General features: G+C 71.6%; 50 protein-coding genes, 2 tRNA genes, 1 pseudogene and 1 riboswitch (2 of these 54 cut by a window edge). Of the genes and pseudogenes, 23 read left to right on the forward strand and 30 right to left on the reverse strand.

Annotation, left to right across the window (positions count from 1 at the left end; translation table 11 throughout):
* The 7 genes from DQ392_RS05705 to DQ392_RS05735 form a co-directional block, all read right to left on the reverse strand.
* Positions 1 to 27 carry the 5' end (the start) of a PAS domain-containing sensor histidine kinase gene (locus tag DQ392_RS05705; RefSeq protein WP_181856306.1) on the reverse strand. 1449 nt of this gene lie to the left of the window's left edge, so 27 of the gene's 1476 nt are visible here — the first part of the coding sequence; its start codon is at positions 25 to 27; the stop codon falls past the left edge of the window.
* 390 nt (positions 28 to 417) lie between these two features.
* Positions 418 to 1071 carry a class II aldolase/adducin family protein gene (locus DQ392_RS05710; RefSeq protein ID WP_245981206.1) on the reverse strand — a complete coding sequence of 218 codons (654 nt, stop codon included), beginning with the start codon at positions 1069 to 1071 and terminating at the stop codon, positions 418 to 420.
* A gap of 89 nt (positions 1072 to 1160) precedes the next feature.
* Positions 1161 to 2222: an SIS domain-containing protein gene (locus DQ392_RS05715; RefSeq protein ID WP_114014381.1), complete on the reverse strand. Its 1062-nt coding sequence runs from the start codon at positions 2220 to 2222 to the stop codon at positions 1161 to 1163.
* 222 nt (positions 2223 to 2444) lie between these two features.
* Positions 2445 to 3977 (reverse strand): glycoside hydrolase family 3 protein, encoded by a 1533-nt coding sequence (locus DQ392_RS05720; RefSeq protein ID WP_114014382.1) that lies wholly within the window; start codon positions 3975 to 3977, stop codon positions 2445 to 2447.
* Positions 3978 to 4021: 44 nt separating this feature from the next.
* Entirely contained in the window at positions 4022 to 4852 is an 831-nt protein-coding gene (locus tag DQ392_RS05725) for a carbohydrate ABC transporter permease (RefSeq protein ID WP_114014383.1), read from the reverse strand.
* Complete coding sequence (locus DQ392_RS05730; protein ID WP_114014384.1) at positions 4852 to 5865, reverse strand: carbohydrate ABC transporter permease; 1014 nt, start codon at positions 5863 to 5865, stop codon at positions 4852 to 4854. The genes DQ392_RS05725 and DQ392_RS05730 overlap by 1 nt, the downstream gene beginning before the upstream one ends.
* Before the next feature lie 76 nt (positions 5866 to 5941).
* Positions 5942 to 7168, reverse strand: a complete 1227-nt coding sequence (locus DQ392_RS05735) for an extracellular solute-binding protein (protein WP_114014538.1) — start codon at positions 7166 to 7168, stop codon at positions 5942 to 5944.
* A gap of 339 nt (positions 7169 to 7507) precedes the next feature.
* Here DQ392_RS05735 and DQ392_RS05740 point away from each other — a divergent pair, with 339 nt between their 5' ends.
* The 8 genes from DQ392_RS05740 (at position 7508) to DQ392_RS05775 (ending at position 17564) form a co-directional block, all read left to right on the forward strand.
* Positions 7508 to 8302, forward strand: coding sequence for a GntR family transcriptional regulator (locus DQ392_RS05740; protein ID WP_114014385.1), 795 nt, complete (start codon positions 7508 to 7510; stop codon positions 8300 to 8302).
* Between the two features lie 199 nt (positions 8303 to 8501).
* Positions 8502 to 10703, forward strand: coding sequence for a carbon starvation CstA family protein (locus DQ392_RS05745; protein ID WP_181856287.1), 2202 nt, complete (start codon positions 8502 to 8504; stop codon positions 10701 to 10703).
* The gene (locus DQ392_RS05750) at positions 10700 to 10900 is read left to right on the forward strand and encodes a YbdD/YjiX family protein (protein ID WP_114014386.1); all 201 of its coding nucleotides are present in this window, start codon (positions 10700 to 10702) and stop codon (positions 10898 to 10900) included. The genes DQ392_RS05745 and DQ392_RS05750 overlap by 4 nt, the downstream gene beginning before the upstream one ends.
* Positions 10901 to 11012: 112 nt before the next feature.
* Positions 11013 to 11318 (forward strand): DUF3311 domain-containing protein, encoded by a 306-nt coding sequence (locus DQ392_RS05755; RefSeq protein WP_114014387.1) that lies wholly within the window; start codon positions 11013 to 11015, stop codon positions 11316 to 11318.
* Entirely contained in the window at positions 11315 to 13018 is a 1704-nt protein-coding gene (mctP, locus tag DQ392_RS05760) for a monocarboxylate uptake permease MctP (protein WP_245981207.1), read from the forward strand. Before DQ392_RS05755 ends, mctP begins: the two co-directional genes overlap by 4 nt.
* Before the next feature lie 161 nt (positions 13019 to 13179).
* Positions 13180 to 13758 (forward strand): GNAT family N-acetyltransferase, encoded by a 579-nt coding sequence (locus DQ392_RS05765; RefSeq protein ID WP_114014540.1) that lies wholly within the window; start codon positions 13180 to 13182, stop codon positions 13756 to 13758.
* A 63-nt stretch (positions 13759 to 13821) separates the two neighbouring features.
* A riboswitch (cobalamin riboswitch) is annotated at positions 13822 to 13958 on the forward strand.
* 109 nt (positions 13959 to 14067) lie between these two features.
* Positions 14068 to 16539, forward strand: a complete 2472-nt coding sequence (locus DQ392_RS05770) for a ribonucleoside-diphosphate reductase subunit alpha (RefSeq protein ID WP_114014388.1) — start codon at positions 14068 to 14070, stop codon at positions 16537 to 16539.
* On the forward strand, positions 16539 to 17564 hold the full coding sequence (locus tag DQ392_RS05775; protein ID WP_114014389.1) for a ribonucleotide-diphosphate reductase subunit beta: 1026 nt from the start codon (positions 16539 to 16541) through the stop codon (positions 17562 to 17564). The genes DQ392_RS05770 and DQ392_RS05775 overlap by 1 nt, the downstream gene beginning before the upstream one ends.
* Positions 17565 to 17645: 81 nt before the next feature.
* Here the strand turns inward: DQ392_RS05775 and def are convergent, their stop codons facing one another.
* From def to DQ392_RS05815, 8 genes and pseudogenes are all read right to left on the reverse strand, one after another.
* The gene (gene def, locus DQ392_RS05780) at positions 17646 to 18290 is read right to left on the reverse strand and encodes a peptide deformylase (RefSeq protein WP_114014390.1); all 645 of its coding nucleotides are present in this window, start codon (positions 18288 to 18290) and stop codon (positions 17646 to 17648) included.
* 93 nt (positions 18291 to 18383) lie between these two features.
* Positions 18384 to 19388, reverse strand: coding sequence for a tetratricopeptide repeat protein (locus DQ392_RS05785; RefSeq protein ID WP_114014391.1), 1005 nt, complete (start codon positions 19386 to 19388; stop codon positions 18384 to 18386).
* A 227-nt stretch (positions 19389 to 19615) separates the two neighbouring features.
* Positions 19616 to 21160 carry an HD-GYP domain-containing protein gene (locus DQ392_RS05790; protein WP_114014392.1) on the reverse strand — a complete coding sequence of 515 codons (1545 nt, stop codon included), beginning with the start codon at positions 21158 to 21160 and terminating at the stop codon, positions 19616 to 19618.
* A 322-nt stretch (positions 21161 to 21482) separates the two neighbouring features.
* Positions 21483 to 22151: pseudogene (locus tag DQ392_RS05795) on the reverse strand (HD-GYP domain-containing protein); the annotation flags it as partial.
* A 169-nt stretch (positions 22152 to 22320) separates the two neighbouring features.
* Positions 22321 to 22689 (reverse strand): mycothiol system anti-sigma-R factor, encoded by a 369-nt coding sequence (gene rsrA, locus DQ392_RS05800; RefSeq protein ID WP_114014393.1) that lies wholly within the window; start codon positions 22687 to 22689, stop codon positions 22321 to 22323.
* A complete protein-coding gene (locus DQ392_RS05805; protein WP_181856288.1) occupies positions 22686 to 23357 on the reverse strand; it encodes a sigma-70 family RNA polymerase sigma factor in 672 nt (223 codons plus the stop codon). Before DQ392_RS05805 ends, rsrA begins: the two co-directional genes overlap by 4 nt.
* A 434-nt stretch (positions 23358 to 23791) precedes the next feature.
* A complete protein-coding gene (locus tag DQ392_RS05810; RefSeq protein ID WP_245981208.1) occupies positions 23792 to 24550 on the reverse strand; it encodes an alpha/beta hydrolase family protein in 759 nt (252 codons plus the stop codon).
* A gap of 49 nt (positions 24551 to 24599) precedes the next feature.
* Positions 24600 to 25442, reverse strand: coding sequence for an SOS response-associated peptidase (locus tag DQ392_RS05815; RefSeq protein ID WP_114014395.1), 843 nt, complete (start codon positions 25440 to 25442; stop codon positions 24600 to 24602).
* Between the two features lie 99 nt (positions 25443 to 25541).
* Between DQ392_RS05815 and DQ392_RS05820 the strand changes: the two genes are divergently transcribed.
* The 4 genes from DQ392_RS05820 to DQ392_RS05835 all read left to right on the forward strand — a co-directional run bounded on the left by DQ392_RS05820 (position 25542) and on the right by DQ392_RS05835 (position 29216).
* On the forward strand, positions 25542 to 26315 hold the full coding sequence (locus DQ392_RS05820) for a M50 family metallopeptidase (RefSeq protein WP_114014396.1): 774 nt from the start codon (positions 25542 to 25544) through the stop codon (positions 26313 to 26315).
* Positions 26316 to 26404: 89 nt separating this feature from the next.
* Positions 26405 to 27778, forward strand: coding sequence for a 3-phosphoshikimate 1-carboxyvinyltransferase (gene aroA, locus DQ392_RS05825; protein WP_114014397.1), 1374 nt, complete (start codon positions 26405 to 26407; stop codon positions 27776 to 27778).
* 13 nt (positions 27779 to 27791) lie between these two features.
* Positions 27792 to 28811 (forward strand): ribosome small subunit-dependent GTPase A, encoded by a 1020-nt coding sequence (gene rsgA / locus DQ392_RS05830; protein ID WP_114014398.1) that lies wholly within the window; start codon positions 27792 to 27794, stop codon positions 28809 to 28811.
* Positions 28812 to 28892: 81 nt separating this feature from the next.
* Positions 28893 to 29216, forward strand: a complete 324-nt coding sequence (locus tag DQ392_RS05835) for a DMT family transporter (RefSeq protein ID WP_114014399.1) — start codon at positions 28893 to 28895, stop codon at positions 29214 to 29216.
* A gap of 39 nt (positions 29217 to 29255) precedes the next feature.
* On the opposite strand, the gene DQ392_RS05840 is transcribed toward DQ392_RS05835, so the two are convergent.
* Positions 29256 to 29924 (reverse strand): TetR/AcrR family transcriptional regulator, encoded by a 669-nt coding sequence (locus tag DQ392_RS05840; RefSeq protein ID WP_114014400.1) that lies wholly within the window; start codon positions 29922 to 29924, stop codon positions 29256 to 29258.
* Between the two features lie 164 nt (positions 29925 to 30088).
* Here DQ392_RS05840 and hisN point away from each other — a divergent pair, with 164 nt between their 5' ends.
* Positions 30089 to 30883 (forward strand): histidinol-phosphatase, encoded by a 795-nt coding sequence (hisN, locus tag DQ392_RS05845; RefSeq protein ID WP_114014401.1) that lies wholly within the window; start codon positions 30089 to 30091, stop codon positions 30881 to 30883.
* A gap of 169 nt (positions 30884 to 31052) precedes the next feature.
* Complete coding sequence (locus DQ392_RS05850) at positions 31053 to 31493, forward strand: CBS domain-containing protein (RefSeq protein WP_114014402.1); 441 nt, start codon at positions 31053 to 31055, stop codon at positions 31491 to 31493.
* A 141-nt stretch (positions 31494 to 31634) separates the two neighbouring features.
* On the opposite strand, the gene DQ392_RS05855 is transcribed toward DQ392_RS05850, so the two are convergent.
* Positions 31635 to 33071: a catalase gene (locus tag DQ392_RS05855; protein ID WP_181856307.1), complete on the reverse strand. Its 1437-nt coding sequence runs from the start codon at positions 33069 to 33071 to the stop codon at positions 31635 to 31637.
* A 164-nt stretch (positions 33072 to 33235) separates the two neighbouring features.
* Between DQ392_RS05855 and DQ392_RS05860 the strand changes: the two genes are divergently transcribed.
* The 4 genes from DQ392_RS05860 to DQ392_RS05875 all read left to right on the forward strand — a co-directional run bounded on the left by DQ392_RS05860 (position 33236) and on the right by DQ392_RS05875 (position 36847).
* Entirely contained in the window at positions 33236 to 33652 is a 417-nt protein-coding gene (locus DQ392_RS05860; protein WP_114014404.1) for a Fur family transcriptional regulator, read from the forward strand.
* Positions 33653 to 34008: 356 nt separating this feature from the next.
* Positions 34009 to 34812, forward strand: a complete 804-nt coding sequence (locus DQ392_RS05865; RefSeq protein WP_114014542.1) for an ABC transporter ATP-binding protein — start codon at positions 34009 to 34011, stop codon at positions 34810 to 34812.
* The gene (locus DQ392_RS05870; RefSeq protein ID WP_114014405.1) at positions 34809 to 35675 is read left to right on the forward strand and encodes an ABC transporter permease; all 867 of its coding nucleotides are present in this window, start codon (positions 34809 to 34811) and stop codon (positions 35673 to 35675) included. The genes DQ392_RS05865 and DQ392_RS05870 overlap by 4 nt, the downstream gene beginning before the upstream one ends.
* A gap of 41 nt (positions 35676 to 35716) precedes the next feature.
* Positions 35717 to 36847, forward strand: coding sequence for an ABC transporter substrate-binding protein (locus tag DQ392_RS05875; protein WP_114014543.1), 1131 nt, complete (start codon positions 35717 to 35719; stop codon positions 36845 to 36847).
* Positions 36848 to 36959: 112 nt separating this feature from the next.
* Here DQ392_RS05875 and DQ392_RS05880 read toward each other — a convergent pair.
* From DQ392_RS05880 to DQ392_RS05895, 4 genes are all read right to left on the reverse strand, one after another.
* Positions 36960 to 37033: transfer RNA gene (locus DQ392_RS05880), tRNA-Met, on the reverse strand.
* A gap of 294 nt (positions 37034 to 37327) precedes the next feature.
* Positions 37328 to 39148, reverse strand: coding sequence for a tetratricopeptide repeat protein (locus DQ392_RS05885; RefSeq protein WP_245981209.1), 1821 nt, complete (start codon positions 39146 to 39148; stop codon positions 37328 to 37330).
* 178 nt (positions 39149 to 39326) lie between these two features.
* A tRNA-Met gene (locus DQ392_RS05890) sits at positions 39327 to 39400 on the reverse strand.
* A 48-nt stretch (positions 39401 to 39448) separates the two neighbouring features.
* The gene (locus DQ392_RS05895; RefSeq protein ID WP_114014544.1) at positions 39449 to 42373 is read right to left on the reverse strand and encodes a UPF0182 family membrane protein; all 2925 of its coding nucleotides are present in this window, start codon (positions 42371 to 42373) and stop codon (positions 39449 to 39451) included.
* A 163-nt stretch (positions 42374 to 42536) separates the two neighbouring features.
* Between DQ392_RS05895 and DQ392_RS05900 the strand changes: the two genes are divergently transcribed.
* Positions 42537 to 43103, forward strand: a complete 567-nt coding sequence (locus DQ392_RS05900; protein ID WP_181856289.1) for a PPA1309 family protein — start codon at positions 42537 to 42539, stop codon at positions 43101 to 43103.
* Between the two features lie 120 nt (positions 43104 to 43223).
* On the opposite strand, the gene DQ392_RS05905 is transcribed toward DQ392_RS05900, so the two are convergent.
* From DQ392_RS05905 to DQ392_RS05920, 4 genes are all read right to left on the reverse strand, one after another.
* Positions 43224 to 44339, reverse strand: coding sequence for a YlbL family protein (locus DQ392_RS05905; protein ID WP_114014408.1), 1116 nt, complete (start codon positions 44337 to 44339; stop codon positions 43224 to 43226).
* A gap of 25 nt (positions 44340 to 44364) precedes the next feature.
* A complete protein-coding gene (locus DQ392_RS05910; protein ID WP_114014409.1) occupies positions 44365 to 44715 on the reverse strand; it encodes a hypothetical protein in 351 nt (116 codons plus the stop codon).
* A 329-nt stretch (positions 44716 to 45044) separates the two neighbouring features.
* Positions 45045 to 45548, reverse strand: a complete 504-nt coding sequence (locus DQ392_RS05915; RefSeq protein WP_181856290.1) for a molybdenum cofactor biosynthesis protein MoaE — start codon at positions 45546 to 45548, stop codon at positions 45045 to 45047.
* A 268-nt stretch (positions 45549 to 45816) separates the two neighbouring features.
* Positions 45817 to 46917 (reverse strand): SDR family oxidoreductase, encoded by a 1101-nt coding sequence (locus DQ392_RS05920; RefSeq protein WP_114014410.1) that lies wholly within the window; start codon positions 46915 to 46917, stop codon positions 45817 to 45819.
* Positions 46918 to 47083: 166 nt separating this feature from the next.
* Here DQ392_RS05920 and DQ392_RS05925 point away from each other — a divergent pair, with 166 nt between their 5' ends.
* Together DQ392_RS05925 and DQ392_RS05930 are read left to right on the forward strand one after the other, a co-directional pair.
* Complete coding sequence (locus tag DQ392_RS05925; RefSeq protein ID WP_114014411.1) at positions 47084 to 48634, forward strand: zinc-dependent metalloprotease; 1551 nt, start codon at positions 47084 to 47086, stop codon at positions 48632 to 48634.
* The gene (locus tag DQ392_RS05930) at positions 48631 to 49209 is read left to right on the forward strand and encodes an NUDIX hydrolase (RefSeq protein WP_181856291.1); all 579 of its coding nucleotides are present in this window, start codon (positions 48631 to 48633) and stop codon (positions 49207 to 49209) included. Before DQ392_RS05925 ends, DQ392_RS05930 begins: the two co-directional genes overlap by 4 nt.
* 80 nt (positions 49210 to 49289) lie before the next feature.
* Here the strand turns inward: DQ392_RS05930 and DQ392_RS05935 are convergent, their stop codons facing one another.
* Complete coding sequence (locus DQ392_RS05935) at positions 49290 to 49865, reverse strand: M48 metallopeptidase family protein (protein WP_114014412.1); 576 nt, start codon at positions 49863 to 49865, stop codon at positions 49290 to 49292.
* Positions 49866 to 50154: 289 nt separating this feature from the next.
* On the opposite strand from DQ392_RS05935, the gene DQ392_RS05940 reads away from it, so the two are divergent.
* On the forward strand, positions 50155 to 51246 hold the full coding sequence (locus tag DQ392_RS05940; RefSeq protein ID WP_342774914.1) for a ThiF family adenylyltransferase: 1092 nt from the start codon (positions 50155 to 50157) through the stop codon (positions 51244 to 51246).
* A 53-nt stretch (positions 51247 to 51299) separates the two neighbouring features.
* Positions 51300 to 52835 (forward strand): ABC1 kinase family protein, encoded by a 1536-nt coding sequence (locus DQ392_RS05945; protein ID WP_245981210.1) that lies wholly within the window; start codon positions 51300 to 51302, stop codon positions 52833 to 52835.
* A 248-nt stretch (positions 52836 to 53083) separates the two neighbouring features.
* Here DQ392_RS05945 and DQ392_RS05950 read toward each other — a convergent pair whose 3' ends face one another.
* The 4 genes from DQ392_RS05950 to DQ392_RS05965 all read right to left on the reverse strand — a co-directional run.
* Positions 53084 to 53443 (reverse strand): hypothetical protein, encoded by a 360-nt coding sequence (locus DQ392_RS05950; protein ID WP_114014414.1) that lies wholly within the window; start codon positions 53441 to 53443, stop codon positions 53084 to 53086.
* The gene (locus tag DQ392_RS05955) at positions 53440 to 53808 is read right to left on the reverse strand and encodes a WhiB family transcriptional regulator (protein WP_114014415.1); all 369 of its coding nucleotides are present in this window, start codon (positions 53806 to 53808) and stop codon (positions 53440 to 53442) included. Before DQ392_RS05955 ends, DQ392_RS05950 begins: the two co-directional genes overlap by 4 nt.
* 132 nt (positions 53809 to 53940) lie before the next feature.
* Positions 53941 to 54207, reverse strand: coding sequence for a hypothetical protein (locus tag DQ392_RS05960; RefSeq protein ID WP_342774918.1), 267 nt, complete (start codon positions 54205 to 54207; stop codon positions 53941 to 53943).
* A 321-nt stretch (positions 54208 to 54528) separates the two neighbouring features.
* A protein-coding gene (locus DQ392_RS05965) for an ATP-dependent DNA helicase UvrD2 (RefSeq protein ID WP_114014417.1) crosses the window boundary here: on the reverse strand, positions 54529 to 56552 show its 3' portion. 175 nt of this gene lie beyond the right edge of the window; 2024 of the gene's 2199 nt are visible here — the last part of the coding sequence; the start codon falls outside the window, past its right edge; it ends in the stop codon at positions 54529 to 54531.

Raw genomic sequence — 56552 nt, forward strand, 5'->3', positions numbered from 1 at the left:
GGTGTGCTGGCGTACGAGGTCGTTCATGGAGGGCACGGGGCCGAGGGTACGACAGGTCCGCTGCCGCCCGTACGGCGGTGCGGTTCCGCCCACCGGACCGGTCCGATCCGTAGACAGAGGGCCGTGGTCTAGTCCACAATCCTGGGTGAAGAACTTCTGCTCTCCCCGCACAGGAGGGCAGATCGAGGCCCGTGACGCTCTCTGCCCTGACAGCGGCCGGGTCTTGTGGCTCCGGGCTGCGGTGCCGGGCGGGTTGAGGGTCCCGCTCCGGTGCCGCGGCCCGAAGTGCGTTCGGGGCCCGGGCTCCGTGCGGTGATCGGACCCCGCTGTGGACCCGGTCACCGGACCGGCGGGCCCGGAGCGCGTGAGGGTCCCCGCAGGTCGGACGGTGTGCCGGACGGCCTCGTCCGCCGGTGTTCAGGCGTGCTGGATGGCCTCGTCCGGGCTCGTCGGGAAGCGCGTGGTGCGGTCCCCCAGCAGCAGGGCGCGGTAGGTGGCCGTCGCGGCCTCCTCGATGTTCATCGCCCGGCGGAACGCCATCCCGACGTCCTCGCCCAGCGCCGAGCAGCCGTGGTGGGCGAGCAGCACGCAGTTGTGCTCCCTGGCCTGCTCGGCGGCGCCGTCGGCCAGCTCGTCGGACCCGTTCGGGTGGAAGGGGACGCGGCCGATCGACCGTACGTAGACCGCGTGGTCGAGCGTGAGCAGCCGGATCTCGTGACCGAGCGCGTCCACCAGGACCGCGTGCTGCGGGTGCATGTGGACGAGGGCGCCCGCGTCCTGGCGCACCTGGTAGGTGCGCTGGTGCAGCTTCCACTCGCTGGAGGGCGCGGGGTTGCCGCCGACGGTCTCGCCCGCCAGGTTCATCACCGTGAAATCGGCGGGCTCCAGCCGGTCCAGCCAGGTGCCCTTGCCGGTCACGACGAACTCCTCGGAGCCCGGCAGCCTGGCCGAGAGGTTGCCGCCGCTGGCCAGCGCGAAGCCCCGGTCGACGACACCGGCCCCGACGTCGATCAGCTGTTCTATGAGCCCGTCGACGGTCGCGGCCTGCCCCATCCGCGGCTTACGGCGCACACCGGGCTCACGAGGCGCACGGGGCCCACTCGACTCACCGGGCCCGGCAAAGGCACCGGGCTCACCGAGCTCCACGAGGCGTCCCTCCCTCAGCGGGTCTCGGTGACCTTGGCGAGGGAACGCGGCGCGTCCGGGTCCTGGCCGCGCGCCATGGTGACCTCGTAAGCCAGCATCTGCAGCGGCAGGATCTGCACGATCGGCTGGAGCTCCTCGGGCAGCCCGTCGGTCGGCAGCGCGAACCCGGCCGAGGCGCGGTCCACCTCCTCCTGGCAGCCGATGACCACCAGGTCGGCGCCCCGGTCCCGGAGCCGCTCCAGCACCGGCTGGAGCGCCTCGCCGCCCTTGCCGTCCGCGACGACCGCGATCACCGGCGAGATGTTGTCCACCATGGCCAGCGGGCCGTGCAGCAGGTCGGCGCCCGAGTAGGACAGCGCGGGGATGTAGCTGGTCTCCATCAGCTTGAGCGCGGCTTCCTTCACCGTCGGGTAGCCGTAGCCCCGCGAGGTGAGCACCATGCGCTCCGCGAACCTGTACCGGGAGGCGAGCGCCTTGACCTCGCCCTTGCGCGCCAGGACCGCGTCGGCCACCTCGGGCAGCGCCTTGGCCGCCTCGGCGCCCCGCCCCCCGCGCAGGCCGTCCACGAACAGGTACAGCGCCAGCAGCTCGGCGGTGTAGGTCTTGGTGGCGGGCAGCGCCTTCTCCGGGCCGGCGAGGACGTCGATGTGGAACTCGCTCACCTGGGCGAGCGGGGAGTCCGCGTTGTTCGTGACGGCGAGCGTGACCGCGCCCGCCTCGCGCGCCGCCTTCGTGGAGGCCACCAGGTCGGGGCTGCCGCCCGACTGGCTGATCGTGATCACCAGGCAGTCGGTGAGGTCCTGCTGCGCGCCGTACGCCGTCGTCGTGGACATCGACGTCAGCCCGCACGGCTTGCCCAGCTGGATCTCCAGCAGGTACTTCGCGTACAGCGCGGCGTTGTCCGAGGTGCCACGCGCCGTCAGCAGCACGAAACGCGGGTTCTTCGCGGCGATGCGCTCGGCGACCTCGCGGATGGCCGGCCCGCCCTCGTCCAGGATGCGGCGCAGCACGGACGGCTGCTCGGCCATCTCGCCGGACATGATGGTGCCCGGCTCAGACGGGACGTTCGAGGACATGGGGGTCGCCTCCCGGTGGGGTTCCGTACAAGGGTGCGGGTGCTTCGATCCTACGTTGTGGGAGCGCACACGGGTTTTCCCCCTGCCACGCCCTCGCCGCCCTCCCCGCCCGCTCCGCGGACGGCGCCTCGGAGAGGCCGCCGCGGGGCCCGGCCACGGGGTCGCGCACCCTCACGGCGGGCCCAGGCCCGGGGCCGGCGTGGCGGCCGGCGTCCGGGCGGGTCACCCTCGGGCGATGACCTCGGCGGCGGCCCGCCCGCACACCCGCGCCGCCCCGCGCGTCGCCACGTGGAGCGCGCCCTGGGGGGAAGCCTGGGGGACCCCCATCTCGACCACCACCGTCGAGGGCCGGGCGGCGACCAGCTGTTCGACCGCCTGGGCCATCCACGGGTGCCGGTGCAGGTCGCGGACGACGGCGACGACGGGCCGGTCCCCGGCGTCGGCGAGCACCGCGGCGGCGACATCGCCGTCGGTGCTGCCGTAGGTGCCCGTGCGGGTGCCGGGGATCATCCGCTCCAGTTCGGCCGCGGGCCCCCAGGGGGTCTCGTCGCCGACGGCGATGTTGGCCAGCGGCGTCAGCGCGGCGACGTAACCGGGCCCGGACGGCCTCCGGTACCCGTCGAGCCCGGTGACCACGAGCGCGCGCCGTGCGGCTTCCAGCCCGATGCCGTCCTGCGCGTGGGCGGGCGCGTGGCCGGCCGGGCCCCCCGTGCCCGACCGGCTGCGCGCGCCCTTCGCCCACGCGGCCAGCCCCCGTACCCGCGCGGCCGCGTCGGCGAGCCGCTCCTCGGTCAGCTCGCCGTCCCGTACGGCGCCGACGAGCGCGTCGCGCAGCCGCAGCACGGTGTCCTCGCCGGACAGTCCGCCGCCCACGCAGATGGCGTCCGCGCCGGCCGCGAGAGCCAGCACGCTGCCGCGTTCGAGCCCGTAGGTGGCGGAGATGGCCTGCATCTCCATACCGTCGGTGACGATCAGCCCCTCGTGCCCCAGGCCGCCCTCGCTCCGGGGGGCCCGCAGCAGCCCTGTCAGCGCGGCGGAGCTCAGCGTTCCCGGGTGGGCCGCGTCCAGTGCCGGCAGCAGGATGTGGGCGCTCATCACGCACTTGCTGCCCGCGTCGACCGCGGCGGCGAAGGGCACGAGTTCGCGGCCCCTGAGGGTGGCGAGGTCGGCGTCGATGCGGGGCACCGCGTGGTGGGAGTCGACGGCGGTGTCGCCGTGCCCGGGGAAGTGCTTGACGCAGGCGGCGACGCCCGCGGCCTGGAGGCCCTCGACGTAGGCGACGGTGTGCCGGGCCACCAGTTCGGGGTCGCCGCCGAAGGAGCGGACCCCGATGACCGGGTTGTCGGGGTTGGAGTTGACGTCGGCGGAGGGCGCCCAGTTGAGGTTGACGCCCGCGGCGGCGAGCCGGCTGCCGAGTTCGTGGGCGACGGCCCTGGTCAAGACGGGGTCGTCGATGTGCCCGAGGGCGAGGTTGCCCGGGTAGGAGGAGCCCGTGCGGGCCTCCAGCCGGGTCACGTCGCCGCCTTCCTCATCGATGGCCACCAGCAGCTCGGGGCGCACCTCGCGCAGCTGTTCGGTCAGGAGGGCCAGCTGCTCGGGTGAGTCGATGTTGCGGCCGAAGAGGCCGACCGACGTGAGCCCTTCGTCGAGCTGCCGCAGCAGCCAGGACGGCGCCGAGGTGCCGGCGAAGCCCGGCTGGAGGACGGCGAGGGCGTCGCGGGTGAGGGTGTCGGACGCTCGGAGAGAGGTGGTCATGCGGCGCGGTGTCCCTTCACTTCACTGGATGGCCCGTCACTCCACTACCCCTTCACCGCGCCGGAGGTGAGGCCGGCCACTGCCTTGCGCTGGAGGTAGAGGAAGAGGAGCAGGATCGGGACGGCGAAGAGCGAGGCCGCCGCCATCGTGGCACCCCAGTCGTCACCGAACGCGGTCTGGAACTTCGACAGCCACAGCGGCAGCGTCTGCGCTTCGGCGTCCTTGTTGAGGATGAGGACCATGGGGAACTCGTTCCACGCGGTGATGAACCCGAAGAGCGAGGTGGCCATCAGTCCGGGGGCCAGCAGCGGGAAGATGACCCGGCGGAACGCCTGGAGGCGGGTGCACCCGTCCACCATGGCCGACTCCTCCAGGTCCTTGGGGACGGCCGCGACGTAGCCGCGCAGGGTGATGATGGTCAGCGGCAGCACCATCACCGTGTAGAAGAGGGTGAGCGGCACGAGGCTGTTCAGCATCTCCGCGTCCCGCACGATCATGTAGATCGCGATGACCATGACCTCCCAGGGGGCCATCTGCGCGATCATGAACGTGAGGATGATGCCCTTGCGCCCCTTGAACCGCATGCGGGCCAGCGCGAACGAGGCGAAGAGCGCCACCAGCAGCGAGATACCGACGGCCAGGACGGTGACCGTGACGGAGTTGCGCACCAGCGTCCAGAAGTTCTCCGCGTGCACCGCCGTGGAGAAGTGTTCGAGGGTGGGCGAGGTGGGGAACCAGACGGGGTTCTCGCTGATGATCTGCCCGTTGGGCTTGAACGCCGTGTTGAACATCCAGTACACGGGGAAGACGAACCCCACGAACAGCAGCAGCGCGGTGGCGTTCGGCCATATCCGGCTCAGGAGCGACCGTCGCATCAGCCCTTCTTCCCCTTGTTCTCGTCGGTCTCGTTCTCGTCGGCGTCTTCTTGTCGGAGCACCAGCCGCAGGTAGTACGACATGAGCGCCAGCAGGATGAGGATGGTCAGGACGGAGATCGCCGCTCCGGCACCGTAGTGCTGGTTGCCGACGCCCTCGACGAAGGCGTAGACGGGGAGCGTCTCGGTCAGCCGGTCGGGGCCGCCCTCGTTGATGGCGAAGACGTGCGGGAACGCCTTGAAGATCCAGATGACCTCCAGGAACGTCGCGACCATCAGGAACGGTTTGAGGAAGGGGAAGGTGACGCACTTGAAGCTCTGCCACGGACCGGCTCCGTCCAGCGCCGCGGCCTCGTACAGCTCCTTCGAGATCGTCGTCGTCGCCGCGTAGAGGTTGATCGCGACGAACGGAATCGACGTCCACACGATCAGCAGCGAGATGACGAAGAACGTGGACAGCTGGCCGCCCGTCCAGTTGTAGTCCGCCATCGAGTCGAAACCGACCTTGGCCAGCACCCAGTTGACGACGCCGAACCGCTGGGCGAACAGCCACTGGTAGACGGTGGTGGCCGCGATGATGGGCATCGCCCAGGCGAGGACCAGCCCGACCGACAGCAGCAGCCGCATCTTCGATCCGAGCCGCGCCAGCAGCAGTCCGATGAGGGTGCCGGCGACGATGATCAGCACGACGTTGACCACCGTGAAGATCACCGACCGCAGTGTGACCCGCCAGAAGGTGTCACTGGTGAGCGTGTCGGTGTAGTTGGCGAAGCCGTTCCACTCGGTGACGTGCTGGATCAGCTGCGTCATGTTGAGGTTCTGGAACGACAGCATGCCGTTGGTGAGCAGCGGCCAGCCGAGGAGGACGGCGGTCAGTCCGAGCGCGGGCAGCAGGAGCAGGTAGGGCAGCGTGCCCTTCGCCTTCCTCCCGCCACGGGCCGGCGGTCCGCCCTCCCCCGTGGGCCGCACGGGCACCTTGTCCAGAGGCGGCGCCTCATGGGTCTGCACAGACATCGCGACTCCAACGCAGGGGATTGCGGGGGGCGGGTGCCACCCCCCGCAACCCGCCCGTTCAGGTGGGTTACTGCGGTTACTGCTTCTGCGACAGCCGCTTGTTCATCTCGCCCTCCACACCCTTGGCCGCGGCCGCGTGGGACTTCCCCTCCAGCACGGAGGTCATGTACGTCTTGATCGGGTTCGGCGGGTTCTCCACCGCGCCCCACTCCGGGATCAGCGGGGTCAGGCCGCCGCCCTCGACCGCCGGCGCCGCGGCCTCCGCCGCCGGGTTGCCCTCCAGGTTGCTCTGGAGGGACTTCTTGTTCGGGATGACGCCGCTCTCCTTGGCGAGCGCGCCCTCGTACCTGTCGGACAGGGCGATCTTGAGGTACTCCTTGGCGAGTTCCTGCTTCTCGCTGCCCGCGGCGATGGCCAGGTTGGACCCGCCGAGGAAGACGCCCTCGGGCGTACCGGCGGTCTCACCCGGAATGGTGAAGTAGCCGATGTCCTTCTCGATCTTCGGGTTGGCCTTGATGGCGGTGGCCGCCTCCCAGCTCAGTCCGACGAAGGCGCCGGTCTTGCCCTTGGCGAAGATCTCGGCCTGCTGCGGGGTGGCCTCGTCCTTGTTCTTGGGCGCCTTGGAGTAGGAGGCGTACTTCTTGTAGACCTTCATGGCCTCGCCGACCTTGGGGTCGGCGAGGTTGGAGACCCACTTGCCACCCTTCTTCTTGACCAGGTCGGCGTTGTTGCCGATGAGGAGGCCGTCGAAGAAGTACCAGTTCTGGCCCGGCATGTAGAGCGGCTCGGCGTCGGTCTTCTGCTCGATCTTCTCCAGCGCGTCGAAGAACTCGTCGCGGGTCTTGGGCGTGCCCTTGACGCCGGCGTCGGCCCAGATCTTCTTGTTGTAGATGACCGTGCGGTTGACGGCGAACCAGGGGGCGGCGTACTGCTTTCCGTCATAGACAGCCGACTTGTTGAGAGAGGAGGTCCAGTCCTTGCCGAGCCCCTTCTTCAGGTCGCTGAGGTCGGCGAGGCCGCCGGTGCGGGCGTAGGCGGGGGTCTGGGTGTTGCCGATCTCGATGACGTCCGGCGGGTCGTTCTCGGACAGCGCGGTGGTGATCTTCTGCTGGATCCCGTTCCACTGCTGGACCTCGAGCTTGAGCTTGGCTCCGGTCTTCTTCTCGAAGGCGGCCTTGACGTCCTTGGTCCACTTCTCGGGGGTGGACCCGTCCATCGCCCAAAGGGTGAGCGTCTTGCCCTTGAAGCTCTCGGGCCCGGACTTCTCGTCGCCGTCGGACCCGCAGGCCGCGACGTTCACCATCAGTACGGCGACACCGGCCGCGGCCACGAGGCCCCTTTGATGACGTTTCACAGCATTCTCCCCTGCACACTGGAACGCTCCGCACGGCGCATTCGGACGGCCCGTCCCTCCGGACAGCGCATCCGGGCCCATCCGGACAGTTGGTTTAGACCAATGCGCAGAGCTTGGCCTAGACCTTTAGGGGTGTCAACGGTGTATAAAGCTCCCAGTCGGTTCCGTTATCGGAACGACATCTGAGCTGGGGCGCCCGCCCAACGCCGCGCCATGCCACGATGTGAACCGCTAAGCACACGGAGGAAGCCGGTGACGGCAGCACGAGGCGAGTCGGGAAGGCGGGTCATGAGCACGGACGGGGGCGGCGCCATCGCGCCGGCCGCCGCGGAGACCGGGACCGCAGGCGGCAACGGATCGGCGGCCCGCACCGCGCGCGTGCCCAAGTACTACCGGCTCAAGCGGCACTTGCTGGAGATGACCGAGACGCTGCCTCCCGGCACCCCCGTGCCGCCCGAGCGCACCCTGGCCAGCGAGTTCGACACCTCACGCACCACCGTGCGCCAGGCCCTCCAGGAGCTGGTCGTCGAGGGGCGGCTCGAACGCATCCAGGGCAAGGGCACCTTCGTCGCCAAGCCCAAGGTCTCCCAGGCACTCCAACTGACCTCCTACACCGAGGACATGCGCGCCCAGGGCCTCGAACCCACCTCCCAGCTGCTGGACATCGGCTACGTCACGGCCGACGACCGGCTCGCCCACCTGCTCGACATCACCGCGAGCGGCCGCGTGCTGCGCATCGAGCGGCTGCGGCTGGCCAGCGGCGAGCCGATGGCCATCGAGACCACGCACCTGTCGCAAAAGCGCTTCCCCGCGCTGCGCCGCAGCCTGGTGAAGTACTCCTCCCTCTACACCGCGCTGGCCGAGGTCTACGGCGTCCACCTCGCACAGGCGGAGGAGACGATCGAGACCTCACTGGCCACCCCGCGCGAGGCCGGGCTGCTGGGCACCGACGTCGGCCTGCCGATGCTGATGCTCTCGCGCCACTCACGCGACACCGACGGCGAACCCGTGGAGTGGGTGCGCTCCGTCTACCGCGGCGACCGCTACAAGTTCGTCGCCAACCTCCAGCGGCCCACCGACTGACCCCGGCCGCAGGACCCGAGCAGTCCCGGGGTCCGGCCCGCCGGCGGCGCCACCGTGGCGGCGGCCGCGGGGAGTTGAGATCGGGTAACCCCCGTACGGGGGTATGGCGCGGATCACGTCGCTGTTCTACGGTCGCCCTGCCGTCGTGGTGTGCCCGCCGCCCCGGGTGGCCGGCGGGTGGGGTCGAGGAGGAACGCGCGTGCGCAGCACTGCTCAGCAAGCGGGGCGGATCAACCCGCGGTCCGTCGTCATCTGGTCCGTGGTCGCGCTGGTCGGCGCGGCGGGATGGGCGGTGCTCGCGCTGGCGCGCGGCGAGGAGGTGTCTGCCGCCTGGATGGTGGCCGCAGCGCTCGGCTCGTACGCCATCGGCTACCGGTTCTACGCGCGCTTCATCGCCACCCGGGTGCTGCGCGTCGACAAGAGCCGGGCCACGCCCGCCGAGCGCCTGAACAACGGCATCGACTTCCACCCCACGGACCGGCGGGTGCTGCTGGGGCACCACTTCGCGGCGATCGCCGGGGCCGGGCCGCTGGTCGGACCGGTGCTGGCGGCGCAGATGGGATACCTGCCCGGCACCATCTGGATCGTCGCGGGCGTCATCCTGGCGGGCGCCGTGCAGGACATGGTGACGCTGTTCTTCTCGATGCGGCGGGACGGCAAGTCGCTGGGGCAGATGGCGCGCGAGGAGATCGGCCCCGTCGGCGGTGCAGCCGCCCTGCTCGCCGTCCTCGCCATCATGATCATTCTGTTGGCGGTGCTGGCGCTGGTCGTCGTCAACGCGCTGGCCGAGTCGCCCTGGGGCACCTTCTCGATCGGGATGACGATCCCGATCGCGCTGTTCATGGGCTTCTACCTGCGGGTGCTGCGGCCGGGCCGGATCACCGAGGTCTCGCTGATCGGCATCGCGCTGCTGCTGTTCGCGCTGGTGGCGGGGCGGTGGGTCGCCGAGTCGTCGTGGGCGGGCGCCTTCACCCTGGACAAGCCGACGCTGGTCATCTGGATCCTGGTCTACAGCTTCGTCGCCTCCATCCTGCCGGTGTGGATGCTGCTGGCACCGCGCGACTACCTGTCGACGTTCATGAAGATCGGCACCATCGGGCTGCTGGCCGTCGGTGTCGTGGTGACGCTCCCGACGCTGAAGATGGAGGGCATCACCGACTTCGCCGGCGTGGGCGACGGGCCCGTCTTCGCCGGGTCGCTGTTCCCCTTCGTGTTCATCACGATCGCCTGCGGCGCGCTGTCCGGGTTCCACGCGCTGATCTCCTCGGGCACCACGCCGAAGATGATCCAGAAGGAGACCCAGGTCAAAATGATCGGGTACGGCTCCATGCTGATGGAGTCGTTCGTGGCGGTCATGGCGATGGTCGCCGCCTGCATCATCGACCCGGGCCTCTACTTCGCGATGAACGCGCCCGCCGGGGTGATCGGTGACTCGGTGCAGTCCGCCTCGGAGGCGGTTCGCTCGTTCGGGTACAGCATCAGCCCCGAGCAACTGGCCGCCGCGGCCAAGGCGGTGGAGGAGAGTTCGCTGCTCTCGCGCACGGGCGGGGCCCCTACGCTGGCCATCGGCGTCTCGGACATCTTCTCCGAGGTCGTCGGCGGATCCGGCATGCGTGCTTTCTGGTACCACTTCGCGATCATGTTCGAGGCGCTGTTCATCCTCACCGCGCTGGACGCCGGCACCCGTGTGGGCCGGTTCATGCTCCAGGACATGCTCGGCAACCTCTACAAGCCGTTCCGGCGGATCAGCTGGTGGCCCGGGCTGCTGCTCTCCAGCGCGGTCATCGTCGGGCTGTGGGGCTACTTCCTGTGGGTCGGCGTCCACGAGCCGCTGGGCGGGATCAACCAGCTCTTCCCGCTCTTCGGCATCGCCAACCAGCTGCTGGCCGCCGTCGCGCTGGCGGTCTGCACGACGCTGCTGGTCAAGTCGGGCCGGCTGAAGTGGGCGTGGGTCACGGCCGTGCCGCTGGTGTGGGACGCGGTGGTGACGCTGACGGCGAGCTGGCAGAAGGTCTTCTCCAGCGACCCGAAGGTCGGCTTCTTCCAGCAGCGCTCCGACTACCAGGACGCCATCGAGGCGGGCAAGGTCATCGCACCCGCCAAGAACATGGACGACATGCATACCGTCGTCACCAACTCCACCGTGGACGGGGTGCTCTCGGCGCTGTTCGCGATCCTCGTCGTCGTCGTACTCGTGGACGCGGCCCGCACCTGCCTGAAGGCGGTCCGCCACCCGCACAGCGCGACGATGCACGAGGCACCGTACGAGAAGTCGCGGCTGGTCGAGCCGGCCGGGCTGTTCCCCACCAAGGAGGAGAAGGCCGAGCGGGCCGCGCTGGCCGCCGCGGGACCCGCCGAGGGCACGCGGGGCGGTGGCGAGAGCGGCGGGGAGGCGCGATGAGGGCCGTGGTCCGGGCCGCCTCGTGGGTGCGCTGGTACGTGCGCGAGTTGACCGACGAGAGCGCCTACGAGCGGTATGTCGCGCACGTGCGGGACCACCAGGGCCCCCAGGCGTCCGTGCCCAGCCGCAGGGAGTTCGAGCGGTGGCGCACGGACGCGCGCGAGGGCGATCCGCGCGAGGGGTTCCGCTGCTGCTGAGCCCGGCGCACGGTGTCATGTCCGCTATACGGACGGGCCGTGACGTGGGCCGAGGGCTCGCCTAGGTTTCGTGCACATTGCATGATCTCTGAGCGAGGACGGAGCCCGCCGCATGTCCGCACCACCACAGGAGGCCGGGAAGAGACGCCCGGCCCTCACCCCCGCACGCGTCGTTGCGGGCCTGTGCCTTTTCGCGCCCTTCGTCGGCATTCTGTGGGTCGACTCCTACGCGCGCATCGAGCCGACCCTCATCGGTGTTCCGTTCTTCTACTGGTACCAGATGCTGTGGGTGCTGATATCCGCGGTGCTCACGATGGTCGCCTACCGCATCGTGCGGCGGGAACAGGCCGGGGCGCGCCGGGCCACCGCCTCCGACACCGTCGCCGACGCAGCCGCGGAAAGCGGTGAGGCCCGATGAAGGACGTCAACGGCGTCGCACTGGCCGTCTTCATCTTCTTCTTCGTACTCGTCACGGTGATGGGATTCCGCGCCGCCCGCTGGCGCAAGGCCGCGAACGAGAACAGCCTCGACGAATGGGGCCTGGGCGGACGCAGTTTCGGCACCTGGATCACCTGGTTCCTGCTGGGCGGTGACCTCTACACCGCCTACACGTTCGTCGCCGTTCCCGCGGCGATCTACGCGGCCGGCGCCTCCGGATTCTTCGCGGTGCCGTACACCATTCTCGTCTATCCGCTGATCTTCACCTTCCTGCCCCGCCTGTGGTCCGTCTCGCACCGGCACGGATACGTCACGACCTCCGACTTCGTCCGCGGCAGGTTCGGCTCCAAGGGGCTCTCGCTCGCCGTCGCACTGACCGGCATCCTGGCGACGATGCCCTACATCGCGCTCCAGTTGGTGGGCATCCAGGCGGTACTGGACGTGATGGGCGTCGGCGGTTCGGAATCCACCAACTGGTTCGTCAAGGACCTGCCGCTGCTCATCGCCTTCGGGGTACTGGCCGCCTACACCTACTCTTCCGGGCTGCGCGCCCCGGCGCTCATCGCCTTCGTCAAAGACGCGCTCATCTATATCGTCATCGCCGTCGCCATCATCTACATCCCCATCAAACTCGGCGGCTTCGACGACATCTTCGCCAAGGCGGGTGACGCGCTGGCACAGGAGAATCCGGCGACCGGAAAGCCGCGCGGGGAACTGGCCAGCGGCGAGAAGGCCCAGTGGGCGTACGCCACGCTCGCCATCGGCTCCGCGCTCGCGCTGTTCATGTATCCGCACTCGATCACCGCGACGCTTTCCGGCAAGAACCGCAACGTGATCCGGCGCAACACCACGATTCTGCCGCTGTACTCGCTGATGCTCGGTTTCCTCGCGCTGCTCGGCTTCATGGCGATCGCCGCGGGCACCAAGGTGGACAACGGACAGCTGGCCATTCCGCAGCTTTTCGAGGACATGTTCCCCGACTGGTTCACCGGTGTCGCCTTCGCCGCCATCGGTATCGGCGCGCTGGTGCCCGCCGCCATCATGTCCATCGCGGCGGCCAACCTGTTCACCCGCAACATCTACAAGGACTTCCTCAAGCCGGACGCGACCGCCGAGCAGGAGACCAAGGTCTCCAAGCTGGTCTCCCTGCTGGTGAAGGTCGGCGCCCTCGTCTTCGTCCTCGGCATGGACAAGACCGTGGCCATCAACTTCCAGCTGCTGGGCGGCATCTGGATTCTGCAAACCTTCCCCGCGCTGGTCGGCGGCCTGTTCACCCGCTGGTTCCACCGCTGGGCGCTGCTGGCCGGCTGGGCCGTCGGTATGGTCTACGGCACACTGGCGGCATACGGCGTCGCCAGCCCGACGCAGCAGCACTTCGGCGGCAGCAACGACGTGATCCCCGGCATCGGGGAGACCGGCTACATCGGTGTGACGGCATTCGTGCTGAACGTGGCCGTGACCGTCGTCGGAACGGTCGTACTGCGCGCGCTGCGCGCCCCGGACGGCGTCGACGAGACCCGCCCCGAGGACTACACGGCCGACGCCCCCGAGGCCGGTGACGGCGCCGCGCAGGCCGCCGGCGGCGCGGCGCACGACTCCGGCGCGGGCCGCACCGATCAGGGCCGCACCGACGACGGGAAGGGCGAGGACCCCAGGGTGGAGGCCGGCGCGGCCAACTGAGGCCCACGGCACCGGCGTACGCCGCCGCCGAGCGACACCGCCGGCCCGCACAGCCGGCCCGCCCGTCGTCGACCGGCGACGTCGGCCGGCACACATCGACCGACACCCGTCCCGGGTAATTTCCGGGACGGGTGTCGGCGCGTCGGCGCATGATGGCGGCCATGGACTTCACGACGAGCACAGCCGGCGCCGCGACCGGGGCAACCGGGCCGAGCGGCCCGGCCGGCAGCGCGAGAGGACCGTCCTGCGCCGCGGTCAGGACGGCGCGGCCCGAGGAGTACGCGCGGATCGGGGAGTTGGTCGCACGGGCCTACCTAGACGGGGGGCTGCTGGACTTCGGCGAGGAGGACCCGTATCTGACGACCCTGCGCGACGCGGCGGGCCGCGCCGCCCACGCCGAACTCCTGGTGGCCGAGGACGGCGCGGGCACACTGGTGGGTTCGGTCACCTTCGTCGGGGCCCAGGGCCCCTACGCGGAGCGGGCGGGCGAGGACGAGGGCGAGTTCCGGATGCTCGCCGTGGCTGAGAGCGCGCGGGGCCGCGGGGTGGGCGAGGCGCTGGTGACCGCGTGCGCGGAGCGGGCACGCGCGCTGGGCCTGCGCGGGCTGGTGCTGTCCACCCACCCGCGCATGGCCGCGGCGCACCGGCTCTACGAGCGGCTCGGCTTCACCAGGACACCCGAGCGGGACTGGTACCCGATCGAGGGAATGAGCCTGTGGACGTACGGCCTGACGCTGTGACCACCGTCCCCCGCCCACACTGAACGCGACACAAGATATGGGGGGTCACACCCAAGCGGCCACAACATGTATGCTCCCTCACGGCCGTCGCCACTGACGCAGGGGAACCCGGTGCGAGTCCGGGACTGTCCCGCAACGGTGTGCGGAGCAGCTCAGCGCTGCCCGCGAGTCCGATCACCTGCCGGCGGCGGCATCGAACGTCCGGGTCTCGTGGACTGGGCCGGCGGACGGAGTGCGGCATGCCCGAATGCCTGCGCGCTCCCCGCGCCCCGCCCTGCCGCGAGCACGAGCAGCGAGGGAGAGCACCGCGTGACCATCGCCCCCACCGCCCCGTCACCCAGCCAGGAGCAGCAGCCCAGCCAGGAGCAGCAGCCCGGCCGGGAGCGGCCCGCCGGCGGGCCCACCGGGCAGGACGGATCCGCTCCCGTACCCGGCACGCTCGACGGCCCCGCCGCCGCTCTGGGCGACGCCCTCACCGCCCTGACCGCGGACCTGGCCGACGCCGACCCCGCCCCCGTGCTCGCCGCGGCGCTGCGCGGGCGCGCCCCCTCCGCGACCGCCGCCGACCTGCGGGACCTGGCCATCGAAGCCGCCGCCGGCCTCATCGGCGAGGAGCCGTCGTACTCGCGGCTGGCCGCCCGGCTGCTCACGCACGCCATCCGCGACGAGGCGGCGGCCGAGGGCATCACCTCCTTCTCCGCCTCGGTCGCGCTCGGGCACGCCCAGGGACTGATCGCGGACCGGACGCACGCCTTCGTCGCGGCGCACGCCGCACACCTCGACGCGCTGGTCGACGAGGCGATCACGGACGGCGCCGACGACCGGTTCGGCTACTTCGGGCTGCGCACCGTCCACTCCCGCTACCTGCTGCGCCACCCCACCACCCGGCGCGCGATCGAGACCCCGCAGCACTTCTTCCTGCGGGTGGCCTGCGGGCTGGCGGCGAACGAGACGGCCGCAGCACTCGCCGAGGCCGGTACCTTCTACCGGCTGCTGTCCTCCCTCGCCTACCTGCCCTCCTCCCCCACGCTCTTCAACTCCGGCACCCGCCACCCCCAGATGTCCTCCTGCTACCTGCTGGACTCCCCCAAGGACGAACTGGACTCGCTCTACGAGCGCTACCACCAGGTGGCCAGGCTCTCCAAGCACGCGGGCGGCATCGGCCTGCCCTTCTCCCGCATCCGCTCGCGGGGCGCGCTGATCCGCGGCACCAACGGGCACTCGAACGGCATCGTGCCGTTCCTGCGGACCCTCGACGCCTCGGTCGCCGCGGTCAACCAGGGCGGCCGGCGCAAGGGTGCCGCGTGCGTCTACCTGGAGACCTGGCACGCGGACATCGAGGAGTTCCTCGAGCTGCGCGACAACACCGGTGAGGACGCGCGCCGCACCCACAACCTCAACCTGGCGCACTGGATCCCCGACGAGTTCATGCGCCGCGTCGAGGCGGACGAGGACTGGTCGCTCTTCTCCCCCTCCGACGTGCCCGAGCTGACCGACCTGTGGGGCGCCGACTTCGAGGCCGCCTACCGCGCGGCGGAGGCCGATGGGCGCGCCCTGAAGCGGCTGCCCGCACGGCAGCTGTACGGCGCGATGATGCGCACCCTCGCGCAGACCGGCAACGGCTGGATGACCTTCAAGGACACCTCCAACCGCACCGCCAACCAGACCGGCACCCCGGGCCGCGTCGTGCACTCCTCGAACCTGTGCACGGAGATCCTGGAAGTCACCGACGACGACCAGACCGCCGTGTGCAACCTGGGTTCCGTCAACCTCGCCGCGCACCTGGGCGACGACGCCCGGATGGACTGGGAGCGGCTGGACGCCACCGTCCGTACGGCGGTCACCTTCCTCGACCGCGTCGTGGACATCAACTACTACCCGACCGAGCAGGCGTCGGGGTCCAACTCCCGCTGGCGGCCCGTGGGCCTGGGCGTGATGGGGCTCCAGGACGTCTTCTTCCGGCTCGGGCTGCCGTTCGACTCGCCGGAAGCGCGCGAGCTGTCCACCAGGATCGCCGAGCGCATCATGCTCGCCGCCTACGAGACCTCCGCCGAACTGGCCGAGCGCCACGGGCCGCTGCCCGACTGGGAACTGACCCGCACCGCGCGCGGCACCCTCCACCCCGACCACTACCCCCACGCGCGCGAGGGCCACGCCTGGCCCGAGCGGTGGAGCGCCCTGCGCACACGCCTCGCCCGCACCGGGATGCGCAACTCCCTGCTGCTGGCCATCGCGCCGACCGCGACCATCGCCTCCATCGCCGGCGTCTACGAGTGCATCGAGCCGCAGGTCTCCAACCTCTTCAAACGCGAGACGCTCAGCGGAGAGTTCCTCCAGGTGAACGCCTACCTGGTTCAGGAGCTCAAGCGGCACGGGCTGTGGGACGCGCGCGCCCGCGAGGCACTGCGCCAGGCGAACGGCTCCGTCCAGGACCTCGACTGGGTGCCCGCGCCCGTGCGCGCGCTCTACCGCACCGCGTGGGAGATCCCGCAGCGCGCCCTCATCGACATGGCCGCCGCCCGCACGCCCTACCTGGACCAGAGCCAGTCACTGAACCTGTTCCTGTCCTCCCCCACCATCGGAAAGCTCAGCTCCATGTACGCGTACGCGTGGAAGAGCGGCATCAAGACCACGTACTACCTGCGGTCGCGCCCGGCGACCCGCATCGCGCAGGCAGCCGGGACCACCACCGTCCCCGTGCCCGCGCCCACCCCCGCCGCAGCCGACGAAGCCGTCGCCTGCTCCCTGGAAAACCCCGAGTCCTGCGAGGCCTGCCAGTAATGACGACATCAGCCGCCGACACCACACCCCGCCTGCTCGACCCGGGCTTCGAGCTGACGCTGCGCCCCATGCGCTACCCGCACTTCTACGAGCGGTACCGCGACGCCATCAAGAACACCTGGACCGTCGAAGAGGTCGACCTGCACTCCGACGTCGCCGACCTGGCCAAACTCTCGCCCGGCGAACAGCACATGATCAGCCGCCTGGTGGCGTTCTTCGCGACCGGCGACTCCATCGTCGCCAACAACCTCGTGCTCACCCTCTACAAGCACATCAACTCGCCCGAGGCGCGGCTCTACCTCTCCCGGCAGCTGTTCGAGGAGGCCGTCCACGTCCAGTTCTACCTGACGCTGCTCGACACCTACCTGCCCGACCACGACGAACGCGTCCAGGCGTTCGCCGCCGTGGAGAACATCCCCTCCATCCGCGAGAAGGCCGAGTTCTGCTTCCGGTGGATGGACAGCGTCGAGAACATCGACCAGCTGTCCTCGCAGGACGAGCGGCGCCGCTTCCTGCTCAACCTGATCTGCTTCGCCGCCTGCATCGAAGGGCTCTTCTTCTACGGCGCGTTCGCCTACGTCTACTGGTTCCGCTCCCGCGGCCTGCTGCACGGACTGGCCACCGGCACCAACTGGGTCTTCCGCGACGAGTCGATGCACATGTCCTTCGCCTTCGACGTCGTGGACACCGTGCGCCAGGAGGAGCCCGAGCTCTTCGACGACGCGCTGGAGAAGCAGGTGGTGGCCATGCTGGACGAGGCCGTCGAGGCAGAGCTCCAGTTCGCGCGGGACCTGTGCGGGGAGGGGCTGCCCGGCATGAACACCGCCTCCATGCGCGAGTACCTCCAGGCCGTCGCCGACCAGCGGCTGCGCCGCCTCGGCTTCACCGAACGCTACGGCGCCACCAACCCGTTCTCGTTCATGGAACTTCAGAACGTCCAGGAGCTCACCAACTTCTTCGAGCGGCGGGCCTCCGCCTACCAGGTCGCCGTGGAGGGATCCGTCTCCCTCGACGACGACTTCTGAGAGGCCCGCTTCCCAAAGACCGGGAGCGCACCCACAGTCGCCGGGTGGGGCCAGGTGGCCCAGGCCCCACCCGGTACCCGGCTACGCGTTCGGGACCGTCTCGTAGCGCGGAGTGCTCTCGGCCATCTGCCGCAGCACGTCCTTGCGCTCACGCTTGGAGAGCCGGTCGATGTACAGGTACCCGTGCAGGTGGTCGGTCTCGTGCTGGAGGCAGCGCGCGAAGTAGCCCGTGCCCTCCACGGTGATCGACCTGCCCTGCGCGTCCTGGCCGCGCACGACGGCGTAGTCGGGGCGGGCGAGCGGGTGGTAGGCGCCGGGAACGGAGAGGCAGCCCTCGTTGCCGTCGTCCAGGACGCGCCGCTCGGCCGGCAGCTCGTCGAGCACCGGATTGCACACCACCCCGACGTGGCGTACACCCTCGTCGTCGTAGCAGTCGTAGACGAAGACCTTCGCGTCGACGCCGATCTGGTTGGCGGCGATCCCCACGCCCTCCGCGGCGCGCTGGCTGGCGAACATGTCGTCGACGAGCGCGGCGAGGTCGTCGCCGAACTCGGTCACCTGCGCGCACTCCCGGTGCAGCACGGGGTTACCCACCACCGTGAGGGGACGGGCGGTGCCGCGCGCGGTGTGGGCCTCCTCCCGGGCGGCCGCGTCCGTCACGTCGTCGACGAACCCGCCCTCGGCCACATCGGCCGACCCGGCCCTGGTTTCCTGCTGCTGCGCCATGCCGTCGTACGCCTTCCTGCGACCCTGCGGGGACTGAGATCCGGTGAGCACCGCGAATGCTCGCCCCCAGGGTACGGGGCGGTCGGCAGGCGCTCAGCAGACCTCCTCGAGATCCCGCCATTCGCGGGTGTCGGGGCTGTCCGCCACCCAGCCGTCCAGCAGGCCGCGCACCAAAGCCGCGGGGGCGGCGAGGCCGCACTCCCGCTCGGGCACCCACAGCTCGCCTGGGCCGCCCTGCGTCATGTGGCCCAGCGGCCCCGGGTGCCCGGGTGAGCTGTGGTCGTGCGGATCGAGGTGCGCCGTGCCGTCACCCTCGTCGGCCGGCATCGCGCTCTCCGAGCAGGCGCGGCACAGCAGCCGCACCGAGGACGACCAGTCCTCGGCGGCGAAGCCCGCGTCGGCCGCCAGCCGCTCCAGCGCGTCACGGTCGCTCTCCGTGGCGGCCTCCAGCAGCACCACCCAAGTGGGTACGGGCGAGGGCGCCCACAGCTCGATCTCGTCGAAGACGGGGTAGGAGGGGCCGGCAGCGGTGGAGCGCTCACCGTGCGGAACGCCGTCGTGCAGGACGACCTCGCCCCAGCGGCGCCCGGACGAGGGCAGCGGGATGCTCTGCACCTCCAGCCTCGCCGGGTCGATACGGCGGCCCCACACGACCTCGGCCTCGCCCTCGGGCGAGAGCCGCACGGCCGCGCTGCCCAGCCGCATGCCGGAGGGCTCGTCGATCGCGCCTGCGCCGCTCGGGCCCTGGCCCGGCACGTCCAGCCCGTACGCCTGCCAGGCGCGGCGGGCCAGCGGCCAGTCCTGCAGGGCGGTGGCCGCGATGCCGACGTTCCACCAGTCGGGCGCACCGGCCTCCCGGTCGAGCAGCGCGACGGCGCGCAGCCCCGCCGTCCTGGCCTGCTCCCAGTCGTGCCGGAACTTGTGCAGCAGCGCCAGGTTGAACCAGGACTCCGAGAGCCACGGCTCCAGGTCGGCGGCGCGGGTGAGCAGGGCACCCGCGTCCTCGTACCGGCCGTCGCCGATGAGCGTGAACGCGCGGTCCGTCGCCTGCCGCCACGAGGCGGAGGGACGGTGCCGCACCTTGCCGAAGATCCTCACAGTGTTCCCGCCGTTTCCCGCCGTTCCCGCCGTTTTTCGCTACCCGCCGTTTCCCGCCGTTCTCGTTCCGCCTGTCCCGCGGCCCGGCTGCCGCCCGGTCGCGCGCCTGCCGCCACCTGTCGTCGGGGGCCTCGACACCGCACGCCCGGCGCGCGCTTCCACGCCTGTCGCGGTTCCCCCTTCGCATCCAACCATGCCCGCTCGGGTGCCCGCTCATTACCCGTGCGTCAGACGTCCGGTGAGCGGGACACGACGCGTGACAGGGCCTCCACGACGCGTGGTTCGTGGTCACGCGCGGTGGCGCCGCGCAGCGTCCGCAGCGCCCGCTCGCGGGGCCCCGCGGCCGCTGCCGGGCCGTCCGCCGCCCCGCCCCCGCCCTGGGCGGCGCCGGTGTGGCCGCCGTACGCCGTCATGAGGTCCTCGTAGGCGTTGACGGTACGCACGACGCGTGCCGTCAGGGACTGTTCGCGGTACGGGTCCGCCCGGGCCTCCACCGCGGTGGCCACCCGCCCGCCGACCCCGGCCTGGCGGACCACGGCGCCGCAGGCCAGGGCGATGCCCCGGCTGCCGCCCGCGGACTGTCCGGCCCTGGCACCGCGGGGTACCGGATCGGACAGGGAGAGTTGCCCCACGTCGTGGATGAGGGCCGCGTACTCCACAGCGGTGAGTTGCCCTCCGGACAGGCCCAGCTCCCGTCCCACGGCGCGACTCAGGTCGGCGACCCTGCGCGCGCGGCCGCGGGGAGTGCACCCGGCGACCTCCGGCGCCCTCGCCAGGGCGGCCGGAGTACGCCGCCGGGTCGCCCGTACGGGGGCACGGCGGCGCAGGACGACCTGGGTGAGCAGCAGCGGCGCACAGCACACCGGCAGCGCCCACAGGCCCGCCGACGCGACGGCCAGGGCGAGGAGCACCGCAGTCGCGGCGACGGCGGGAACGGTCACCAGCCGGGCGCGCAGTCGAGCGCGCAACTGGGCGCGCGGCAGCGGCCCGTACGGCCGGGTTCCGTCCACCGCGGCTGTGCCGCCCCGGGCGGGAGGGGCGGCCGTCAGCGTGGTCGTGCCGGGACGGGCAGGGGCAGTCGTCGGCGCGGTGGTGGCGGGGGCGGTCGGCGACGTGGTCATGGCGGGGTCGGCAAAGGGACCCGTCGGCGCGGCGGCGCCGGAGGCGCTCCTCGGCGCGGTGGTGGCGATGCCTCTCGGCGCGGGCATGGCGGTGACGGCCGTGGCGGCGGCGAGGAAGGCGTCGACGCATCCGGCGAGGAGGGCGAGGAGCAGCAAGCACAGCGTGAACAGCGCCCCGGGCCTGACGGCGGGCGCGAACACGCCCCCGGGGGAGAGGGGTTGGCAGCAGGTCGCGGCGAAGGCCACACCGAGCGTGAGGCGCCCTGCGGCCCGGGGCGACGGGGCCTGCCCCAGCGCCACGTGCGGCACCGATCCGACGAGGGAGCCCACCAGGGCCACGGTGACCGCCTGCGCCACCCACTGCCAAAGCGGCGCCTCCTGCACCGCGCCCAGCAGCGCGTAACCGAGCGCGCCCGCACCGCAGACCAGCCCTGTGCTCCGTCCGGCGCCCCCGCGGACCTCCGCCCGGGGCAGCCGCACCCGGGCCAACTCGCCCACGGCGACGACCAGTCCGAAGGCCACGGCGGTACCCGGCCGCGCCGCACCGTGCCACAGGGTGACGCACAGCGCCGAGACGGCCAACGCCGCGGCCGCCGCGTACGCCCAGGCCACGATCCCGGCGGCCAGGCGCCGGTCCGTTACGGTCCGCACACGAGCGGCCCGCGGGCCGGGGCGCCTCGTCATACGGCCACACCGCGCCCGTCCCGCGCGACGGGTCCCCGCCGCAGGCCGGTCTCCGTCGCGGTGGCCTCCGGCACGGCTCGCGCCGCGACGCCGCCCGCCGGTACGGCGGAGACCGCCTCGCCCGCCGACGGGGCGCGGGCAGGACAGTAGCGGAGTCCTCACGCCCGGCCACGGGCTCGGCGTACGGCCAGCCGTGGCGGCGCAGCGCACGGGCGAGCGCGGCGACCATCCGGGGATCGAACTGGGTGCCCGCGCAGCGTTCGAGCTCGGCCACGGCCGCGGCGACGGGCCTGCCCCCGCGGTAGCTGCGGGTGGAGGTCATCGCGTCGAACGCGTCGGCGACGGACACGATGCGCGCCGCCTCGGGGATCCGGTTGCCCGCCAGGCCGTGCGGGTAGCCCAGGCCGTCCACGCGTTCGTGGTGGTGGAGTACGGCGGCCCTCGCCTCGCCCAGGAAGTCCAGGCCGCGCACGATGTCCGCACCCTGTTCCGGGTGCTGCTCGACGACGCGGCGCTCGGCCAGGGTGAGCGGCCCCTCCTTGCGCAACAGACGCGCGGGGACACCGAGTTTGCCCACGTCGTGCAGGACGCCGGCGCAGCGCAGAGTCTCGGTGCGCTCCTCGTCCAGGCCGAGTTCGCGGGCGATGAGGGCCGTCGCGTGGCCGACCCGCTCGCCGTGTGCGCGCGTGTAGCGGTCCTTGAGGTGCACCGCCTGGGCGAGGGCCTGGACGGCCGCTCGGCGGGCGGCGCTCTCCGGGCGGCACTCGCACAGCTCCCGCCAGGCCAGGTGCAGGGGCCCGAGGACGAGCAGCGCGGCGAGGGGGCCGTAGGGGCCGCGCCACAGCGCGAGCGCCGCGGGCGCAGCGAGCGCGCACGCCAGCGCGAACGTTCCGTCCCGCCACCGGTCCGCTCCCCCGCCCGCTCCGGCACGCCGCCGCGTACCCGCTCCCACGCGCATCACGGGCCTCCTGACCGCCTCGTGTCCTGGCGGGGAGAATAGGAGTGCCGCGCGGGTCTGTTGCCGCCCCGGGCGGGCGGTTCGCCCGTACGAGACGGGCGGGGCTCACCCGATGGGAGGACAGCGGGCGGAAGCGCCGGCGCGAACGCGCCCGGTGTGAAGCGGTACGTCAGGCGGGGTTGCTGCCCTCGGCCCCCGTGGGGGCCTGCGCCCGCGTCGGGTTCTGTGCCTCGACGGTGTCCGTGGCCGGAGAGGCGGCGTCGGACTCCGCTTCGGGCTGCTGCCCCTGCCGGATCACCTCGATCCGGCCCATCACCTTGGCCCGCAGGTCCGACGGGACGTCGTCGTGCCCGCAGCAGCGCTTGACGAGCTTCTTGACCTCGCGCTCGATGCCGTACTTCTCGAAGCACGGGGAGCACTCGTCGAAGTGCTCCTTGAACTTCGCGCAGTCCCCGTCCGGCATCTCGCGGTCGAGGTACTCGTAGAGGTGGTCGAGAACCTCAGCGCAGTCCGTCTCGTGCGGCTCTCCGCAACTCATGAGCCCGAGCCTTTCCGGTCTTGCGACCCGTCCGCCGCGGCACCGGCCGGGACCAGTCCGCGCTCTTGCGCGTAGCCCTCCAGCATGTCCCGAAGCTGGCGCCGACCGCGGTGCAGACGGGACATCACCGTGCCGATGGGTGTCCCCATGATGTCGGCGATCTCCTTGTAGGCAAAGCCTTCGACGTCCGCGAGGTAGACGGCGATGCGGAACTCCTCCGGGATCGCCTGGAGCGCCGCCTTGACGTCCGAGTCCGGCAGGTGGTCGAGCGCCTGGGCCTCGGCCGAACGCAGCCCGGTGGACATGTGGGACTCGGCCCGCGCGAGCTGCCAGTCCTCGATCTCCTCCGCCGCGCTGCGCTGCGGCTCGCGCTGCTTCTTGCGGTAGGAGTTGATGAAGGTGTTGGTCAGGATGCGGTACAGCCACGCCTTGAGGTTGGTGCCCTCGCGGAACTGGTGGAAGGACGCGTACGCCTTGGCGTAGGTCTCCTGCACCAGGTCCTCGGCGTCGGCGGGATTGCGCGTCATGCGCAGCGCGGCCGAGTACATCTGGTCGAGGAAGGCGAGCGCGTCGCGCTCGAAGCGCGCGCTGCGCTCCTGTGCCGTCTCCGATCCCTGACTCCTGGGCTGTGCGTTCGAGCCGTCTTCGGTCCCGGTGACCGGACCCACCTCCTCCGCTGTCGGGGCGAGCCCGAACGAGGACCCGCTCGATTCGGAGAATAGACGACGATCCGCATCGTCCGCCGCTCGAATACCCGTCCCTGAGGCCAGCGCCAACGTGGCCCAGTCCAGGTCGGCGGCCCGCGGACGCTGGGGGCAAGCGACAGAACCCATCTGGGCGGCTTCCTTTCGCCTCGTGGTGAGGCCCTTGCGCGGCGAGCGCCGCACATCGGCTTCCTCTGTGGACACTGCGTGCAACCACACCGCCCCGCCGATCATTCCCGCGTCCGGGGACTCTTTCCGCCGCCTTCCGCCCGCCACGCCTGGCCCCCGGGCCCGCCCCGCGTCCCGCCTTCGGCCCGTACGCCTCCGCCGCGGGCCGCCCTGGGTCCGCCGCGGGGCCGTCCGGGTCATGCCGCGGGGGCCGCACCCGGGTGCGGACGTCATCCGGGGGTGCCGCCGCCGATCCAGCGGGCCACCGCGCCGGTGATCACGCCCATGGCCTCGTCCTCGGAGACCGCGGCCGACTTCGGGAGCGCGAACCCGTGATCGCCCCACGGCACCTCGACCAGGCTGGTGCCGCGCGGGAACTCCTCGGGGCGCCCGAACGGGTCCCGTCCACCCTGGACGACCAGCACCGGCAGCTCCACCCCGGTCAGCTCGTCGGCCCGGGACTTGTCCGGCTTGCCCGGCGGGTGCAGCGGGAAGGAGAGGGCGAGCACCGCGCGTGCCCCCAGCTCGCCCGCCGTACGGCAGGCCACGCGGGCCCCCGCGCTGCGGCCACCGGCGATCACGGGGAGTCCGGGAAGCACGAGGGCGGGCCACAGCGCGCTCCAGGCCGCGTCCAGGGTCCCGGGCGCCGGAGCCACCTTCTTTCCCGCGACCCGCCAGGGCTGCTCCACCAGGGCGACGCTGACTCCCTCGGCGGGCATCGCGGCGGCCAGCGCCCGCAGGTCCCGCGCCTCGATACCGCCGCCGGCCCCGTGACCCAGGGCCAGCACCGTGTGCGCCTTCTTCGCGTCGTGCCAGGTGATCCGGGCCTGCCCGACCGGGGTGGCGACCGTCTCGATCCGCCCGCCGCCCCCGCGGGGCCGCTCCTCGTCCCGGCGCGCGTGCGCGGTGCCCCGGCCCGGGTGCGCTCCGCCGGGGTGCGCTTCGTCCCCGCCCGGGTGCGTCGTGCCCTTGTCCTTGTGCGCGTTCATGTCCGGCATCCTTCCAGGGGTGCCCGGGAAAAGGCCGGTCAGACCCCGGTCAGAACAGCGTCTCCTCCTCCGGCGCCGGCAGCTCCTTCACCAGGTGGGGGCCGTTGTTGCGGACGTTGCTGACGTCCGTGGAGACGGGGTGGGCCCGCATGAGGCCGCCGGGCGGCGGGGCCAGCAGCGCGCGGAGCTGCTCGGCGTCGGTGCGGGAGGGGTCGAGCCAGGCGTCCCAGCGGTCGGGGGTGAGCATCAGCGGCATGCGCGGGTGGATGTCGGCCAGCGAACCGGGGCCGCCCTCGCTCAGCTCGTCGGCGTTGGCCAGCGGGGTGGTCTCAGCGGCGGTGGTCAAGACGGTGCAGGTCGCCCACCACGCCTGCGGATGGTCGTCGGGCAGGGTCTTGTCCCGCCAGAACTCGTAGAGACCGGCCATCGCCATCACCGGCGGCTCTTCCGAGCCGTCCCGCGGGGCGGGAGAGATGAAGTAGGGCTGCTTGCGGGGGCGCTTGCGCCTGCCCTCCTGCTCCAGCTTGAGCTCGCCCTCTGCCGTGACCCACTCGAAGTAGCCGTCGGCGGGCAGCAGGCAGCGGCGGGCGACGAAGGGGCGCCGGTAGGCGGGCTTCTCGTGGACGGTCTCGGCGCGGGCGTTGATCATCTTGACGCCCATGTCGGGCGTCTTGGCCCAGCCGGGCACCAGACCCCACTTGAGGGGGCGCAGCTGACGCACCGGACGCGGTTCCCCGCTGCCTTTGAGGGGGCGGTCGAGCACCGCGTACACCTGCTTGGTGGGCGCGACGTTCCAGTCGGGCGCGAGCGCCTCCTCGAGCTCCCACTTCTCCACCTCGAACAGCCGGGCCAGGTCCTCGGCCCCCCGGCTCGCTGCATACCGTCCGCACATGCCTGCAAGACTGCCACGGCACGCGGAAACGTCGCCGCGCGTTGACGCAGGACGGCACGCGCGGCCGCACACGGACCACACGAGGAGAACGCCGCGAACATGGACAACGCGAGCATCACGGATGTCTGGGACCGCGTCGTGGGCAGCCAGCCGGACCCCGAGCAGTGGCTGGTGATCGCCACCGGTGTGCTGGCGCTGCTCGCGGTGGCCCCGCACGGCGTGTGGCGGATCTCCCGCAACGCCATCACGATCGCGCACGAGGGCGGACACGGCCTGATAGCCCTGCTCACGGGGCGGCAGCTGGACGGGATACGGCTGCACTCGGACACCTCGGGGCTGACCGTCTCGCGGGGCAAGCCCACCGGCATCGGCATGGTGCTGACCGCCGCCGCCGGCTACACCGCTCCCCCGCTGCTGGGTCTTGGCGGCGCCTGGCTGCTGGCCGCCAACCACATCACCGCGCTGCTGTGGGGGGCGACGGTGCTGCTCCTCGCGATGCTGGTGATGATCCGCAACGCCTACGGGGTGCTGACCGTCGTCGTGGCGGGCGGCGCCTTCGTCCTCGTCTCCTGGCTGACGGATCCGGAGGTGCAGGCGGGCTTCGCGTACGTGGTGGTGTGGTTCCTGCTGCTGGGCGGCGTCAGGCCGGCGTTCGAACTCCAGCGCAAGCGGCGGGGGTGGGGCAACGCGCAGCGTTTCCGCCAGGGGCGGCGGCCGGGCGACGGGGGGGCCGGGGACTCGGATGCCGACCAGCTCTCGCGGCTCACCCACGTCCCCGCGGCGATGTGGCTCTTCCTCTTCCACGCCGTCTCGCTGTGCTCCCTGATCGGCGGGGGCCGCTGGCTGCTCGGCCCGGTGCTGGACCAGCTGTGAATCCGCTGCTCGCGGCGCCATCCCCTCCTGGGCCTGGCGCCCGGCGGCGGGCTCGGGGCGGCCCGCGCCCCAGCCATTAGAGTTGCCCCATGACCGACCAGCACGCGCCCGCCGCAGACACCGCACTCTGGCCCGCTCCCACCGCGCCGGGCCGCATCGAGGCGACCGTCACCGTGCCCGGGTCGAAGTCGGTCACCAACCGGGCGCTGGTGCTCTCCGCGCTGGCCGCCGAGCCGGGCCGGCTGCGCCGCCCGCTGCGCTCCCGCGACACCCTGCTGATGGCCGGGGCGCTGCGGGCCCTGGGTGTCGCGATCGAGGAGACGGGCTCCTCGGCCTCCGCCGCGACCGGGGCCGGCGGCGCGCGCACCACCGGTGAGGACTGGCGGGTGCTGCCAGGGCCGCTGCGCGGCCCGGCGACGGTGGACGTGGGCAACGCCGGCACCGTGATGCGCTTCCTGCCGCCGCTGGCGGCGCTGGCCGAGGGGCCTGTCGGGTTCGACGGCGATCCGCGCTCCTACGAGCGTCCGCTGCACGGTGTCATCGACGCGCTGCGCGCGCTCGGCGCCCGGGTGGAGGACGAGGGGCGCGGCGCGCTTCCGCTGACGGTGCGGGGGACGGGGTCGCTGACCGGCGGCACGGTCGAGGTCGACGCGTCCTCCTCCAGCCAGTTCGTCAGTGCCCTGCTGCTGTCGGGCGCGGGCTTCGACCAGGGCGTTCAGGTGCGGCACACGGGCCGCACCCTGCCCTCGACGCCGCACATCCGCATGACGGTGGAGATGCTGCGTGCCGCCGGGGCGCAGGTGGACGCGCCCGAGGACGGCGGGGCCGCGAACGTGTGGCGGGTCGCGCCCGGCACCCTGCTGGGCCGCGACCTGACGATCGAGCCGGACCTGTCCAACGCCCAGCCGTTCCTGGCGGCGGCGCTGGTAACCGGCGGCCGGGTCACCGTCGCTGACTGGCCGCGGCGCACGACCCAGCCGGGCGACGCGCTGCGGGAGATCTTCACGGCCATGGGCGGCAGCTGCGAGCTGGACGAGCGGGGTCTGACCCTGACCGGCGGCGGCCGCGTCCTGGGCATCGACGTCGATCTGGGCGAGGTGGGCGAGCTGACCCCCGGCATCGCCGCGGTCGCGGCGCTCGCGGACAGCGAGTCGGTGCTGCGCGGGGTGGGCCACCTGCGGCTGCACGAGACGGACCGGCTGGCGGCGCTGGCCAAGGAGATCAACGGGCTGGGCGGCGACGTCACCGAGACCGAGGACGGGCTGCGCGTCCGCCCGCGTCCACTGCACGGCGGCGTCTTCCACACCTACGACGACCACCGGCTGGCCACGGCCGGCGCGGTACTCGGCCTGGCGGTCGAGGGCGTTGAGGTGGAGAACGTCGCGACGACGGGGAAGACCCTGCCCGACTTCCCGGCGATGTGGGCGGAGATGCTCGGGGCGCCTGCCGGAGTGAGAGCCTGAGGGGGCGCCCGCGATGCGCCGCTACGGCAAGCACACCGACGAGGACGACATCCGCGTCCGCCCCTCCCGCCGCGGCACCAGGCCGCGCACCCACACCAGGCCCAAGCACGAGGACGCGGCCGAGGGTCTGGTGCTGACGGTCGACCGCGGCCGGTTGACGTGCCTGGTGGAGGGCCGCACGGTCACCGCGATGAAGGCCCGCGAGCTGGGCCGCAAGGGCGTGGTGGTGGGCGACCGGGTGGCCGTCGTCGGTGATCTGTCCGGGGCGAAGGACACCCTGGCGCGCGTCGTCCGCGTCGAGGAGCGCACCTCGGTGCTGCGCAGGACGGCGGACGACAACGACCCGTACGAGCGCGTCATCGTCGCCAACGCCGACCAGCTCGCCATCGTCACCGCGCTGGCCGACCCCGAGCCGCGGCCGCGGCTGATCGACCGCTGCCTGGTCGCGGCCTTCGACGCGGGTCTCGAACCGCTGCTGGTGCTCACCAAGTCGGATCTCGCGCCTGCGCGGCCGCTGATGGAGACCTACGCACCGCTCGGCGTGCGCCACGTGGTCACCAGCAGGGAGGGGCTGGCCGAGGGCGCGGGCGCCGAGAGCGTCCGTGAGCTGATGCGCGGTCAGGTCACGGTGTGTGTGGGCCACAGCGGTGTCGGCAAGACCACGCTCGTCAACGCGCTGGTGCCGCGCAGGCAGCGCGCGACGGGCGACGTCAACGCGGTGACAGGGCGCGGCAGGCACACCACGACGTCCGCGCTGGCACTCCCGCTGCCGCCGTCGACCACCGGCGAGGACGGCTGGGTCATCGACACCCCGGGAGTGCGCTCCTTCGGACTGAATCACATTCAACTCTCGCGGGTCATCCACGCGTTCCCCGACCTGGAGGAGGGCGCCGCCTCGTGCCCGCGCGGGTGCAGCCACAACGAGAGCGGCTGCGCGCTGGACGCGTGGGTGGCCGACGGGCACGCGGACGCCGCCCGGCTGCACTCGCTGCGCCGCCTGCTGGGCACGCGGGAACGCCGCGAAGGGGACTGATCGCTTCCGGGCGCCCGCGGCGGCATACTGGTTTGCCTGCGCTTGAGCTGGACCGCACGGGCGTCACGGGAGGAAGAGCACATGGCGTGGCTGTTGGTGCTAGTCGCTGGGCTGCTGGAGACGGGCTTCGCCGTGTGTCTGAAACTCTCGCACGGCTTCACCAAACTCTGGCCGACCGTCGCCTTCTGCGCCTTCGCACTGGGCAGCTTCGGCCTGCTCACCCTCTCGCTGAAACGGCTGGACGTCGGTCCCGCCTACGCGGTCTGGACCGGCATCGGGGCCGCCGGGACGGCGATCTACGGCATGGTCTTCATGGGTGACGTGGTCTCGGTGCTGAAACTCGTCTCCATCACACTGGTGATCATCGGTGTGATGGGGCTCCAGCTGTCCGGCAGCGCCCACTGACCCCGCGCCCTTCCCCGGCGGCGCCTCCCCACCGCCCGCTCAGCACGCCAGCAGCGCCCGTACCACCGCGTCGACCCGCCCACAGGGTTCGTCGTCAGGACCGGGCTGGGGTGCGACGACGTAGCTGAGCGCGACCCGCAGTCCCGCCTCGTACGCGCGCAGCAGGTCACCCCTGGCGGTCTCGACCAGCTCGGCCGGCCCCCCGCGCGGACGGGCTCCGGGGCCGCCGACCGGAAGGCGGGTGGCACGGTCGAGACCCGCCACGGCCCGGTCGCACAGCACGTGGGCGAGCCTCCCCGGCTCCGCCGGGTGCGCCTCACGGGCGGCCCGGTCCCACCCGGCCAGGGGAGGCGGACGGGACGGCAGCGGGATCCTGGGCCCCCAGCACCCGGTGAGCGCCGCGTGCACGATGGGCTCGGCGCGCGCGGTCCGCAGCACCCAGTGCGCGGCGGCGGCGCAGCAGGCCGCGGGGTCGGCGCCACCGCGGCAGGCCTCGGTCACGGCGCGGCCCGTACCGTCGAGGAAATCCCCGACCAGTCGGCTGACCAGTGCCGCGCCCAGACCCTCCTTGCTGCCGAACTCGTTGTAGAGCGTCTGCCGGGAGACGTCGGCCGCCGCGGCGACATCGACCATCCGCACGACGCTCCAGGGCCGCGTCCGCACCGCCGCGTGGGCGGCTTCCAGCAGGGTCTCGCGCGCAGCAGGCATCGTCGCCTCCCCCAGCCCGTACCCTCCACTCCTCGAACGCCGGACCGACTCGCCCCACAGCCCGGCGTGCGGCACAGAATTGACGCACCGCCATGAGGTGTCAATACGCGCCGCACGCGCATGGCCCTGTGGCCGGGGGTCACCCCGCCGGATACTGTGCGGACATGCTGGACTATCACGATGATCTGCGTCTCGCCCACGTGCTGGCCGACGCCGCCGACGCCACGACCATGGAGCGGTTCAAGGCTCTCGACCTGAAGGTGGAGACCAAGCCGGACATGACGCCGGTGAGCGAGGCCGACAAGGCGGCCGAGGAACTGATCCGCAGCTCGCTCCAGCGCACCCGCCCCCGGGACGCGGTGCTGGGCGAGGAGTTCGGCACCGAAGGACACGGACCGCGCCGCTGGGTGATCGACCCCATCGACGGGACGAAGAACTACGTGCGCGGCGTCCCCGTCTGGGCGACGCTGATCGCCCTGATGGAGATGGGTGAGGGCGGCGACCGTCCCGTGGTCGGCGTCGTCTCGGCCCCCGCGCTCCACCGGCGCTGGTGGGCGGCGCTGGGCGCGGGCGCCTACACGGGACGCAGCCTCTCCAAGGCGACCCGCCTTCAGGTCTCCAAGGTCGCCGAGGTGCGGGACGCCTCGTTCGCCTACTCCTCGCTGCACGGCTGGGAGGAGCGCGGCATGCTGGGCGGCTTCATGGATCTGACCCGCGACTGCTGGCGCACCCGGGGCTACGGCGACTTCTGGCCGTACATGATGGTCGCCGAGGGCTCGGTGGACATGTGTGCCGAGCCGGAGCTGTCGTTGTGGGACATGGCGGCCAGCGCGGTCATCGTCGAGGAGGCGGGCGGCAGCTTCACCGGCCTGGACGGCAATCCCGGCCCGCAGAGCGGCAGCGCGGCGGCCTCCAACGGCCTGCTGCACGAGACGCTGCTGAGCTACCTGACGGCATGAGAACGGGGCCGCCCGGACCGGGTGGCCCATACACGCTTCCTTGTTGTGGCCTGCGTCACATGTGAGCATGAACATGAGCACGCTTGTGACCTTGTGAACCCCTTCTCGAGGTCCCGCGCTCCCGCGCCCGGGGCCCGCAGAAGCCGTTCCGCCAAGGAGGTAGCCCCGCATGCCAGGTCACGTCCAGCACGCCATGAGCACCGTGGTCCTCACCATCGGCCCCACCCACACCCTGCGCCAGGCAGCGCAGCTGATGTCGACCAGAAGGGTGGGCGCCGCCGTCGTCCTCGACCCCGACACCAGCGGCCTCGGCATCCTCACCGAACGCGACATCCTCAACTCCCTGGGCGCAGGACAGGACCCCGACCGGGAGACGGCCCACACCCACACGACCAACGACGTCGTCTTCGCCGGGCCCGACTGGACACTGGCGGCGGCGGCCGAGGCGATGACCAAAGGCGGCTTCCGCCACCTGATCGTGCTGGACGGACGCGAACCCGTGGGGATCGTCTCGGTCCGCGACATCGTCCGCTGCTGGGCCGACACCGACGCGCCGCCCGCGGACACCCGGCCGGCCGGCGCCCGGCCCGCTGGAGAGATGGCCGTCTGACCCCGCAAGGGGAGGAAACGGTACAAAACGCGGTCCCGCGCCGCCCCTGCGAGCACCTGCGGGGACGGCGCGGGAAACGCACCGGAGGGACCGGAGCCCCATGGCGTCCGATCCCTCCGGGCTCGTACGGCGAGCGATCGATCAGCCGCGCAGGGCCTGGACCGCGGCCTCGAGCCGCTTGCCGTAGTCGGGGTCCGCCTTGCGGAAGTTCTCGATCGCGCGCTGGGCGATCTCGTCACGGGAGACGGCCGCGATGCCGCCCGCGAGGTTGTCGACCAGCCGCTGCTTCTCGTCCTCCGACATGAGGCGGTAGAGGTTCCCGGCCTGGACGAAGTCGTCGTCCTCGGCGTGCGAGGGCGCCTCGTGGTCCTCGGTCGTGCCGCTGACGCTCTGCGGCTCCCACATGGCACGGCCGGTCTCGGCCGGGCCGCCGAAGCTGTTCGGCTCGTAGTTCTTCGTACCGCCGTGGCGGCCGTCGTACATGAAGCCGTCACGGCCGTAGGTACGGGCCTGCGCCGCCTTCGGCTCGTTCACCGGCAGCAGGTCGGCGTTGATGCCGACCCGGTAGCGGTGCGCGTCGCCGTAGGCGAACAGGCGGCCCTGGAGCATCTTGTCCGGGGAGGGGCCGATGCCCGGCACGAAGTGGTGCGGGGAGAAGATCGACTGCTCTGTCTCGGCGAAGATGTTGCGCGGGTTGCGGTTGAGCTCCATCTTGCCGAACCAGTGGATCGGGTAGTCCGCGTGCGGCCACACCTTGGTGAGGTCGAACGGGTTGAAGCGGTAGTTCGCCGCCTCCGCCGCGGGCATGATCTGCACACCGACGGTCCAGCTCGGGTACTCGCCGCGCTCGATGGCCTCGCGCAGGTCACGCTGGTGGCTGTCGGGGTCCTTGCCGGCCAGCACGTCCGCCTCGGCGGCCGTCAGGTTCTTGATGCCCTGGTCGGTCTTGAAGTGGTACTTGACCCAGAAGATCTCGCCCGCCTCGTTGCTCCACTGGAAGGTGTGGGAGCCGAAGCCGTCCATGTGACGGTAGGAGGCGGGGATGCCGCGGTCGCCGTGCAGCCAGGTCACCTGGTGCGTCGACTCCGGCGAGAGACCCCAGAAGTCCCACACGTTGTCCGGCTCCTGGGAGCCGGTGTAGGGGTCGCGCTTTTGGGTGTGGATGAAGTCGGGGAACTTGATGGCGTCCTTGACGAAGAACACCGGGGTGTTGTTCCCGACCAGGTCGTAGTTGCCCTCTTCGGTGTAGAACTTCAGGGCGAAGCCGCGCGGGTCACGTACCGCGTCCGCCGCGCCGAGGTTGCCCGCCACCGTCGAGAACCGCGCGAAGACCTCGGTCTCCTTGCCGACCTCGGAGAGGAACTTCGCCCGCGTGTACTGCGTCACGTCGGCTGTGACGGTGAACTTGCCGTACGCGCCCGCGCCCCGGGCGTGCACGATCCGCTCGGGGATCCGCTCGCGGTTGAAGTGCGCGAGCTTCTCGAGCAGGTGCTGGTCCTGAACGAGCACCGGGCCGCCGACGCCGGCGGTCTGGCTGTTCTGGTTGTCCGCGACCGGAGCACCGGCTTCCGTCGTCATCGGTCCGGACGTCTCGTCCTGCACGGTCACGTGCGCCTCCTGTGCTTCACATCTGTCCTGTGGGCCAACCACTCGCAACCCTACATTGGACATTGTCTAAGTCAAGAAGAAAACGAAACCCGTACGGGTTCTGCCTATGGACATGGCACTGCTAGTCTGGACGTATGAGTGACCTGCTGGAACGGCTCCGCGACCGCGGCTGGCGCCTTACCGCGCAGCGGCGCGTCGTCGCCGAGGTGCTCGACGGCGACCATGTCCACTACACGGCCGACGAGGTCCACGCCCGCGCGACGGACCGCCTGCCGGAGATCGCCCGCGCGACGGTCTACAACACGCTCAGCGAACTCGTCGCCCTCGGTGAAGTACTCGAGGTGAGCACCGACGGCCGCGCGAAACGCTACGACCCCAACGCGCGCCACAGCCACCAGCACCTGGTCTGTTCCCGCTGCGGCACCATCCGCGACGTCCACCCGACAGGTGACCCGCTGACCGCCCTGCCCGAGCACGAGCGGTTCGGCTTCGCCGTCGCGGAGGCCACGGTCACCTACCGCGGCGTCTGCCCCCACTGCGCCGACGCCTGACGTTCCACCCCGGGACGACTCGCCCGAAGCTCTTCCCCTCGGGGATCTTTCGCGCCGCCCTTCCCCTCCGACCGCAGGCCGGTCGGCTGCCGGTCCGTCGGCTGCCGCGGGTCGGCTCTGGCCCGGGGCCGGCCCGTTGTCGGCCGGATCCCGTGAAACGCCCTCGGCACCTCCACGAGGGGGCGGCGCGGCCGCCGGTGCCGTTTTCCGGCCGATGGGGCCCGCACCGCGCCAGGTGCGGGCCCCGCGCCAGGTGCGGGCCCATCGTGTTGCCGCAGGACCCTTGCCGGTATCTGACGGCCCGTCATATCGTCGCGGACTGACGCACTCTTCCCCACCCGGAACGGGGAGTGACCATGCCGAAAATCCGCGCCAGTGCCGTCACCCGCAGCTTCGGCCGCGGCCCTCGCGAAATCGCCGCACTCGGACCGCTCGACCTGGACGTCGACCCGGGGGAGTTTGTCTGCGTCGTCGGCCCCTCCGGCTGCGGCAAGTCCACCCTGCTGCGCATCGCCGCCGGACTGCTGCGCCCCTCCTCCGGCGAGCTCGAACTGCGCACCGACGCCACCCACCCCGCCGCCATGATCTTCCAGGACTACGGCATCTACGACTGGAAGACCGTGCTGGCCAATGTCCGCTTCGGCCTCGACATCCAGCGCGCACCCCGCAAGGAGGCCGACGCGCGTGCCGCCGCGTGGCTCGCCAGGCTGGGGCTGGCCGACTTCGCCGACGCCTACCCCGCCGCCCTCTCCGGCGGCATGCGGCAACGGGTGGCCATCGCCCGCGCGCTCGCCGTCGAACCGGAGATCCTGCTCATGGACGAGCCCTTCGCCGCGCTCGACGCTCAACTGCGCACCATCCTCCTGGACGAACTCCTCGCCCTCACGCAGGCCACCAGCGCCACCACCCTCTTCATCACCCACAGCCTCGAAGAGGCCCTCGTCCTCGGCGACCGGGTGCTGGTGATGTCCGCGCGCCCCGGCCGTGTCATCGCCGAACGCCGCACGCCCTTCGCCCGGCCCCGCACCGGCGACGTCCGCTCCGACCCGCGCTTCACCGCGCTCAAGGACGAACTGTGGGAACTGCTGCGCGGCGAGGTCGCCCGCCGGACACCCGGCGCGGGACCGGCCACGGCGAGCGGCAAGAGAGCCGCCGCATGAGCACGCTTCAGACGCCCCACAGCAGCGAAGGGCGACTCGTACGGCGCCCGGGTCCGCACGAGAAAGCCCCGGAGAGCACCCACAGGCGGCGGCGTGCACTGGAACTGTCGCTGGCCGTCGCCGTGCCCCTCGTCCTCGTCCTGCTGTGGCAGCTCGCCGCCACCCAGCAGTGGATCGACGAACGCGTCTACCCCGCGCCGAGCGCCATCCTCGCCGACGGGTGGGAGCGCGCCGCGGAAGGCGACCTGTGGCCCGACGTGTGGGCCACCCTCAAACGGGTCCTCGCCGGATATCTGCTCGGCACGGTGGCCGGCTATCTGCTCGGGCTGCTGATGGGAGCGCTGCCGCTGGTGCGGGCCGCGCTGGAACCCATGATGGACGCCCTGTACGTGGTACCGAAGCTGGCGCTGCTGCCCATCTTCCTCAACATGTTCGGACTCGGTGAGGGGCCGCAGGTGGCGCTGGTGGCCGCGACGGTCTTCTTCTTCGTCTGGATCTCGACCATGGCCGCCGTGCTGGCCGTCCCGGAGGGACACCGGGACGCCGGGCGCGTCTTCGGCGCCGGACACTGGCAGATGTTCCGGCACGTGCTGCTGCCCGCGTCCCTGCCCTCCGTCCTGGTCGGCGCCCGGATCGCCGCGGGCGTCGCCGTGCTGGTGATCGTCGCCTCGGAGTCCATCGCCGCCTCCGACGGCCTCGGACACCTGATCTTCGACTCCCGCGCCCTCTTCCAGAACGACGTGATGTTCGTCGGCATCGTCTGCGTCGCCGCCCTGGGCGTGCTCTTCTCCGAACTCGTCCGGCTCGCCGGACGCCTCCTCACCCCGTGGGCGCCGCGCGACCGGGGCCGCGGCCAGTCCTGAACCCGCACCGGTCCCGCCCGCCCTCACCCGAAAGGGTCGCCGTGCGCCCTCCCCTCGTCCCCGTCCTCACCCTCGTCCTCAGCTGCGCCCTCGCCCTGACCGGCTGCTCCGCACAGCAGGACGGCGGCCTGAAAACCGCCGACCGCGACATCGAACCCGCCCCCGGATGCGGCGAACGCTCCTGGACCGACCCCGCCCGCACGGGCGAGAACCGCTCCCCCGCACGCTGCGAAGCCGGCGCCCCCGCACCGCGCAAGCTCAAGAAGACCCGCGCACTCACCATCGCCACCAGCACGCTGACCGCCGAGTACGTCGCACCCCTCCAGATCGCCATCCGCGAGGGCGAGTTCGCCAGGGAAGGGCTCGACGTCGAGCTGAAGGTGCTGCCCACCCCCGAAGCTCTGCCGCTGCTGGCCAAGGGGGAGATCGACGCGCTGTGGGCCGCCCCGGAAGCCGCCGTCGTCAACGGCATCAACTCCGGCTTCGACATCCGCTGGGTCGCCGGCAACTTCTCCCCCGCCCCGAAGTCCAAGAGCGGCCTGTGGGTCCGCCTGCGCAAGGACGAGAAACCGACCTCCGTCTCCCTCGCGGACCGGAAGATCGCAACCCTGATCGGCAAAGGGTCGGTGATCTCCTACCCGATGGACACCCTCCTTTCCGAACACGGCGCCGACATGGAGTCCATGTCCTTCCGGCAACTCGGCTCCTCCGACGTCCTGACGGCACTCACCAGCGGCGCAGTGGACGCGGCCTGGCTGCTCGACCCGGTGTGGCGCCGCGTGGAGGACGACAGGAAGTACACCTTCCTCGGCGGCCAGCCGCCCGGCGAACCCCTGGGCGGTGCCCTGTTCGGGCCGGGCCTGCTGAGCGCCGACGTCGACGCGGGGGTCGCGCTGCTGCGCGCGTACATCCGCACGATCAACACCTACTTCGCCGGTGACTACAAGAAGGACCCCGCCTTCGTGGCCGAACTCGCGAAGATCCTCAAGCAGGATCCGAAAGTGATCACGGCCGTGCCCGCGCTCCGGATGGACTGGGAGATCCGCAAGGGCACCACCGACAGGCTCCAGAAGGCCTACCGCGATGCCGGGGTCACCGAGGGCGAGCCCGTCCCCGAGGCACGTCTGGTGGACCGCAGGCTCTACGCGGAAGCGGTCGGACACGAACCGTGACGGCCATGCGCGGGGCCGGTGACCGGTGGCTGGCGGCTGGACGGCTCGGCGCCGGAGAGCGTGCGGATATGACGAAAGCCCGGATCCGTGGATCCGGGCCTTCGTCTTTCAGTAGCGGGGACAGGATTTGAACCTGCGACCTCTGGGTTATGAGCCCAGCGAGCTACCGAGCTGCTCCACCCCGCGCCGTTGTGTGTACAACTTTAACGCACGCCGACGACCAGTGCAAACCGAGCCCCGCGGGCCGCGTGTGCCCGGTGTGGCACACCTTCCGAGCCGCCGGCGCGAGACCCTCCGTCCATCCCCATGCGGCCCTTCGGCGGGGCGCTCGGAGCCGGGTACTTATGGCGGGGCGCCCACGGGCGGGAGCACTTACGGCAGAGCGCTCACAGCGGCGCGCTCACAGCGGGCGCCCTCGCTCACGGCGGGGTGCCGGCGGCGTCGCGGCCGCCGGCGCCCCCTGGCGAGGGAGGCCCGCCCCTACGCGGTGAGCTCCGCGCGCAGCGCGTCCCGCAGGCGCGCGGCCCGCTCGGCCACCTCGACCGGGCCCAGCTCGACCGCGCGGGCGCACCAGAACTGGCCCTCGGCCAGTTCGCCCTGGCGCGCGCTGAGCAGCGCCAGCCGCAGGGCGGCCCTGCCGTGCCCGGCCTCGGCCGCGCGGGTCCACCACAGCACCGCTTCGGTTTCGCTGCCCTCACGGGCCAGCAGCAGGCCCAGGTTGAAGGCGCCGTTGGGGCTGCCCGCCTCGGCCGCGGCGCGGTACCAGCGTGCGGCGTCGACGACCTCGCCCCGCGCGGCCGCGCACATGCCCAGCCGTACCTGGGCCCGGCGGTGGCCGTGCTCGGCGGCGCGCTGGTACCACTCCTCGTACTCGGGCCTGGCGCCCTCGACGCGCCCGAGCGCGTGCGCGGAGCCCAGCTCGCCGGTGTCGGGCCGGGTGACCCTCTCCAGCAGCGCGCCGAGGCGGAAGGCCCCCTCGACGCTGCCGCCGCCCGCTGCTGAGCGCAGGTACCTCTCGGCGGTGTGCAGCTCGCCTTCGCGCAGCAGCGCGAGGGCGACCTGGAGCGCGGCCTCCGCGTGCCCGGAGGCGGCCGCCCGCTCGTACCACGCGCGCGCGGCACGCTCGTTGCCGCGGCCGGCGTGCAGGATGCCGAGGTTGAAGGCGGCGTCGACGCTTCCGGCCTCGGCCGCCTTGGAGAACCACGGCTCGGCCCCCTCCGCGTCCCCGCGCTGCAACAGCAGGACGGCGAGCGCGTTGGCGGCCTCGCGGTGCCCGGCGTACGCGGCCCGGCGGTACCACTGTTCGGCCTGCGCCGTACGGCCCTGCGCGGCGCACAGGAGCCCGAGGTTGAACGCCCCGTTGTCGCTGCCTGCTTCCAGCGCGACGCGGTACCAGCGCTCGGCCGCCTGCCGCTCGCCGCGGTCGGCGTGCAGCGCGCCCAGGGCGTTGGCGGCGTTCCCGTCACCGTCCTCGGCCGCGCGGCGCCACCACACGGCGGCGCTCTCCTCGTCGCCCGCGTCCCGCAGCAGGAAGCCCAGAGCGCAGGCGGCCCGTGCCTCGCCGTCCTTGGCGGAGGTCAGGTACCAGCGCCCGGCCTCCTTGAGTTCGCCGCGCCGCTCCAAGGCCGCGCCCAGCCGCAGCGCCGCCCTGCGATGGCCGCGGGCCGCCGCCTGGCGGTACCAGCCCTCGGCTTCCTCCTCGACCTCGCGTACGGTCGCCGCGTCGGTCTCGCCGTCGGCCGCCAGCTGTTCGGCCCGGGCCCCGGCCAGCCGCGCGACGCGGTAGGCCGCCTCCCGGTGACCGCGCTCGGCGGCGGCCCGGAACCACTCCTCCGCACCGTCCTCGCCGCGGTGTTCCAGCAGGTCCGCCAGCGCGTACGCGCCGAGCGCGTGGCCGGATTCGGCGGACTGGCGCAGCCAGTAGTGCGCCGCGGGTTCGTCACCGCGCTCCCGCTGGTGGCGGCCGAGCGCGTGTGCCGCCGCGGCCGATCCCGCGACGGCGGCCGTACGCCACCACTCGGCGGCCTCTTCCGTATACCCCCTCTGGTGCAGCAGCACTCCGAGGTTGTTGGCGGCCGCGCGGTCACCCGCGGCCGTGGCGGCGCGCAGATGCGGCTCGGCGCCGTCCAGATCCCCCCGGCGCAGCAGTTGGGCTCCCAGCACACTGTCCGCGGCGGTCGTGTCGCCTGCGGAGTGTCCGGCTGCGTTCGCCACTGCGGCTGCGGTCTTTTCGGTGTACTCCTCCACACTCGGGCCCAGACCGGGACGTGCCGGGTCCGTCGGCCTTGCCTTCTCCCCCATAAGCTCCATCGTCGCACCACCTGCAACCCGCGTACACCTCGTATACCGCAGCCAGTGAGGTCACTTCGGCGGTTTGTCGACTTCCCGACGAAGAGATACCCCAAACTACAGCGCCGCACCATCCCCCGCACAAGCGAAAAGGCCCGGAGTCTGTTGACTCCGGGCCTCTTCTTCCGAGTAGCGGGGACAGGATTTGAACCTGCGACCTCTGGGTTATGAGCCCAGCGAGCTACCGAGCTGCTCCACCCCGCGCCGTTGTGTTCATAACTCTACACCATGGCGCGGGGTGGTCTCGCCCGGCTATCCGCCGCCGGAGCCCGACCCCGAGTCCCCGTCCGAACCCGAGCCGGAGCCGTTCTTGCCGCCGTCGGACTGCTCGGCCTCGGAGGCGTCCTTCAACGCGTCCTCCAGCGCCTTCTGCTGCTTGCCGTACTCCTCCCAGTCGCCCTTCTCCAGGGCCTTCTGGCCGGCGTCGTACGCGCTCTGAGCGTCCTTGAGCGCCTCGTCCACCGAGGCGTTCGGCGGATTCTCGCCCTTCTCCTTCTCCTGGTCGCCGGGCCCGGTCCGCTCCCCGCCCTCGTCTCTGTCAGGCGTGTTGAAGACCTTGTTGAGCGCCTTGTCGAGACTGTCCTCGAAGGCGACCCGCTCCCCGTAGGTGACCAGGACCTTCTGCATCCGGGGATAGTTGACACCGGCACCGCGGACGTAGACGGGCTCCACGTACAGCAGTCCGCCCTCCAGGGGCACGGTCATCAGATTGCCGTACTCGACCTCGGAGTCGCCTCGTCTGATGCGGTTGATGATCTCGGCGATCTCAGGTTCGGAGTTGAACTTGCTCTGCACCTGCGAGGGTCCTGCGACCGTCGTGTTCGGCGGAAGTCTCAGAAGTCTGATCTTGCCGTACTCATCGCTGCGTGCGTCGGCGTCCACCGCCATGAACGCGCCGAGCGTCTCCCGCTTGTTCGGGTTGAACGTCGTCGTCAGCTGGAACTGCTGATCCTTCTGGCCCGGCATCTTCAAACTCAGGTAGTACGGCGGGACCGCGTTCCCCTTGTGCGTGGGATCGTCAGGCACCTGCCAGCGCTCCGAGCCGCTGTAGAACTGCGACGGCGACGTCACGTGGTAGGTCTGCAACAGTTCACGCTGCACCTTGAACAGGTCCTGCGGATAGCGCAGATGATCCATCAGGTCGTCGCTGATGGACGCCTTGGACTTGACCGTGCCGGGGAAGGCCTTCATCCACGTCTTGAGGACCGGGTCCTTCTTGTCCCACTCGTACAGCTTCACCTTGCCGGAGTAGGCGTCCACCGTCGCCTTGACCGAGTTGCGGATGTAGTTCACCCGGTTCTGCTGGGCGACCACCGACCGCTGCCCGTCGGTGAGCGAGTCCTCCGTCGTGTCCCCCAGCGTCGTACGCGACGAGTAGGGGTAACCGTTGGAGGTCGTGTAGGCGTCGACGATCCACTGGACACGGCCGTCGACCACCGAGGGATAGGGATCGCCGTCGATGGTCAGCCAGGGGGCGACCGCCTCGACGCGCTCCTTGGGCGTGCGGTTGTAGAGAACCCGCGAGCCCTTACCGATCGCGCCCGAGTAGAGGATCTGCGGCTCGTTGAAGTTCACCGCGTAGGCGGCGCGGTTGACCGGGTTCGACAGGTCGACGCCGCTGTCACCCTTGTAGGTGTAGGTCTTCTCGCCCTTGTTGTCGGCGTAGTCCAGTTCCTTCTGCGGGCCGCCGACGATCGCGTACTGGCTCGTCTTCTCGCCGTAGTAGATCCGGCCCTCGTACTTGCCCTTGTCGCCCTTGGGCGGCAGGTCCTTCTCCGTGAAGTCCGGCGCGCCGTCCTTGTCCACCGAGGTGCCCTTGGCGGCGACCATGCCGTAACCGTGGGTGTACTTGAAGTGCTCGTTGATCCAGTTCTTCTCCGGGATCCCCTTGGTGTTGATCTCCCGGACGCCGACGACGGTGTCCTGCTCCTTGCCGTCCTTCTCGTAGCGGTCCACATCCAGGGTCTGCGGGAACTGGTAGTACCCGCGCACCTGCTGCTTCTGCTGGAACGTCGGCGAGACCACGTTCGGGTCCAGCAGGCGGATGCTCGCGGTGCTGTCCGCCGCGTCCCGCAGCTTGTCGTCATCCGCCTTGCTCTTGCCGTCGTACTGGCGCACCTCGGCGTCGTCGATGTCGTACGCGTCGCGCGTCGCCTCGATGTTCTTCTTGATGTACGGCGCTTCCTTGGCCTGCTCGTTCGGCGAGACCTGGAACTTTTGCACCAGCGCCGGGTAGAGCCCGCCGATCAGGATGGCCGAGAGCACCATCAGCCCGAAACCGATCACCGGCAGCTGCCAGGTGCGGCGCCAGATGGTGGCGAAGAACAGCAGCGCGCAGATGATCGCGATGATGAACAGGATCGTCTTCGCGGGCAGGTAGGCGTTCGCGTCGACGTACTTGAGGCCCGTCCAGTTGTCCGTCGCCTTGAAGTCGCCCGACTTGACGGCCAGCCCGTACCGGTCCAGCCAGTAGGCCACCGCCTTCAGCGCGACGAAGACACCCAGCAGCACCGACAGGTGTCCGGTGGCCTGCGCCGTCGCCCGGGCCCCCGGAGTGGTGACCCGCAGCCCGCCGTACAGGTAGTGCACCAGCGCGGCCGCAATCAGCGAGAGAATCGCCGCGGCGAAACCGAAGCTGAGCAAGAAGCGGTAGAACGGCAGATCGAAGGCGTAGAACGAGACGTCCTTGTGGAACTGCGGGTCCTTCGTCCCGAACGCGACGCCGTTCACCCACATCAGCCAGGTACGCCACTGGCCCGCCGCCGAGGCGCCGGAGATCAGCCCGACGAGGGCCGTGATGCCCAGCAGCACCCACTTCTTGTAGGGGGCCAGGCCCATGCGGTAGCGGTCGAGGCTCTGCTGCTCCATCGACATCGCGCTGAGCGGTGGGCGCAGCCGGTGGGCCAACCAGATGTTGAATCCCACGGCGAGCGCCATCAGCAGACCGAAGACGGCGAACATGCCGACCTTCGTCCACAGGGTCTTGGTGAAGACCGAGCTGTAGTCGACCGAGCGATACCACAGCCAGTCCGTCCAGAACCCGGAGAACATGACGAAAAGCATCGCCAGAACGACCAGCACGCCCGCTGTCATCAACAGCGTCCGGGCACGCCGTGATGGCCGGCCCACTCTGATCCGTGGCCCGGAGGGACCCCCACCGGAGCCCCGGTCCGGCATCTGGAAAGCCAAGGTGCGCACCTCGAAGTTCGGCAGTGTGTGAAGCTTCAGAAGCTGGGCCCGCATCGTACGGCCCACCTAAGCAACTTACCGAGGCTTTACCCAGTTCCCGTCTCCGGGGTCCAAGTCCACCTTTCCTTCCCGGAGGCGGCACGATATGGGGATGAACAACCTCCCCCACGAGGGCACGCCCCTCGCCTCCCGCCCCCTGACCCGCGCGGTGCTGGAGCTCGACGAGTACGCGGCAGGGCTCGGCTGGGACCAGCCCGCACGGCTCTTCGCCCTGGTCGACACGGAACGACTGCGCACCGAGGAACCTGGGCTGGCCCAGCAACTCGGCATGGACGAACAGGACAAGGACGCGCCGGCCGACGCGCTCACCCCCATCGAACAGGACGAGATCCCCGCGGACGTGCCGCTGGACGAGTTCCTGGGCACCATCGCCTGGCCCGACGCCGTCGCCGGGTGTGCGCTCACGGTCGAGCGGCTGATGCTGCCGCCGTCCGCCGAGTCCGCCGTCCCCGGGGATTTGGACGACGAGGCGCTCACCCGCTGGGTAGCCGAGCACCCCGAGCGTCAGGAGGTGCGGATGACGGTGGCCGTGCTGCGCGACGGCGAGCGGGAATCGGCGCTGCGGCTGCGCGAGAAGGATGCCACCACGGAGGTGCTCACCGGTTCCGACCTGGTGCCGGGGCTCGCGGAAGCGCTGGCGGCGACGTTCGAGGAGTGACCCGCCCCGAGGTGTGCCCCGCTCCGAGGGGCCTGCCTTGGAGGGGTGGCCTGCCCGAGGGGGAGCACCTGGAAGAACGAGCTCCCCGGTGCAGCCGGGCCGTGACCGGGCGAAGCTGACCTAGTGCGCCTTGCACCGGGTGAGCTCGTCCGTCTCACCCTTGCGGATCTTCTGCAAAGAGCTGAGGGCGTCGTCCATGGACGACGTCTTCACCAGGGTCAGCCCGTCCGGCCTGGCCTTGGCTGCGGTGGCGCAGTTGCCCGCGGGGGTGAGGAAGAACCGGGCGCCCTTCTTGCGGGCGGCCAGCGTCTTCATCTGGATGCCACCGATCTCGCCGACCTTCCCGGAGTCGTCGATCGTGCCGGTGCCGGCCACGAACCTCCCCCCGGTGAGGTCGGTGGGCGTGAGTTTGTCGACGATGCCCAGGGCGAACATCAGCCCTGCGCTGGGGCCGCCGATGTCGGCGAGCTTGATGTCGATCTCGAACGGGAAGCTGTGCGACAGCATGGTGGTGATGCCGACCCGGGCGGTGCTCTCGCCCTTCGTCTTGCCGGTACGCACCGTGACCTTCCCGGCGTCCTTGGACGACGGCTTCTTGCCCTTCTTCTGGGCGGCCTTCACCTGGGCGGCCGGAATCACGGTGAAGGAGACGTTGTCCCTGGGCTTGTGCCCGCGCACCACGAGTCCGACCTGCTCCGGCTTGGAGACCGGCTTGCCGTCCACCGCCGTGATGACGTCCCCCGCGTGCAGCCGCTTGTGGGCGGGAGCGCCCTTCTCGACGGCGCCGACGGCGACGTAGGAGCTGACCGGGACGTCGAGCTCCTTGAGGGCCGCGACCTTGGCGCTCTCCTGGGACGCGGTGAACTCCTCGGCGTTCTCCTGGTCGACCTCCTCGGCCGACTTGTCCTCCGGATAGAGCGTCTTGTGCGGTACGACCAGGCTGTCGTCGCTCAGCCAGCCGGAGAGGGCGCCCAGAAGCGTCATGCGGTACTCGGAGCCGGTGACACGGACGGTCGTCATGTTCAGATGGCCCGAGGTGTCGTACTTCTTCGGATCGCCCTTCTCGCCGGGCTTGTCCTTGATGTTCAGCACGGGATCGCCGCCGTGCACACCCAGCGTGTTCACCGTCGGGCCGGGGGACATCTCCGCGTACGGCACCTGGATGAGCACTCCGGCGCAGAGCATCGCTATGAGCAGCAGCGTGGAGGCGAGCAGGGTCGCGGTGCGGCGAGGCATGGCACGACAGTACGGGACGGGTCTGTCACCCGGCGCCCCGGGCCGGTCCGTCCGGGGACGGGTGGCCGACCGCTCCGGCGGAGGCCAACTCGGCCGCCGCCGGGCCCCGCGAGGCCCGCTCCTGGGTCTGTGCGACCGCGGCACCGGGACCGTGGTGCGCGTCCTCGACGCCGGAGAACTGCCCGTCCGGGGCCTCCGGCCGCCGACAGGCGGCACCGTCCGTTCCTGACCGTTCCATGGCGGCGCGGAAGCGCTCGTACCCCGCGACTCCCACGGCGTCCGGTGTCTTGGTGCGGCGCCTTCCGGCCCAGCTTCCCCACAGGCTGGCGGCGGCAGCGGCGACGACCGGAATCAGCAACCAGGCGAGAGCCGCCATCGGAACCTCCCGACCCCTCGTACGCGCCTTGTTCCGGGCACACGACCCGGCGGCCGGCAGACCGGCCGATGAGCAGATTAACCGTCGGTTCCTCAACGGTCCGGCCCCGGGACCGGTTACGCAACCGGAGCCGCCCGCGGGCCATCGGGGCGCCCGGATCCACCGAACGGGCCCGGCCGGGCACCCGACGGGGGGACCGCGGCCAGGGCCCGAAGCCGACAGGGCCCGAAGGGGGACGGGCCGGGACCCCGGGAGGGGGCGGGCAGGGGCGCCGGGGGCCAGGAAGATGGCCCGCGAGGTCCCGGCGCATGTCCCGGCCCCGGCAGGGGTCAGGCGCCGACCCACTCCTCGGTGCCGTCGGAGAACGTCTGGTGCTTCCAGATCGGCACTTCGTGCTTGAGATCGTCGATGAGCTTGCGGCAGGCGTCGAACGCCTCGGCCCGGTGCGGGCAGGAGACCGCCACCACCACGGCCAGATCCCCCACCACCAGGTCGCCTACCCGGTGCAGGGCTGCCAGGGCGCGCACGGGATGGTCGGCCACGACCTTCTCCGCGACACGGCGCAGCTCGGCCTCGGCGCTGGGATGCGAGGAATAGCCCAGACGGGCGACATCGCTCCCGCCGTCGTGATCGCGGACGGTGCCGACGAAGAGCGCCGTCCCACCCGCCGCGCGGTCACCGACCGCGGCGAAGACCTCGTCCACGGACAGTGGTGTCTCGCGGACCCCCAGCAGCCGGATGGGGTCCTCGGCGCCCCGCTCGCCGGGGTGGTCGGGGTACTTCCCCCGGGCGCCGCTGCCGGCCGCGTCGTACGTCTGTGCCATGCCGGTCATGCTGCCCTACCCGCCGTCGATCCGGAACACCCGACCTCCCGCGCGCGGCGGCCGTCGGCGCACCCGGGTCGCCTCGCCGACGACGCGAGGGACGTACCAAAGCGCACCGCCCCACGGCGCTTCCCGTGGCATACCGAAGCGCACTGCCCCACGGCGCTCCCCCGTGGGTCCGTTCGGGAACGCACCGCCCACGGCGCTTCCCCGTGGGACGTACCGCCCGGCCACGGGTCGCCGCGTTGCCCGCGAGACGGACGTACCGCCGCTCCGCTCACAGCCCACGGCGCTTGCGCGCCCTGCGCACCAAAGCCGCGGTGCCGATCAGGGCCACCGTGGCACCGGCCGCGCCGGCCGCCGTGGCCGCCTCCGTGCGGCCGAGGCGCCGCCCCGCGACCGTGTGCCTGCCCGCCACCTCGTCCAGGAGCTCGGCGAGCACGTCCTCGTTCGTCCACCGGGGCCGCCAGCCCGCGTCGTGGAGCCTGCTGCCGCTGACGACCCAGGGATACATGGTGTAGGCGAGGTCGGCCGCCGGGGAGGGGGTCAGACCGAGCCGGTGCAGCCGGGATGCGGCCCCCAGGGCGACGCTGGAAGGCAGCTCCATGCGACGCATCCCCGTCAGCTGCTCGATCTCCTCCTGCTCCAGCCAGCCGTCGCAGCCGACCGCGACCTCGCCCTCGACCCTCTCCAGCGCGGCGTACTCGAGCGCGGTGACCAGGTCGTCGACGTGGCAGAACTGCCAGCAGGGCCGGGATCCGGCGACCACCAGCAGCCGCGGCGACTCGAAGTGCCGGGTCAGTGTGGTGTCCGTACCCGCGCCCACCAGCACCGCGGGGCGCACCACGGTGACGTTGAGCCCCGGGTGGGCGCGGGGAGCGCGCCTGGCCAGCCGTTCGATCTCCAGCAGGTCGCCCACACCGGTGGCGTCGGCCGTCGCCCTCAGCTCCGCCTCTTCCGACAGCGGTACGTCGTTGTCCTGGAGCGCTCCGTAGACCATCGCCGAGGTGCACAGGACGACGCGACGGACGCCCGCCGCCGCGGCCGCGGTCAGCACCGTCTGGGTGCCGCGCACGTTGTAGGCGGTACGGGCGGCCGGATCCGTCTCCAGGCCGAGATCGAGCGCGAGGTGGACGACGACGTCCACCGGGTCGCCGTCCCCGCGCAGCCGGTCGGCGATCGCCGGATCGCGCACGTCCAGCGTGTGCCACTGGGCCTCGCTCACCTCGCCCCGCCTCTCGTCGAGGGCGATAACCTGCTTGATCTCCTCGGAGGCCGCGAGCCGCTCGGTGAGCAGCGCGCCGACCCCCGCGGCGGCGCCGGTGACGGCGACGGTCGGGGTTCGCGCTGCGCGAACGTGGGACTCGGAGGAACTCACCGGGCGTCTCCAGTGGTTGTTTCTGGTACGAGGTGCGCAGGCTCCATCCTGCCTGACTGGTGTCTAGGCTGGGGGCAGAGCTCGCAGATCGCACCCAGGACATGCGCGACACGCAGACCGTCCCGGAACCACAAGACCGTCCGACGAGACAGAGCCGAGGAAACCCGTGAGTGACACCCCATTCGGATTCGGCGTACCTCCCGAGGAGCCCGAGGACGGGGACGACGGCAAGAAGAAGCCGGAGGGCGGCCAGCAGCCGGGCGGCGGCACGCCCAACCCGTTCGGTTTCGGCGGCGGCCCCGGCTCCGGCGGAGCCGACAACCCGCTCGCTGCGATGTTCGGCTCGCTGGGCGGCGGCCAGCAGGGCCAGTTCGACCCGAGCGACCTGGGAGCGGCGTTCCAGAAGCTGGGCCAGATGCTCTCCTACGAGGGCGGCCCCGTGAACTGGGACATGGCCAAGGACATCGCCCGCCAGACCGTCGCCGCGGGCGCGCAGGACGGCTCGAAGGACTCCTCCGTCGGCCCGCAGGACCGCGCGGCCGTCGAGGAGGCGGTGCGCCTGGCCGACCTGTGGCTGGACGGCGTCACCTCGCTGCCGTCCGGCTCCGGCACGGCGGTCGCCTGGAGCCGCGCCGAGTGGGTCGAATCCACCCTCCCGGTCTGGAAGGACCTGGTCGACCCGGTCGCCGAGCGCGTCGGCGCCGCCATGGGCAGCGTGCTGCCCGAGGAGATGCAGGCCATGGCCGGACCGCTGCTCGGTATGATGCGCTCCATGGGCGGCGCCATGTTCGGCACCCAGATCGGGCAGGCCCTGGGCGTGCTCGCAGGTGAGGTCGTCGGCTCCACCGACGTCGGCCTCCCTCTGGGCCCGGCGGGCAAGGCCGCCCTGCTGCCGGTCAACATCGAGGCCCTCGGCAAGGGGCTGGGCATCCCGCAGGAGGAGGTGCGGCTCTACCTCGCGCTGCGGGAGGCAGCCCACCAGCGGCTGTTCGCCCACGTGCCGTGGCTGCGCTCGCACCTCTTCGGCGCCGTGGAGGGGTACGCGCGGGGTATCAAGGTGGACACGGCCAAGCTCGAGGACGTCGTCGGCCAGCTCGACCCGCAGCGCCCCGAGGAGCTTCAGGAGGCACTGCAACAGGGCATGTTCCAGCCCGAGGACAGCCCCGAGCAGAAGGCCGCGCTCGCCCGGCTGGAGACCGCGCTGGCGCTCGTGGAGGGCTGGGTGGACGCGGTCGTGCACGCGGCCGCCGAACCGCACCTTCCGTCGGCCTCGGCCCTACGCGAGACACTGCGCAGGCGGCGCGCCTCCGGCGGCCCGGCGGAGCAGACGTTCGCCACGCTGATCGGCCTGGAGCTGCGCCCCCGGCGGCTGCGCGACGCCTCCCGACTGTGGGCCTCGCTTGCCGACGCGCGCGGCTCCGAGGGGCGCGACGCCCTGTGGGAGCACCCGGACATGCTGCCCACCGCGGCCGACCTGGACGACCCGGACGCCTTCGTGCACCGCGAGCAGCCGGACTTCTCCGAGCTCGACCGCATCCTGGGCGCCGCCGCCGCGGGGACCGGCACTGCCGGCACGGACACCGCGGAAGGCGGCTCCGACACGGCGGAAGAGGGCAAGGGCCCGCGCCGTGGTGAGGCGGACGGCAAGGACGCGGGCGACTCGCAGGGCGACTCGGGGCGCGGCTCCGAGGGCGGAGAGGACGAGGGCAAGCGGTGAGCACGGCGCCGGACGCTCTTTGCGCTGACGCGGAGCGGGTGCTGACCAGGTGGCGCGGCCCTGACGGTGACAGCGAGCAGGAGCAGCTGCGCCAGGACTACCTCCGCCACCTGGCCGCGCACCCGGACGGCATGTGGAAGGCGTGCTCCGCCGGGCACCTGACGGCCAGCGCCCTGGTCGTCGACCCGGAGGGCGGCAGAGTGCTGCTGACCCTGCACCGCAAGCTGCGCATGTGGCTCCAGATGGGCGGCCACTGCGAACCCGAAGACGCCACCGTGGCCGACGCCGCACTGCGGGAGGCCACGGAGGAGTCCGGGATCACGGGCCTGACGCTGCTGCCCGGCGGCCCCGTCAGACTCGACAGACACCACACCCCGTGCGCGTGGCACCTGGACGTCCAGTACGCGGCGCTCGCCCCCGCGGGAGCCGTGGAGTCGATCAGTGACGAGTCGCTGGAGCTTCGCTGGGTCGGCCTCGACGAGGTCGCCGAAGTGGCCGACGAGTCCGTGGTGCGGCTCGCCCGGCAGACGGCCAGGGCCCTGCGCTCCGCCCACCAGCCGGACCCGCACGTGTGAGACGGGGAGCAGCCGGGTGACGAGCCGGCTGCCAGAGCCGAAGCGCGCCTCGCCTGGCTCCACCCACCGCGTCGGACCGGTCAGGTGTCGTCCTCTTCCGCGCCCCCGGCGACGGGCAGATGCGGCAGCCGCTCCGCCGCCGCGACACCCTCCAGATATCCGCGCGCCCGCTCGGTGCGCGGATACGCCTCCAACAGCCGCCAGAAACGCGGTCCGTGCCCGGGGACGAGCAGATGCGACAGCTCGTGGAGAAGTACGTAGTCGATGACGTACTCGGGCATCCCCTGGAGCCGGTGGGAGAGGCGGATGCTGCCCTCAGCCGGGGTGCACGATCCCCAGCGGGTGTTCTGGTTGGTGACCCAGCGCACCGTGGCGGGGCAGGCGTGCCCGTCCAGATACTGCGCGGACAGTTGCGCCGCGCGCCGCGCCAGATCGCCGTCGTCCAGCATCCGCCGGCTCTCCTGGGCTGCGAGCTTGTCGAGCATCACGCCGACCCAGCGTTTCTCCTCGTCTGCCGTCATGCGCGCCGGGAGGAGCACGACCGTGCGGTCCCCCTCCCGGTAGGCGGAGACCGTACGGCGACGGCGCGCACTGCGGCGCACCTCGACCGCGCTCGGGCTGATGCGGCTGGTGCTGTTCAGCGGGTCGGCGGGCACGCCTCGACGTTACCCGCTGACGACGGAGGAAGTCAGCGCCCCGTATTTGTACGACTAACACGGATGCCTGTGGATAACTCAGCGCACCGATCCGGCGGCCGGCCGCATGCTGTGGGCGTCGGTCAACGCGAGTGAGCGACACCACCGAACGACGGCCGGACCCGGGACGCCCGCGCGCCCCACCCCGTCCCGTTCGACCTCCGTTCCATTCCGTTCCCACCCCATTCGGTCTCATTTAATTCGTTTTCGTTCCGATCCGTTCCGGCATCGAGGGGTCAGCATGCATCCGATGATCAAACCCGCACTGCGTCGCGGCTGGCGCGACAGGGAGACGGTGCAGTACGGCGTGGCACCCGCGCACGCCGTCCTCCTGGGACCGATGGGCGACGCCACAGCCGCCTTCATGGAGCTGATGGACGGCACCCGCAGCATGGAGCGCCTCCAGCAGGAGGCCCACAGGCTCGGGCTCGCACCCCAGACCCCCGGCAAACTCACCGAACGACTCGCCACGGCGGGGGTGCTGGACGACGCGACCGCCGACCGAGCCGCCTCCGCGAGCGTCACCGACCGGTTACGGCCCGACCTCGCCTCCCTGTCCGTGGTGCACCGCGAGCCCGGCGGTGCGGTCCGCCGTCTCGCCGCCCGCCGCGAGGTCCGCGTCCAGGTACGGGGCGCAGGCCGCGTGGGAGCCGCCGTTGCGGCCACACTGGCGGCGGCCGGAGTGGGCCAGGTCGATGTCGTGGACGGCGGAGTGGTCGAGGAGTGGGACACGGCACCGGGCGGACTCCCGGCGGACCAGGTGGGAACGCGTCGCGATGTGGCGGCGCGCGCCGCGGTGCGGGAGTCGCGCGCCTGGAAGAGCACGGCGCGAGGAGGCGTCGATTTGGTGGTGATCGCGCCCCGCGACGGGCTGGACGCCTACGCCCCGAACCCGGAGGTCGCCGAGCGGTTCCTGTCCGCGCGGACCCCGCATCTGTACAGCGGCGTGGTGGAGGCCACCGGGGTGGTCGGGCCGCTGGTGCTGCCGGGATCTTCGCCCTGCTCGGACTGCATGACGCGCGCCAGGGCCGAGCGGGAACCGAGCTGGCCGATGCTGGTGGGCCAGTGGCGGACGGCGAGTAGGCGGCGCACGGGGGTCCCCGCCTGCGACACCGCGCTGGCCACCATGGTCGCCGGGGCCACGGCTTCCTACGCCCTCAGTTATCTCGACGGCGACGACGCGTGCGCGGTGGGGTATCGGCTGCGCTTCGCACTGCCCCACCTGTTGCCGGCCACGGAAGAATTCACCGCGCACCCCGAGTGTCCATGCGGTGCCGCTTCCGTGAGTGCCCCACCCGCGGGCTCCGCGAACGGCCACCCGCACGCGACAATGACGGGGTAGCCGTCGTCCGCGGTGCCGTCTCGATCGAGCTGTCAGTGGAGTTGGAGGGGCGCATGACTGATCTTCCCCGCAAGGCGGTGACACGTACGGCCAAACTGGCCGCCCTGCCGTTGGGTTTCGCGGGCCGCTCCGCCTGGGGGCTGGGCAAGCGCCTCGGCGGCCTCTCCGCCGACCTGGTCGGCCAGGAGCTGCAACAGCGCACCGCCGAGCAGCTGTTCAAGGTGCTCGGAGAGTTGAAGGGCGGCGCGATGAAGTTCGGCCAGGCGCTCTCGGTCTTCGAGTCCGCGCTCCCCGACGAGCTGGCCGGCCCCTACCGCGCCACGCTGACCCGCCTCCAGGAAGCCGCCCCGCCGATGCCGGCCGCCACGGTGCACGCGATCCTCGCGGAACGGCTGGGGGAGCAGTGGCGGGAGCTGTTCGCCGAGTTCGACGACAAACCCGCGGCAGCCGCCTCCATAGGCCAGGTGCACCGCGCCGTCTGGCACGACGGGCGCGACGTCGCGGTGAAGGTGCAATACCCCGGCGCGGGCGAGGCCCTGGCCTCCGACCTCGCCCAACTCGGACGCTTCGCACGCCTGCTCGGCCCCCTCGTCCCCGGCATGGACATCAAACCGCTCATCACCGAGATGCACGAGCGGGTGACCGAGGAGCTGGACTACGGCCTCGAGGCGGAAGCCCAGCACGCCTACGCCGAGGAGTTCGCGGAAGATCCGGACGTGGTGATACCCGACGTCGTCCACCAGGGCGAGCAGGTCCTGGTGACCGAATGGCTGTCGGGAACACCACTCTCGGAGGTGATATCCGACGGCGGCCAAGAAGAGCGCGACCGTGCCGGGCAGCTGCTGAGCCGCTTCCTCTTCTCGGGAACCATGCGTACCGGACTGCTGCACGCCGACCCGCATCCGGGAAACTTCCGCCTGGTGACCGGCGGCAGCACCGCGCCCGGGGAGTGGCGGCTCGGAGTGATGGACTTCGGCACCGTTGACCGGCTGCCCGGAGGGCTCCCACCCACCATCGGCACCGTGCTGCGGCTGATACTCGACGGCGACGCCGAGACCGCCTACGACCTGCTGCGCGAGGAAGGATTCGTCAAAGAGCAGATCGAGCTGGATCCCGAAGAAGTACGGGATTACCTGCTGCCCATCATCGAGCCCGCCAGCGCGCCCGAGTTCACCTTCGGCAGGGAGTGGATGCGGGGGCAGGCGGCCCGGATAGCCGACCCTCGCTCCCCCGCCCACCAGTTGGGCCGGCAGCTCAACCTGCCCCCCTCCTATCTGCTCATCCACCGGGTGACGCTGAGCACCATCGGCGTGCTGTGTCAGCTCGGCGCCACGGTGCGGATGCGCGACGACATGGCGACCTGGGTCCCCGGCTTCGCCCCCACCGAGCAGCCACCCCGCACCACCCGCCCTACCGAGGCCACCGAACCCGACGAGCACGCGGAGACCGGAGGGACCGGGGAGACCGGCGAGCCCACGGACCCGGCGGAAGTGCTGGATGCCGCGAAGACGAGGGTGACCACCGAGCCCGCAGAGCCCGCAGAGCCCGCCGAGCCCGAAGAATCGGAGCCGTCCGAAGCCGCATCGTGAACACCGGCGACGGGCCCATCCCCGTGAGCGGCTGTTCGAAGGCCGCCTCTCGCAGGGGCCGAGCCACCGCCGAACGCGCCGTTCACGTGGATATGCCCACCACACAGGCACGCCGGTCGCGCCGACGCGCCCCGCCCCGCACAGACACGCCCACCCGCAGGCGCACCCCTCTCGCGTGCGGCTCACCTGAAACGGCGAAGAGCCGGGGCGTAAGCCCCGGCTCTTGGCACAGATGGGTCGGCGCGTGGTCACTGCATGACGGCCATGGCCAGCGCACGCCGCGCCTTGAGGGTGGCTCGTTCGGCCCGGCGCTGGAGGCGGCGGGCGGTCCGCAGCCGCAGCGCCCGCCGCTCCGAATCCGCCTCCCTCAGCCTGTCGTGTATGTGCACCCTCGCCAGGCTTTCTGGCATGAGTTGCATGTCGCGGTTCCTGTTCTGACGGAGGAGCGTCGCATCGGAGTGGGAGTGGGCGGTGATCTCGCGGGTGGATGTCATCGTCGGATCCTGCTTCGTGAGGTGGCGCATACGGGGGTCCAGCGCCGACGGGTTGTCGATCGTTCCGGCAGCCGCCGTGCGGCGGGCGGCCGAGCTGTGGCGGTGGGAGCTCATGCCGTCACCGGGTTCTTCCGCGGACGCCCCCGGGGCCGCTTGCGCGGAACGACAACGCCCTGGACGAACAGCTCGCCGCCCCAGACGCCCCAGGGCTCGCGGCGGTCCTTGGCGCCGGCGAGGCAGGCCTCACGCAGCGGGCAGGTCTGGCAGAGGGACTTCGCGTACTCGACGTCGGCCGGCGACTCGGCGAAGAAGACCTCCGGGTCGTAGGAGCGGCAGGGAACGTCGACGCCGAGCCGGTCGATCGCGTCGTCGAGCTCGGTGAGGGTGAACAGCGGGGCGTTCAAGGAGTCCTCCGTGGTGGCATCAGGCGGCAGAGAAGGCGCGGGGCGCAACGGGTTGGGGTGCGTCTCGGTGTGCACTGTCGGTTCTTCCTGTCTGTCGTGTGTCTGTTGTCGGTCGGTCCGGCTGGTGGCCGGTCGGGGCAAACAGAAGGGCCGCGGATCCCGGTGTGGGTTCCGCGGCCCTGGAAGGTGCCGACCTGATCTCGCCGATCAGGCTGGATCTCTCCAGGGATCGAGCCCACGGAAGGCCCACATCGTGTAGCGCTGCGTCTTCTGGCGTCCCTCGCCGGCACCGTCGGCCACGAAGCCACTGGCGAAGGCCACTGCTGCCCTTGCCTGTGCCGCTACCTCGGGTGCCTGGATCGGTCGCTCATTGCCGCCCAGCGCGACACCGGACACACCGGTGCCGTGGAGGCTGGGGCCGAGCAGGCAGGCGCGAACGACCGAGTGATCAGTCAGTTTGATCTGCGTCTTCATCGTGGCCACTGGTCTCGCCTCCTCTCGGCGTCTCGGGGACCGGCCGCGAGGCCGATCCGTAGATGTTCAGGACTGAGTAGAGCATGAAAGGGACGAGACGAAAAGGCCCGCCCTCTCCATGTCCGGAAGGCTATGAGGCTCCGCACGGCGGGCGCAAACTATTTTTCGCGGCTTTCTGTCACAGCTTCTGTGACAGAGGGAGAGAGCCCACCGCGCGGGGGGACGGCTCCGGCCTGTTCCGCTTCGCTCGGCCTTCTCCCTCTCCCCTCCCCCTCCCCCTTGCCCACCCACCACCACCGCCTCCTCACGTGAGAGCTCCCCCTACGTCTCCTTCTCCTCCGTCCTCGGGAGCTCCTCGCCCGCGCACAGGGCCAGCACGTCGGCGCCGTACTGCTGGAGCTTGCGCGCGCGGACGCCGGAGATCCGGGCGAGCGCCGCCTCGTCGCCGGGGACGGTCTCGGCGATGGCCAGCAGCGTCTTGTCGGTGAAGACGCAGTAATCGGGCTGGCCCAGCAGTGCGGCCTGGGCAGCGCGCCACTGGTGCAGGCGTTCGTAGAGCACCTCGTCGAGCTCCGAGGGGCAGTCCTCGCAGCGCATCAGCTTCACCTCCCCCGGGTCGGTGAGCGAGCGTCCGCACACCCGGCACCGCGCCGGAGCACGGCGCACCCGCGAACGCGCGCCGGGAACCCGGTACGGGCCGGTGCCGCCCTCCACGCTGCCGGTCGCGGTGCCAGGGCGTGAGGCCGCTCCCGCTCCGCCGCGGCTGAGCCCCTTCAAGAAACGGCTCGGCTGTCTGCCGGGGCGACCGCCCGGGGAGCGGGCCAGGGCCCAGGAGAGGGTGAGGATGCGGCGGGCGCGGGTGATCCCCACGTAGAGCAGGCGGCGTTCCTCTTCTATCTGCTCGTCGGTCTTGGCGTAGGTGAGGGGGAGCATGCCGTCGGTGAGGCCGACCAGGAAGACCGCGTCCCACTCCAGGCCCTTGGCCGCGTGGAGGGATGCGAGGGTGACGCCTTCGACCGTGGGGGCGTGCTGGGCCCTGGCCCGTTCGTCCAGCTCGGTGACGAGATCGGAGAGCGTCGCCCGGGGGCGGGCCGCGGCGAAGTCCGTCGCCAGGCGTACCAGGGCCGCCAGGGACTCCCAGCGGTCCCGCACGGCGCCGGAGCCTGCCGGGGCCTGCGGCGACCAGCCCTTGGTGCCGAAGACGGCGCGCACCTGGGAGGGGAGGTCGACCGCGTCGTCCAGCAGTGCGTCGTTGCCGCCCGCGCGGGCGGCGCCGCGCAGCACCACGAAGGCTTCGCGGACCTCGGGTCGCTCGAAGAAGCGTTCGGCGCCGCGCAGCTGGCAGGGGATTCCGACGTCGGCGAGGGCCTGCTCGTAGACCTCGGACTGGGCGTTGATGCGGTAGAGGACGGCGATCTCGCTGGCCGGTACGCCCGAGGCGATCAGGTCGCGGATGCGGCGAGCGGTGCCCTCGGCCTCGCCGGGCTCGTCGGCGTACTCGGCGTGGACCGGTTCCGGGCCCGCCTCGCGCTGGGAGACGAGTTCGAGACGGTGTTCGGCCGCCCGCCCTGAGGCCTGGGTCAGCAGGCCGTTGGCGAGGTGCACCACCTGGGGCGTGGAGCGGTAGTCCCGGACGAGCTTGACCACGGTGGCGTGGGGATGGCGGGTGCGGAAGTCGAGGAGGTGGTCGGCGGTAGCGCCGGTGAAGGAGTAGATCGTCTGGCTGGCGTCACCGACGACGCACAGGCTCTCCCGCTCGCCGACCCACAGCTCCAGGAGGCGCTGCTGGAGGGGGCTGACGTCCTGGTACTCGTCGACGACGAAGTGCTGGTACTGGCCGCGGACGGTCTCGGCGATGTCCGCACGGTCTTCGAGTACGGCGACGGTCAGCAGCAGGACGTCCTCGAAGTCGATCACGGAGCGCTCACGCTTGAGCTGTTCGTACAGGGCGTAGATGCGGCCCGTCTCGGCAGGGTCGCGGGGGGCCTGGCGGCCTGCCTTGGCGGCGGCGGCCGGATAGTCCTCGGGGACCGTCTGGGTGACCTTGGACCATTCGATCTCGCTGGTGACGTCCCGCAGTTCGTTGCGGTCCAGCCGCAGGCGGCAGCGGGTGGCGGCCTCGGCGACGAGGGCGGCCTTCCGTTCGAGGAGCTGCGGCAGCTCGCCGCCCACCGCGCGGGGCCAGAAGAACTGCAACTGGCGCAGCGCCGCAGAGTGGAAGGTGCGGGCCTGCACGCCGTGGGCGCCCAGACCGCGCAGCCGTCCGCGCATCTCTCCGGCGGCGCGCTGGGTGAAGGTGACGGCCAGCACGCTCGCGGGTGGCAGGATGCCGGCGCGCACGCCGT

The organism is Streptomyces reniochalinae (assembly GCF_003323735.1).
Classification (GTDB): domain Bacteria; phylum Actinomycetota; class Actinomycetes; order Streptomycetales; family Streptomycetaceae; genus Streptomyces; species Streptomyces reniochalinae.

Excerpts from the sequence above, each read along its gene's own strand:
- def (WP_114014390.1), bottom strand. The coding sequence starts at position 18,290 with ATGGCGCAGCAGCAGGAAACCAGGGCCGGGTCGGCCGATGTGGCCGAG.
- DQ392_RS05755 (WP_114014387.1), top strand. The coding sequence starts at position 11,013 with ATGTCCGCACCACCACAGGAGGCCGGGAAGAGACGCCCGGCCCTCACC.
- rsrA (WP_114014393.1), bottom strand. The coding sequence starts at position 22,689 with ATGAGTTGCGGAGAGCCGCACGAGACGGACTGCGCTGAGGTTCTCGAC.
- DQ392_RS05900 (WP_181856289.1), top strand. The coding sequence starts at position 42,537 with ATGAACAACCTCCCCCACGAGGGCACGCCCCTCGCCTCCCGCCCCCTG.
- rsgA (WP_114014398.1), top strand. The coding sequence starts at position 27,792 with ATGCGCCGCTACGGCAAGCACACCGACGAGGACGACATCCGCGTCCGC.
- DQ392_RS05775 (WP_114014389.1), top strand. The coding sequence starts at position 16,539 with ATGACGACATCAGCCGCCGACACCACACCCCGCCTGCTCGACCCGGGC.
- DQ392_RS05945 (WP_245981210.1), top strand. The coding sequence starts at position 51,300 with ATGACTGATCTTCCCCGCAAGGCGGTGACACGTACGGCCAAACTGGCC.
- hisN (WP_114014401.1), top strand. The coding sequence starts at position 30,089 with ATGCTGGACTATCACGATGATCTGCGTCTCGCCCACGTGCTGGCCGAC.
- DQ392_RS05870 (WP_114014405.1), top strand. The coding sequence starts at position 34,809 with ATGAGCACGCTTCAGACGCCCCACAGCAGCGAAGGGCGACTCGTACGG.
- DQ392_RS05815 (WP_114014395.1), bottom strand. The coding sequence starts at position 25,442 with ATGTGCGGACGGTATGCAGCGAGCCGGGGGGCCGAGGACCTGGCCCGG.
- DQ392_RS05720 (WP_114014382.1), bottom strand. The coding sequence starts at position 3,977 with ATGACCACCTCTCTCCGAGCGTCCGACACCCTCACCCGCGACGCCCTC.
- DQ392_RS05840 (WP_114014400.1), bottom strand. The coding sequence starts at position 29,924 with ATGCCTGCTGCGCGCGAGACCCTGCTGGAAGCCGCCCACGCGGCGGTG.
- DQ392_RS05905 (WP_114014408.1), bottom strand. The coding sequence starts at position 44,339 with ATGCCTCGCCGCACCGCGACCCTGCTCGCCTCCACGCTGCTGCTCATA.
- DQ392_RS05860 (WP_114014404.1), top strand. The coding sequence starts at position 33,236 with ATGAGTGACCTGCTGGAACGGCTCCGCGACCGCGGCTGGCGCCTTACC.
- DQ392_RS05820 (WP_114014396.1), top strand. The coding sequence starts at position 25,542 with ATGGACAACGCGAGCATCACGGATGTCTGGGACCGCGTCGTGGGCAGC.
- DQ392_RS05940 (WP_342774914.1), top strand. The coding sequence starts at position 50,155 with ATGATCAAACCCGCACTGCGTCGCGGCTGGCGCGACAGGGAGACGGTG.
- DQ392_RS05750 (WP_114014386.1), top strand. The coding sequence starts at position 10,700 with ATGAGGGCCGTGGTCCGGGCCGCCTCGTGGGTGCGCTGGTACGTGCGC.
- DQ392_RS05850 (WP_114014402.1), top strand. The coding sequence starts at position 31,053 with ATGCCAGGTCACGTCCAGCACGCCATGAGCACCGTGGTCCTCACCATC.
- mctP (WP_245981207.1), top strand. The coding sequence starts at position 11,315 with ATGAAGGACGTCAACGGCGTCGCACTGGCCGTCTTCATCTTCTTCTTC.
- DQ392_RS05910 (WP_114014409.1), bottom strand. The coding sequence starts at position 44,715 with ATGGCGGCTCTCGCCTGGTTGCTGATTCCGGTCGTCGCCGCTGCCGCC.
- DQ392_RS05835 (WP_114014399.1), top strand. The coding sequence starts at position 28,893 with ATGGCGTGGCTGTTGGTGCTAGTCGCTGGGCTGCTGGAGACGGGCTTC.
- DQ392_RS05950 (WP_114014414.1), bottom strand. The coding sequence starts at position 53,443 with ATGAGCTCCCACCGCCACAGCTCGGCCGCCCGCCGCACGGCGGCTGCC.
- DQ392_RS05765 (WP_114014540.1), top strand. The coding sequence starts at position 13,180 with ATGGACTTCACGACGAGCACAGCCGGCGCCGCGACCGGGGCAACCGGG.
- DQ392_RS05885 (WP_245981209.1), bottom strand. The coding sequence starts at position 39,148 with ATGGGGGAGAAGGCAAGGCCGACGGACCCGGCACGTCCCGGTCTGGGC.
- DQ392_RS05730 (WP_114014384.1), bottom strand. The coding sequence starts at position 5,865 with ATGTCTGTGCAGACCCATGAGGCGCCGCCTCTGGACAAGGTGCCCGTG.
- DQ392_RS05865 (WP_114014542.1), top strand. The coding sequence starts at position 34,009 with ATGCCGAAAATCCGCGCCAGTGCCGTCACCCGCAGCTTCGGCCGCGGC.
- aroA (WP_114014397.1), top strand. The coding sequence starts at position 26,405 with ATGACCGACCAGCACGCGCCCGCCGCAGACACCGCACTCTGGCCCGCT.
- DQ392_RS05735 (WP_114014538.1), bottom strand. The coding sequence starts at position 7,168 with ATGGTGAACGTCGCGGCCTGCGGGTCCGACGGCGACGAGAAGTCCGGG.
- DQ392_RS05725 (WP_114014383.1), bottom strand. The coding sequence starts at position 4,852 with ATGCGACGGTCGCTCCTGAGCCGGATATGGCCGAACGCCACCGCGCTG.
- DQ392_RS05855 (WP_181856307.1), bottom strand. The coding sequence starts at position 33,071 with ATGACGACGGAAGCCGGTGCTCCGGTCGCGGACAACCAGAACAGCCAG.
- DQ392_RS05895 (WP_114014544.1), bottom strand. The coding sequence starts at position 42,373 with ATGCCGGACCGGGGCTCCGGTGGGGGTCCCTCCGGGCCACGGATCAGA.
- DQ392_RS05740 (WP_114014385.1), top strand. The coding sequence starts at position 7,508 with ATGAGCACGGACGGGGGCGGCGCCATCGCGCCGGCCGCCGCGGAGACC.
- DQ392_RS05715 (WP_114014381.1), bottom strand. The coding sequence starts at position 2,222 with ATGTCCTCGAACGTCCCGTCTGAGCCGGGCACCATCATGTCCGGCGAG.
- DQ392_RS05960 (WP_342774918.1), bottom strand. The coding sequence starts at position 54,207 with ATGAAGACGCAGATCAAACTGACTGATCACTCGGTCGTTCGCGCCTGC.
- DQ392_RS05915 (WP_181856290.1), bottom strand. The coding sequence starts at position 45,548 with ATGACCGGCATGGCACAGACGTACGACGCGGCCGGCAGCGGCGCCCGG.
- DQ392_RS05810 (WP_245981208.1), bottom strand. The coding sequence starts at position 24,550 with ATGAACGCGCACAAGGACAAGGGCACGACGCACCCGGGCGGGGACGAA.